The organism is uncultured Shewanella sp. (assembly GCF_947495455.1).
Lineage (GTDB): Bacteria > Pseudomonadota > Gammaproteobacteria > Enterobacterales > Shewanellaceae > Shewanella.
Genome location: NZ_CANLZC010000039.1, coordinates 1 through 45,241, shown reverse-complemented (window position 1 = coordinate 45,241; position 45,241 = coordinate 1). Strand labels below are relative to the sequence as shown.

Below are 45,241 nucleotides of genomic sequence, written 5' to 3'. Positions count from 1 at the left end.
TGCAGGAGCAATTAACGACCTTGCCTACAGCATGTTGAATTCCCGCTGAAAGATCACTTATATAATAGAATTGGTATTATTAGGTTAAAAATTTAAGCTAACTCACCATGTACCAAAGGAACAAATTTAACTAATTCAATAGCTTCAGAGGTGAATTTATCACCAACTCTAACCACTTTTAATAACTGCTGTGATTGCTCCCCAACTGGCAGTACTAACACACCACCATTGGCAAGCTGTTTTAATAAAGCTTCAGGCACACTGCTGGCAGCCGCTGTGACCATAATCGCATCAAAGGGACCTCTATTTTCCCATCCTAACCAACCATCACCATATTTAAATGCCACATTATGTAAATCTAATCGCTTTAATCTCTGTCTTGCTTGGATCTGCAAACTTTTGATCCGCTCAACAGTATATAAATTTGGCACAAGCTGAGCTAAAATGGCCGCTTGGTATCCCGATCCCGTTCCAATTTCTAATACCTTTTCAGGCGAATGACTTAGCAATAACTCCGTCATTTTTGCCACAATATATGGCTGAGAGATTGTCTGGCCTTGCCCTATAGGCAGAGCTGTATTTTCGTATGCCTTGTGTCCTAATGCAGGATCAAGAAAGCGCTCTCTTGGCGTATTAGCAACAGCCATAAGGACTTTTTCATCTCGAATCCCGGCCTCAAATAATCCTTTTGCGAGGTTTTGTGCTAATTTAGGACCCACCCTATTCATACTCGTGTTATCCATTGTTCCAGTTCAGCTAATTGTGAAAATGCAGTTAAATCAACAGTCAGAGGCGTGACAGAAACATAACCTTGCTCTATTGCATCAAAATCTGTTCCATCGGTTGCATCTAACTCTTCACCTTGTGGCCCCAGCCAATAAATATCTCGACCTGCAGGATCTTGAGTTTTCACCATACCTTCAGCTCGATGTCTTGCACCTAATCGAGTCACTTTAATGCCTTTAATTGATTCGATTGGCAGATCAGGGACATTGATATTTAAAATTTGATTTTGTGCAATGGGGTGCTCTTTAAGCGCAGCCACAATACGGTATGCAAATTCAGCGGCAGTATCATAATGCGTTAAATTTGATCCCACCAAGGAAATCGCAATCGCAGGAAAACCTAGAAAACGCCCTTCCATCGCTGCAGCAACTGTTCCTGAATATAAAGTATCATCCCCCATATTCTCCCCTGCATTAATACCTGCAACCACCATATCGGGCTCATCATCATAAAGCTCTCTGATGGCTAAATGCACACAATCTGTTGGTGTGCCATTCACTGAAATATAACCATTATCCAAAGATTGAATGCGAAGGGGGTTTGTTAATGTCAAAGAGTTACTCGCCCCAGAGCAATTTCTATCAGGTCCCACTGTCATCACTTGCGCTAAACGTGACAAAGACACTGTTAATGCTTCAATACCTGGCGCATGGACGCCATCATCATTACTGACTAAGATTTTCATATCATGACTGCCCTGTTGATGGTGCTTGGCTTTGTTGCTCAGCAAAATGCGCTCGTCGCTGCTTTTCCATCACATCTTCATAATCAAACAGTTCTCTAAGCACTGATGTGGCAAAGCACCCTGCAGGTAATGCAAACTTTAAGACTAAAACATTCCCATCGACTTCATGATTAATATGTTGGGGAACCAATAACATCATACGTCTTTCTTGGGTTAATCCTGCCAGCTCTAACCCTTCGCAATCCGCTTTTAAAGGAGACAAAACGCTCTGTTCAAAATCGGCAGCATCACCTTGAGACAACGGAGCTCCTCTTCCCCATAAAGGGGCTGATAATTGAATATCTTTTTGAGTTAAACGCTGTTGTAAGCTTAAATCCCAGTCTTGCGCGACAAAATAACTCTTGCTGCCTGCAAGCATCACACAATCACCAAGAAAAGGCGTTAAACCATGTTCCGCGATACGTGCCGATACAACAAGATTAAACAAATTGGAACGCACTGCTGAAAGGTATATGCCTCGTTTATTACGATCTTTCACTTTACGGCCAGAAAACATTTGTCGACCAAAAACCAAATTTTTACCATCGTGACCAAAACGTTGTTCACCAAAATAATTAGGAACACCCGTTTCTTTAATTTTCTCCAAACGAGACAGCACATCATCCATATTGGTCACATTACGCAAGGTCAAAGTAAAACGATTACCCGCCAAGGCTCCAACTCTTAATTTCTTACTATGACGACTTGAAGACAGTACAGTTAATTGTTCATTATCAAGACTTGACCAATCAGGAGTTTCTTTTCCAGGAATGCGGACACCGAACCATTGCTCCGTTATTGCATGCTTATCTTTTTGGCCCGCATAAGTCACCTCTTTAGGATGAACATGGGCAAACCCAGATAATATTCTGGCCACATCCGCAGTATTTAAGCCATTTTTACGAATATGTAATAAATGGTGCTCACCTTCACCTGTTGGCTCAAAAGGTAAAATCTCTTGTACTATAAAGTCACTATTATGAGTTCTCAGATCCGCTTGAGATACAGGTTTACCGTATAAATAATGTAAATCACTCATGAAATTATTCTTATCTCTTCTTTTGACTCATCAATACTACGGCCTCAACCGCAATACCTTCTTTTCGTCCCGTAAAACCCAACTTTTCCGTTGTCGTTGCCTTCACATTAATATTCTCCAGCTTAGTCTTCAGATCTTTGACTAACACTTGTCTCATGGCATCAATATAAGGCAACATTTTAGGTGCTTGAGCGATAATAGTGACATCCAAGTTGCCAATTTCATAACCCTTAGTCAGTGCCAGCTCATTACAATGTCTCAATAAAACACGACTATCTGCACCTTCAAATTCCGCATCAGTATCAGGGAAATGTTGACCAATATCCCCCATCGCCATTGCCCCTAAAATAGCGTCTGTAATCGCATGCAATACAACATCACCATCAGAATGAGCAATTAATCCTGTTTCATAGGGTACGTGTACACCACAAAGCATTAAAGGTGACACACCACCAAATTTATGCACATCAAATCCGTGCCCAATCCTTATATCCACTTGTTATTCACTCTCAGTTAAATGCTATGTAATACTGATCCCAATATATTATTGGCGTAAGTTATTCAAAAATAATGATGCTAAAGCCAAATCATTCGGATGAGTCACTTTGATATTATCCCCTCGCCCTTCAATAATGCCTGGTGAAACACCTGCCCATTCCATAGCTGACGCTTCATCTGTGATAGCAACGCGTTGAGATAAAGCTAACGCAATGTTTTTTCTCAAGCCTTGCACTCTAAAACACTGGGGCGTTAATGCATGCCACAAGTTTTCACGGGAAACCGTTTCACTGATCACTTGCTCACTATGAGTACGCTTCATGGTATCTCTGACTGGCGATCCTAGAATGACACCTTGAGGAAATCTGTCCCTTGAGTGTAATAATTTATCTATATCATCATGGCTTAAACAAGGTCTTGCTGCGTCATGCACTAATACCCAGGCATTGCCATCGACGGTTGCCAACGCCGCTAATACAGAATCAGCCCGTTCGTCTCCCCCTATTACTTTACGCAATTTAATATGTTGGGATTGAGTCAAATCCTGAAAATACTGATCCTTAGCATGCAATGCGACAACCACAAGATCAATTTTAGGGTGGGAGAGCAAACAATCTAATGTATGCCCTAAAATAGTTTGTTCATTTAACATTAAATATTGCTTTGGAATTTGCGCGCCCATTCGACGCCCAATCCCCGCCGCAGGCACTACCGCAATGACTGTATCATCCCACATACGTAAGCTCACCTTCTACCATTTACTTGTCATATTCTTTATTCACCTTCCACCACACGGTAAAAAGTCTCACCTTCCTTAACCATACCCAATTCATTACGTGCACGTTCTTCTATTGCTTCAGTGCCACTGCGTAAATCATTGATTTCTTCTCTTAAAATTTGATTACGGGCAATTAATTTTGCATTACTCTTCTGCTGCATCTGAATTTGATCTTGCAATTGATAAGATTCAGATAAGCTGTTTCCACCAAACCAAAGACGATACTGAAGAATAAGCAATAATAGAGTTAAAACAAAGCATAAGGGTTTCATGATAGTCTAAACAGAACTCAGTCTAAGGATAATGAGATAGTACAACAAAAAAGGCCACCTAGTGGCGGCCTTTTACAAGTTTTGTGAAATTAACCTTGCCCTTTAATTTCACTCAACCCATTATAAGGTGTATTCTCGCCCAATTGCTCTTCGATACGCAATAACTGATTGTACTTAGCAACACGATCCGAACGGCATAAAGAACCTGTTTTAATTTGACCCGCTGCTGTCGCTACCGCTAAATCAGCAATGGTTGCATCTTCAGTTTCACCACTACGATGTGAAATCACCACAGTGTAACCCGCTTCTTTCGCCATACGAATCGCAGCAAGGGTTTCAGTCAATGAACCAATTTGATTAAACTTAATCAAAATAGAGTTCGCGATATTATTATCAATACCACGCTTTAAAATTTCAGTGTTGGTAACAAACAAATCATCACCGACCAGTTGAATTTTATCACCCAATATTTGAGTTTGGTAAGCCCAACCATCCCAATCAGATTCATCTAACCCATCTTCAATAGAAACGATAGGATATTGCTCAGTCAATGACTTCAAATAATCAGAAAAACCATTTGAACTAAAGACTTGACCTTCACCGGCTAAATTATATTGGCCTTCTTTATAAAACTCAGAAGCCGCACAATCCAGTGCTAAGGTGACGTCAGTACCTAAAGTATATCCCGCTTTTTCAACGGCCACTTTAATCACTGCAAGTGCATCAGCATTAGACGCTAAATCAGGTGCAAAGCCACCTTCATCACCCACAGCAGTATTTAACCCTTTCTCTTGCAATACTTTCTTCAAGTTATGGAAAATTTCAGCGCCCATACGTAAAGCTTCGCGGAAATTTTTAGCGCCAACAGGTTGCACCATAAATTCTTGAATATCGACATTGTTGTCTGCATGCTCACCGCCATTAATGATATTCATCATTGGCACTGGCATAGAATAAACACCCGGCGTTCCATTAAGCTCAGCAATATGTGCATATAAAGGCATGGCTTTAGACGCTGCCGCCGCTTTAGCCGTTGCTAATGACACAGCAAGAATCGCATTCGCACCTAACTTATCTTTATTTGCTGTTCCGTCCAAATCGATCATAATTCGATCAACTTCAGCTTGTAAGTTCGCATCTTGACCCATTAGAGCGTTGCGAATAAGGCCATTGATATTTTCAACTGCGTTTAGTACACCTTTACCCATGTAACGTGTTTTATCACCATCACGCAGTTCAAGTGCCTCACGGCTACCCGTTGATGCGCCAGAAGGCGCAGCAGCCATTCCTATGAAGCCACCTTCTAAATGCACTTCAGCTTCTACCGTTGGATTACCACGAGAGTCCATGATCTCGCGACCAATCACATTAATAATCTTAGCCATAACATCCTCGATTTAAGTTTAAAATTAAATTTCTAAAATAAAAATGGTTCGTCACTTTAAGCTGTCACCCAGTGATCCCGCTAAAAGTGTTATTGCTTTTGCAACAGGAAATAAAGGCCAGTCCTCACAACAAGGACTGGCCTTTTATTTTATATTTATGCTAAATCACGTTTTTGGTGTGCTTCAGCAGCGGCAATAAAGCCTTCAAATAATGGCTGGCCATCTCGTGGCGTCGATGTAAATTCAGGATGGAATTGACCCGCAACAAACCAAGGATGATTCGGAAGTTCAATCATTTCAACCAATTGACGATCTGATGATAAACCACTAAAGATAAGACCTGCTTTTTCTAAACGTTCACGGTAATGGTTATTCACTTCATAGCGATGACGATGACGTTCAACACAAGTTAAACCTTGATAAGCTTCCGCTGCTTTTGTGCCTTCAAGTAAATGACATAATTGTGCACCTAAGCGCATAGTGCCACCTAAATCTGATGTGGCATCACGCAGTTCTACATCACCTTCCTCGTTAATCCACTCAGTGATTAAACCCACAACAGGATGCGGCGTTTCAGGATTAAACTCTGTAGAATGCGCATCAGCTAAACCAGCAACATGACGTGCAAAATCAATCAAGGCGACTTGCATGCCTAAACAAATACCGAAATAAGGTAAGTTATTTTCACGGGCATATTTTGCGGCTTGAATTTTGCCTTCCACACCACGCTCACCAAAGCCACCGGGCACTAAGATACCATCTAAACCTTCAAAGACCTCATCACCTTTTGCTTCAACCGTTTGCGAATCAATATACTTGATATTCACCGACACACGCTGTTTAAGACCCGCATGCTTTAACGCTTCATTTACTGACTTATACGCATCGGGTAATTCAATATATTTACCCACCATGCCAATGGTCACTTCTCCATTAGGATTCGCTTCTTGATAAATTACATTTTCCCATTCATGCAAATCTGCATCGCCACACTCAAGATGGAAACGCTTAATGACTAATTCATCAAGGCCTTGAGAGCGTAATAAAGCAGGGATCTTATAAATACTATCAACATCTTTTAGCGAAATAACCGCACGCTCTTCGACATTACAAAACAGTGAGATTTTCGCTTTTTCATTCGCCGGAATAGCGCGATCACCACGACACACAAGCACATCGGGTGCGATACCTATAGAACGTAATTCTTTCACCGAATGCTGAGTAGGTTTCGTTTTCACTTCACCTGCTGCACCTAAGAAAGGTACTAAAGTTAAGTGCATAAACAAAGTACGATCACGGCCTAATTCAACACCTAACTGACGAATAGACTCTAAGAAAGGCAAAGATTCGATATCACCAACCGTACCACCAATCTCAACAATGGCCACGTCATGACCTTCACCGCCAGCAAGGACTTTTTCTTTTATCGCATTCGTAATATGGGGAATGACTTGAATAGTCGCTCCTAAATAATCACCACGACGCTCTTTTCGTAACACTTCTTCATATATACGCCCTGTAGTGAAGTTATTACGACGGTTCATTTTAGTGCGAATAAAGCGCTCATAATGACCTAAATCTAAATCGGTTTCAGCACCATCCTCTGTGACAAAAACTTCACCATGTTGCGTTGGGCTCATGGTACCTGGATCGACATTAATATAAGGATCCAGCTTCATAATGGTTACATTTAGGCCTCTGGCCTCTAAAATTGCCGCTAACGACGCTGCTGCAATGCCTTTACCTAGCGATGAAACCACGCCACCAGTAACGAAGATATACCTTGTAGTCATGCTGAACCTGAGAATTAAAAGTTGGAATATAGGTGCTTGTAAAAAAGCACTAGGACGGGACGACATTGTAGCAAAGTTACCCCGACTCGACAAATCGGATTTCACTTAAAATCGGGAATATTGACACTTTTATTCCACTAAAAGCTTTTATATACCCGTGACTGATAAATCCCCAGTTTTTTAGTCACGGGTATGTGTCTCTTTCTTCTTGCTTTACTGCGTTCCAATGCTCGTCCAGTTGAGACAAGGTTTGCTCTGCCATCACACCGCCAACAGCGGCGACTTTTTCCTCTACGCCTCGAAAACGCCTTTCAAATTTACGATTAGCCAGCCTTAATGCTTGCTCAGGATCCACTTCTAAATGCCTAGCCATATTTACCACAGCAAACAGTAAATCCCCCATTTCATCGGTTATTTTATCTTGCGAAACGGGAACCTGATTGACCTCATCAAGAACCTCGACAATTTCTTCTTGTACTTTAGCTACAACAGGCTCAAGGCTATTCCAGTCAAACCCAACACGAGCCACTCGTTTTTGTATTTTCATTGAACGTGTTAATGCTGGTAAAGCAAGAGGGATATCATCAAGCTCAGAATGTAATTGCCGTGCTTGACGTTCTTTTTCTTTTAACGACTCCCAATTTTGCTTCATCGCTTCACTACTCTGAAAGTCTTGCGCATCGAATACATGAGGATGGCGGCTAATAAGCTTGTGACAAATTTTATCCACCACCACACCAAAGTCGAACAAGCCTTGTTCTTGACCCAATTGGCAATAAAAGACCACTTGAAATAACAAGTCACCTAATTCACTAGGCAACTCATCAAATGCCACTCGCTCAATCGTATCCGCCACTTCATAGGCTTCTTCTAGAGTAAAAGGCACAATAGAGTCAAATTGCTGAGCAAGATCCCAAGGACAACCCGTTTTAGGATCCCTCAACTTTGCCATGATCTCCAGCAAAGATTGAATATTAGATTCACTGGTCATTTCACCGGTCATAGTATTCTCACCTTTAGCATTGACGTCGCACCTTTGTATGAACTGACTTTTTTGAATCATAAGCGTTTGGCTTCACTCACACCTTCAACTTGACTTAATTTTGCAATCACCCTAGATAAGGCATCTAAGTTATAAAGCTCCAATTGCAGCTCTATCATGGCGGTTTGTGTTTTCACATCCGATGATGAACTCATGGAAAGGACATTAGACTTCTCCGCCGCCAATACCGACGTTAAGTCACGCAGCAGGCCCGATCTATCATTAGCAATCACTTTTAAACTGATCTTATAACCGCCAGAATAATTTTCTCCCCAGACCACATCTACACCACGTTCCGGCTGCTCTTTCATTAACTCTTTAAGTTGTTCACAATCCAAACGGTGTACCGAAATACCACGGCCTTTGGTAATAAAACCAAAAATTTCATCACCGGGTACAGGCTGACAGCAACCTGCAATATGACTCATTAAATTGCCCACACCATTGACTTCAACTTGACCTTTACCTTTAGTACTCGGCCTATGTTGACTCTTTTTAACTAGCTCTTCCACCACAGCTTCATCAGATTCAACCTGAGGCTTTAACTGACTCTGTACATAGTTCAACACTTGATTTAAGCGAACATCCCCTCCACCTATTCCCGCCAGTAAATCGTCCATTCCCACCATGTTGAAGCGTTCTACAGCTGGCTGAGCATCCTTCAATTTTAAATTGATACGGGTAAGCTCAGTTTCAAGAATTTCTCTGCCCGCCACTATATTTTTATCTCTGTCTTGCTGTTTAAACCAGTGTTGGATTTTAGAACGCGTACGGGAAGTGCGAATATAGCCTAAATTAGGATTAAGCCAATCACGTTTCGGGTTAGGCTGATTAGAGGTAATAATTTCAATACGCTGCCCCGTTTCCACTTGATATGTAAAGGGGACAATACGGCCATCAACTTTAGCACCAATACACTTATGCCCCACTTGAGAATGAATATAATAAGCAAAGTCCAGAACCGTGGCCCCTTGGGGCAAATCAATCACTTCACCACTGGGCGTGAAAACATACACTCTGTCTTCAAAGACTTGGCTACGAACTTCTTCAACAAGGTTACCGCTTTCAGCCACATCTTCTTGCCATTGTAAAATCTTACGCAACCAATTAATTTTTTGCTCATAACCACTTTGTTTATGAGTATTCGCGCCTTCTTTATATTTCCAATGAGCTGCTACACCTAGCTCAGCATCTTCATGCATTTGCTCTGTACGAATTTGTATTTCAACGGTTTTGCCTTCTGGACCGACGACAATAGTATGAATGGATTGATAACCGTTAGGCTTAGGATTAGCCACATAATCATCAAACTCTTTTGGAATATGGTGCCATAAGGTATGCACCACACCTAAGGCCGCGTAGCAGTCTTGCAATCTATCGGTCACAATACGCACCGCTCGTACATCAAACAACTCATCAAATTTAAGTTGCTTGCCTTTCATTTTCTTCCAAATACTGTAAATATGCTTAGGACGACCGTAGACTTTCGCACGAATATGATCTTTATCAAGTCTTTCTTGTAACTGACTCACAAAGTCATCAATAAAGGTTTCCCTGTCTAAACGTTTTCCATCTAATTGTTTAGCAATATCTTTGTAGGTTTGTGGATGTAAATAACGAAATGAAATATCTTCCAGTTCCCATTTTAATTGCCCGATCCCCAATCGATTCGCCAATGGCGCATAGATATCAGCAATTTCGCGCGCAATCAAAACCCGTGTTTCTTCATCCGCTGTTTTCACTTCTCTCAACAAGCAAATACGTTCAGCAAGCTTAATCACAACTGCTCGAACATCTTCAACCATAGCCAATAACATACGACGAATATTGTCAATTTGAGGGGCATTACCACGTGACTGCTCTGATACTTTCAAGGCACCAATGGCATTCATGATTTCCACACTACCCACCAATTTAGCCAATGGCGCTCCAAACACGGCCTCTAAATCCGCTTTTTCAACTAAATTTTCATCAAAAGCCACAAAAATAACAGCCGCTTGCAAAGTCTCTATATCCATATTCAGCGGCGCGAGGATCTCTATCATTTCTCGGCTACGCTTGAGCACATCGTCTGTAGACGCTTTCTTCTTCAAAAGTAGCTGCTCTACTTTATTCAGCAAAGTCAGTAATATTTGCGCTTCATCGCTATCACTTATATACCGTTCCACCCATTCTTCAAGTTGAAACTGAGGATCGCTAAAATGTGCTTCACGAACAGATACCATCAGAGGTTCCTTTGTTGTACTGAGAAAAATTACAGAAGTTGTTATGGCGGCGAAGAATGTTCCCTCGTCCACCGTTAATCATTAATAGACACATATTGCATTCAATAACTATCGAGCCAACAAGTATCATTTCTTCAATTCAAATAACGCCATAGACTCAAGGTGATGAGTTTGAGGAAACATATCAATCATCCCCATTTTGGTTAGCTGATAACCTTGCTGTAAAATCAATTCAGCATCTCTTGCTAAACTCGCAGGATTACAGGACACGTATACCAAAGCGCTGGGTTTCAACTTTTTAAGCCATTTCAGTGTTTCATAAGCGCCCGCTCTAGCAGGATCTAATAATATTTTATCCACCTTTCCAAGCCAAGGCGCCTTGGATAAATCACTGCTTAAATCCCCATGATAAAAAGACACATTTTCAACACCATTTTGCTCAGCATTCACTTGTGCTTGTTTTACCATGTCCAGTACACCTTCAACGCCTATGACTTCTGCCGCCATTCGAGCCAGCGGTATACTAAAATTACCGACACCACAAAACAAATCCAGTACTCGCTCATCTTTTTTGGGGGCCAGCCAATCAATCGCCTGGGACACCATCATTTGATTAACCGCACTATTGACTTGAATAAAGTTACCCGCTGAAAAAGAAAGCTTATCTTCATTTAATGCATAAAAAGGTTGTGACACTCCCGTTAAAGACTCACTTTTTCCGTCATTATTGAGTAACAAAAGATTGAGAGCCTGCGCCTGCCCAAAATCAATCAGTTTTTGTTTATCTTTATCCGTTAACTGCGTCGTGATACGAATAACCGCAAAAATGCCATTATCGGCTTGGGTTAATTCAAGATGACCTAAAGATTTTTTTGCATGTAATTGATTAAACAATTTAGCAAATAAAGGGGTCAAAATCGATAATTCTTTAGACAACACAGAGCACGACTGGATTTCAACGACTTCACTGCTATTTTTAGCCCTAAATCCTAAACTAATATGTTTCGTTTTTGCGTGATACAAGGTTGCTAATCGCGCTCTACGCCTGTAGTGCCAATGGCTATCAAACAAAGATGTCGCGAGCACATCATCAAGTGTCTCACCTTTGCCTTTCATTGAAAAACGCCGAAGTAAATCCAACAAAGTCTGTTCTTTGTGACGTCTTTGATCATCACTGGATAAATGCTGTAAATCACAACCACCACACTGTTGATAATGTTCACATGAAGGCACAACGCGTTGAGGTGAAGTTTGCTCAATATGCAGTAACTTGGCTCGAGAAAACGTCTTTTTTTGCTCTGTTAATTGTACTAATACTTTCTCACCGGGCAGACTGTCAGGAATAAAAACTATCTTACCTTGATGATGGGCAATACCTGCGCCCAGATGGTCCAATTGGCTAACATCAAGTGAAAGCTTACTCGATAATGGTTTCTTTTTATTGGGTGTCGCTTTATAAAACTGTGCCATTTAGGCCTCTAAATAGATAAAAAACTGGCCAAGATGGCCCAACTTCTGGCAATATATGAAATAATTTCACTAAGTTACGAACAATGATGACTCAATGAACAATGCCAATAACATGGCCAAATACAGCCTGCGCTCTTGGGTTCTGGTACTGGCATTAGCGCCGACCATTTTAGTCGGTATACTATTAGGAAGCTATTTTACCATAAATCGATTCTATGAGCTTGAAGAAACGCTCACAGAACAAGCGAGCAATATTATCGAACCTTTGGCCATTGCCGCAGAAGCGGGATTGGAAACGAATGATTTTGAAACCACAAAGCGCCTGATCACTTCTGCGCAACTAAATAAACCCTCTTTAGTTCAATTTATTGCCATTTTTGATAATGATAATCGCGTTATCGTCACCTCTCATCATTATAAAAATCATGAATTCATGCGCTTTGAGCAAGCCGCTGACAGCCTAAAAGAAACAGAAATTGAACACTTAGGTGACAGTTTAATTCTGCGTAGCCCCATTTTTACGACCAAAAATCATCTCATTCAATCTTACCATTCGCCACCAGCTAAATCACAATATAATGAGAAAAAACTTGGTTATATTGCCATCCTTATTAATAAGGAAAATGCCCTCTTAGAGCAGCACCGTGCTGCTGTTGCCGCCTTTATTATTGTCCTCATTGGTGTGCAGCTCAATTTATTGTTTACTTTCAGGCTTGTGAAAAATGTCACCCAACCCATCACTGAAATGGTCAGAGTGGTCGCTAAAATACGAGAAGGCAAGCTCGATACTCGACTAACAGGTAATTTAATTGGCGAATTAGACTTACTCAAACGCGGCATTAATGCTATGGCAGGTTCGTTATCTGAATATCATGAAGAAATGCAGCAAAATATTGATCAGGCCACACTGGACTTACGAGAAACCTTAGAGCAAATTGAAATTCAAAATGTAGAATTAGATTTAGCCAAAAAACGCGCTCAAGAAGCCAGTCGCATTAAGTCTGAATTCTTAGCCAACATGTCTCATGAGCTACGCACCCCACTTAATGGTGTGATAGGTTTCGCCAAGCAGCTTCTAAAAACCCCCTTACATTCCAGCCAGCAAGATTACATCACAACAATAGAGCGCAGCGCCACCAATTTACTGGGGATCATTAATGATATTCTCGACTTCTCTAAGTTAGAAGCAGGAAAGATGACATTAGAAAACATGCCCTTTTCTTTCCGTGAAACCATTGATGAAACCATTATCTTGTTAGCCAATAGTGCTTATGAGAAAAACCTCGAGTTGGTTATCGACATTGACCCTAATATTCCTGAAGATGTCTCTGGGGATGCCATGCGTTTTGGGCAAATTATTACCAATTTAATCGGTAATGCCATTAAATTTACTGATAAGGGCAGTATTTTACTCAAGATCCAGCTCACCACTCTCATTGATAACCAAATTTGTTTAAAGTGTGAAATCAGTGATACAGGGATTGGTATTGATCCCAAACAACAAGCCGATCTTTTTCAAGCTTTTGGGCAAGCTGACTCGTCTATCTCACGCCGTTTTGGCGGCACAGGATTGGGACTTGTGATCACAAAACGATTAGTCAATCGAATGGGAGGAGAAATTGGTTGTGAGTCTTCCGTGAACTCAGGCTCAACTTTTTGGTTTACCTTCACCTTACAGCAAAGCCAATACCCAATTAATATTCCCTATAATATTAAAGAGCTAAAAAACAAAAGCCTTCTCTTATTTGAACCAAGAGCATTATCACACTCGGCAACAGATCGATTATTACAACTTTGGGGATTACAAGTACGCCACGTACAAACCCAAGCAGAATTAGCCAGTTTACTTGAGCACACCGATAGGCATTTTGATTTTGCTCTATTGAGCAGTATCGGGCTATTCAATCCCCAACTTTCTCCAGAACAGCTTAAACAAGTGAACAAAAAGTGTGATTATGTCTTGGTCATCGCTCATGGACTGGATCAACAAGAAAGCCTCTCCCAATTTTATCCATCAATAGACAAACTGCTGCCAGCGCCATTAAGTGAAAGAAGTTTAGCTAAAAACTTACTCCACCCCCATAACCACTCACAGGAGTCTTTACCCACTCACATTCAAATACCCCAGCCCCTTAGCCAAGAAAAGCTCAACGTCTTTGCAGTGGATGATAACCCAGCTAATTTGAAATTAATCGATACCTTATTAAAAGAGTTGGTGACTCATGTTACCGTCACTGACAGCGGCGAGAAAGCGGTGTTGATAGCCAAACAGCGTAGTTTTGATCTGATTTTTATGGATATTCAAATGCCAGGAACCGATGGATTAAGCGCAACGAAACAGATCAGGCAAGACTCCCTAAACCGAAATACGCCTATTATTGCAGTGACTGCTCATGCTCTCGCAGAAGAAAGAGAGCACATCAATGCTTGTGGTATGAACGATTACCTGCCTAAACCCATTGATGAAACAGCCCTTAAAGATATCATCCAAAAATGGAAGACACGACCCACTTTTACCCATTTTGATCCTAATACTCTTAATTGGGAACTTTGCCTGTCACAAGCCAATAATAAGCCTGATTTAGCTTTAGACATGTTAACGATGCTCATCGATTCTTTACCCGAGACTCAAAACAACATTCAACATGCCCTCGATAACCAAGACAATCCTTCTATGCTCACCCATGTGCATAAACTGCATGGTGCCAGTTGTTATTGTGGAGTGCCTAGAACACAGAAGCTTTGCCACGAGATAGAATCAGCATTGAAAAAAGAAATTCCCCTTGATGATGTAGAACCTGAAATCCTAGAGTTACTTGATGAGCTAACTAAGGTAGAATCAGCAGTCGCTCAACTGATCTCACAGCTATCTTCGGACATATAAAATGACAGAAAAAATGGGATTTTTCAAACGTCTCAAGGCGTTGGAACTACCAAAAAAGAAATTATTTGCAATTGCATTATGCCAACGAATGCTTCCAAATTATCAATTATTCTCTGATATTGGCAATTTTGGCGATCCCCAAGTGCTGGATACTTTGCTTAACTTACTTTGGCAATCTATGTACGATACCAAATTAAAGCTCAATATTGACCTTCAACTAGAACGACTTGAAGTTAATACTCCAAATCCTGAAGAGTCTGATATGTATGGTGTTTATCCTGCCATGGATGCAGCTGTTGCGCTGACCTCATTGCTCAGTGCAATGGAAAGTAAGGTCGAAGACGACATCATCAATATCAGTAAATTGTCATCAAGTACCGTAGCCAATTACATTGAGGCCACTTGCGATATTGAATTTGATAAAGCATCCGCACTCGACGATTACATTTTTGCCCATGAGGTCATGCAAGAAGAAAAAGAAATGCAAAATACTCTGTTAAATATTATTGAATCTCAGGAAAAGATAACGCCTAATTTTATTAAGGGTTTACGCCGCGATATCGTCGCTGTAGGGATCTCTAATATTGGAATAAGTACTCCAACAAAAAACAGCTAAACAGCTTGAAATATACCTTCAGTGATAGCGTTTGACTAACACGCTATCACTCATTTTATTTTTTAATCTATATATTATAATCTTATCTCTCTTTTTAGGTTATAGACATGCCGCTGATATTAACCCCTCTTGTCGCCATTTTCTTGATCATGCTACTTGGCGCTTTCATTCAAAAAATAAGAGTGCTTCCTAATAATACCGATCAATGCCTCAATTTATATGTGTATTATGTGGCACTTCCGGCTATCATTATTGCTGCACTTGCTAATACCCCCCTTGATGACATTCTACAATGGGGTTTTATTATCAGCCTCACCTTGGCGATGTTAATCTCATACAGTTTATGCATCATCGCTTCTTTAATCATGCATCCCAAACTGCACGCGCTCGCAGCCATCAGAGCACTCAATGCCACCTTTGGCAATACTGCCTTTATTGGTATTCCCATCATGATATTACTTTTTCCCGAGCAACAAGGTGCCCTCACAGCTGCCGCTGTCGCCAGTTTAATTTCAATTTTATTATTTGCCATAGCCTTAGTCAGCATCGAACTCCATCAGAGCAAACAGAATCATTCAGCAATGAGTATCATCACTCGCGCCTTGAGTACCAACCCTATTGTTATTGCTGGCATCATAGGCATCGCCTTATCAAGCTTATCTTTCTCGCTTTTTCCCCCTATAGACTTAATGCTACATCAAGTTGGATCCACATCTAGCCCCTGTGCATTATTCGCCATTGGTATGGTCCTTGCCAAAGCAACAAGACAAGCTGAACCATCCAATACTGAAAAAATAAAATTGTCGGAGTTGTGCGCGATCAATGCAGTAAAACTTATCCTTCAACCTTTATTAGCTTATGGCTTTCTGACATTTTTTGAAGTTAGTCAGCAACTGCTTATCATGGGGGTGATCCTTGCTTCATTACCCACTGCCGCCAGTGTTTACTTACTCGCACAACGATATCAAGTCAACACACTCAGCAGTGCTCTTATTTTATTGCTTGGCACGCTAATGAGTTTTATCAGTTTACCTTTAATAGAAAGATGGTTAACTTTTTAGTCAACGCCTATTGCCACTAGCTTTTATTGATTAGAGAAAAGAACAAACCTTAACTTTCTTCAATAGGATGAAAAAACAGCACTTGATATAGACAGACTATTTACTGTATAAAAAAACAGTCTATACTGTATAAAAAAACAGTCCACTGTCTATCAATACAGTATTTAGAGAAAGGGACATCGTTATGCTTTGCCAACTGAGTATCAATAATTTTGCTATTGTGCGTTTCCTTGAATTAGATTTCAAAGCGGGAATGACCAGTATTACTGGTGAAACCGGCGCTGGAAAATCCATTGCTATCGATGCACTTGGACTCTGCTTAGGGAATCGTTCCGATCCTAATACCGTTAGAAGTGGCGCCAGTAAAATGGAAGTCAGTGCACGTTTCTCTCTCAATGATGTCCCCCTTGCCAAACGCTGGTTAGAAGATAACGATCTTGAACTAGAAAATGAGTGTATTCTCAGACGCACTATTAGTAACGATGGCCGCTCTCGCGCCTATATCAATGGTAATCCAGTACCATTGACACAATTGAAATCTCTTGGGCAACTCCTTGTTGGCATTCACGGTCAACATGCACACCACGCCATGCTAAAAAGTGAACATCAACTGACATTATTGGATAATTATGCCAATCATAAGTTGTTACTTGAAAACGTTAATCACAGCTATTTACGCTGTAAAACAATAGAAAAAGAGCTCAAGCAACTCGAAACATCCCAACAACAAAGACTCGCTCGAAAACAGCTACTACAATATCAAGTCGAAGAACTCAATGAGTTTGCAATAGAAGAAAATGAATTTGAGCGAGTCGAAGCTGAGCATAAAAAGCTTGCTAATAGCACAGAGTTAATACAAGCCTGTCAAAATCAGTTATTTTTATTGCAAGATGACGAGCAAGCCAGTATCGAATCCTTATTAAACAGTGCGATAACACAAGCACAAACACTTGAAAATTTCGATCCTCAACTTGAAAATATCGCTAATATGCTCAATGAAGCATTGATTCAAGTCCAAGAAAGCAGCAGTGAATTAACTCATTATCTCAATGGATTAGAGCTAGATCCTGAGCACTTTGCTTATTTAGAGCAACGTTTGTCTAAAATAATGCAACTCTCAAGAAAACATCAAGTACAGCCCAATGAGCTCTATGCACATCATCAAAGTTTATTGCTTGAACTCAATGAGCTCGACTCAGATGAAGATAAACTGGAAGATATTCAAAAGTTACTATTACAATCCAAAAGCCATTACCTCGATAATGCAAGAAAATTGCACCAGAGTCGATGTCGATATGCTAAAGAACTGGATAAAAAAGTCACTAAATCAATACATGATCTCAATATGCCCAAAGGCAAATTTACTATAAATATTCAGTTCAATGAAGACAATATATCCTCTAATGGCTGCGATCATGTCGATTTTCTTGTGTCAACCAATCCAGGGCAAGAGCTTCAGCCCTTGGCAAAAGTGGCTTCTGGCGGAGAGCTCTCACGAATTGGACTCGGGATCCAAGTGATCACCGCCAAAAAGGTCGCCACTCCAACATTAATTTTTGATGAAGTCGATGTGGGTATTTCAGGACCTACCGCAGCCGTTGTCGGACGTATGCTGCGCACATTGGGCGATTCCACCCAAGTTTTTTGTGTCACTCATTTACCCCAAGTGGCAGGCAATGGACATCAACATATGTTTGTCGATAAACACACTAAAGCTGGCCATACGGAAACCAGTATGGTGCCTTTGAATAAAGCTAAACGTATCGAAGAATTAGCACGTTTGCTTGGCGGAGATATGATCACCAGTAATACCTTGGCCAATGCTAAAGAATTACTGCAATAAACATTAGTATATTCCTCGTGCAACGGACTCATGCACGAGGATATTGAAATTGCGGCTAATCATCTGCTCTAAACTAAACAAGAAAACACCATAATAAAAACAAACAAAGCCACCCAACAAACAAAAGTAATCAATAAATAAAACAAAATAGACACATATAAACCAGACAAAAAATCATTTTACTGTCAATATCCTTGTATCCCTTGCTTTCCTTCATTCCTATAATGCCAATCTCTTTGTCAAAAATCACCTTGTATATATTCAAAATTTGTTAATAACCAACTGTTATATTTATAATTAATAAACATCAACATCATAGGGAATTGCCGGCGTATTGATGACTGTCTCCATTTAATCTTCACACTAATCGATTTATTAAATTCAAATAATCGATAAAAGTAGCTGCAATTAATCCAATATATCGATAATACTTGCCTGCATAAATCACTAGAGAATATTAGCTTGGAGATCCATTATGAAACTAACGAAAAGTATTGCATGTCTTTCCATAGGACTCACACTCAGCGCACAAGCTGATGTTATCACCCGTGATAATGGCGCCCCTATCGGTGATAACCAAAACTCCACAACAGCAGGTAGCAATGGTCCTGTATTACTGCAAGATGTCAATCTCATTCAAAAGCTGCAACGCTTTGCACGGGAACGTATCCCAGAAAGGGTCGTACACGCTCGAGGCACTGGTGCCTATGGTGAATTTGTATCTGCTGGTGATTTTAGTGAGCTCACACGCTCTGCGCCTTTTAGTCAAGCGAATAAAGTGACACCTGTTTTTGTTCGCTTTTCAACGGTGATCCACTCAAAAGGCTCACCTGAAACATTAAGAGATCCACGAGGGTTTGCCACTAAATTTTACACTGACGAAGGTAATTGGGATTTAGTGGGCAATAACCTTCCCGTTTTCTTCATTCGGGATGCCATTAAATTTCCTGATATGGTGCATTCATTAAAGCCATCACCAGTGACTAATTTACAAGATCCTAATCGTTTCTTTGATTTTTTTAGTCATGAACCCGGCTCAACCCATATGCTCACTTGGGTTTACAGCAACTTAGGCACACCAGCAAGCTACCGAGAAATGGATGGTTGGGGTGTACATGCCTACAAATGGATAAATAAGAATAATGAAGTCAACTACGTTAAGTTTCACTGGAAAAGCCAACAAGGCGTTAAAGGCTTAAATAGTGAAGAAGTCACCAAAATACAAGGTGAAAACTTTAACCACTTAACTGATGATCTTTATACTGAAATTAACAAAGGCAATTACCCTAAATGGGATCTATACGTCAAAATCATCAAGCCCGAAGATTTGAGTAACTTTGATTATAACCCACTTGATGCAACAAAAATGTGGTTGGATATTCCTGAAGTTAAAGTGGGCACTATGACGCTTAATCGCGTACCGAATAACTTTTTCCAAGAAACGGAGCAAGCTGCTTTTGCACCATCGAATTTAATACCAGGTATTGAGCCGTCTGAAGATCGTTTATTACAAGGCCGCATCTTCTCTTACGCTGATACTCAGCTATATCGTTTAGGCGCCAATTTGTCGCAGATCCCAGTGAACCAATCAATCGCGCCTGTAAAAAATTATAATCAAGACGGGCAAAGCAGTAACAGTTATACACAGTCAGATATAAATTATCAACCTAGCCGCCACGTTGCCTTAAGCGATGATGCGCAATATAAAAGTGTTAACACACCAGTGAGTGGCAACATTGAACAGCTGGCAATCAAAAAACAAAATAATTTCTCTCAGGCGGGCGTCTTGTATAGAAGTTTATCGAAACAAGATCAAACTGATTTAATCTCGAATTTAGCGGGGGATCTGGGTCAAGTGAAAAACCCAACAGTAAAATATACCATGCTAAGTTACTTCTACAAAGCAGACAAAAACTTTGGTAGCCGCCTAACTAAAGCTGTCAATGAGGACATTGCAAAAGTCAAAGCCATGAGCCAATAACCCCTATCAATATAAAGAGCCAATATGCTTTATGGCTCTTTATATTTAATCCGCATACTTTGAATAAGGGCAATTATTATGAGATTCTTTTTTGCTTTCATTATTATCATTAATGTGATCTTGTTTGGTCTAGGTAATGTCGTACAAGCCAAAACCATTAATCATCCAATAGAAAACACTTCCGCGAATAACACGAATAATGCAGGTGTCGATAAACTCATTAACTATTTTTTTGCCGCAGCAAGAACGGGTGATAATGAAATCATTAATCGATTCTTAGATGCAGGCTTTCCTATCGATCAAGTCAATAGTCAAAGCTATACTCCACTGATGGTGGCTGCCTACAGTGGCCAATACGAAACAACACAATTATTATTACAGTGCGGCGCCAATGCATGTATACAAGATAAAAGAGGTAACACCGCGATTATGGGAGCGCTCATTAAAGCCGAAGTGAGCATTGCTCGTCTACTCTATTCACAAAAATGTGATGAGACATTAACCAATAAATCTGGATTAACGGTACAAGAATTTGCACAATATTGGGGGCAAGCTGAAGCACTCAATGTTGCTCAGTAATAAAGCTAGAATAAAAAAGTAAAAATACGTATTAATGAAAACGCATTTTTACTTTTTCGGTATGCTTAAGCAAAATTAAATGCCAATACTTGCAAACAAAATAACGCTAGGATCCCGGCCAGCACATCATCAACCATGATCCCAAGGCCTCCATGAACATGTTTGTCAAGCCAACGTATTGGCCAAGGTTTTAAAATGTCAAAAAAACGAAATAACACAAAGCCAACAACCAACCATAAAAAGCCAGCAGGCGCGGCAATCATAGTGATCAATAACCCAATAACTTCATCCCATACAATAGCGCCATGATCATGAACTTGCATGTCCTTTGCCGCTTTACCGCAGATATAAATCCCCGCAATGGTCCCCAAAACAATACAAAATATATACACGGGAAAACTTAACTGCATCATCAATAAATACAGAGGAATCGCCGCCAAGGTACCAAAAGTCCCCGGGGCCTTCGCTGCCAAACCAGAACCAAAACCTAACGCCAAGAAATGGATGGGATTACGTAAGGATAAACGTAATAATGCTTTATCTTTAGAAAGTAAATTCATTTAAAAATGTTCAAATCCGTAATTATTAGCTTCAAAAGCCTGTCCGTTACGCTGTAACTTTAATTGCTCACTCGTTGTGATTTGACCTATCTTAGAAAACGTCACACCAGCTTGAGCCAAAGAGGTTTCTAAAGCGCCTTTTTGTGATTCAGGAACCGTAAACAGTAATTCATAGTCTTCTCCTCCAGTTAGCGCATAACTGAGCGCCTCATCAAGAGAAACCACATTTTGCAAAGCTGCCGACAAAGGAATGGCATCCACATCAATCACAGCCCCCACATTAGAGGCTTTAATCACATGATTAAGATCCGAGACTAAGCCATCTGATAAATCAATGGCACTGGTCGCTAATTGACGTAAAGACTGGCCAGCTAAAACGCGAGGTGTGGGATAGTAGTGTCTTTTTATTAAATAGTCTTTATCCGCAGCGCTCGCTTCTATTTTACCTTGTAAAATAGTTAAACCTAACGCAGAATCGCCTAAGGTACCGGTCACGTAAATCCAATCCCCATTTCGAGCACCACTGCGTGTCAATGCTTGCTCCTGGCTCACTTTTCCATGAATGGTGATACAGATACTTCTTGGTCCGCGAGTCGTATCCCCCCCAATTAAGGACACGCCGTAATATTGGGCCGCTTCAAACAAACCATCACTGAATTCACTGAGCCAAGACTCATCCACTTCAGGCAAAGTAATAGCCAAAGTCATCCAAGCAGGTTCAGCTCCCATGGCAGCCAAGTCAGATAAATTAACCGCTAATGATTTATAACCTAAGGCATGAGCGGGCATATCTTTATAAAAATGCACCCCTTCAACTAACATATCACAAGATATCGCAATCGACTTGTTTTCTGTCGCTTCCACTAAGGCGCAGTCATCACCAATGCCTAAGCTGACATCTCGGCGCGGGGAAGAACGCTTGGTAAAAAATCGTTCAATTAATTGAAATTCTTTCACAATAGCAATCACATTTATAAAATATTAAGCTAAAAAAAACGGCATCCTTAAGATACCGTTTCCGTTTATTTTTTACGTCCCACTATTTTATCAAGTATTCCATTGACAAATTTATGACCATCTTCGGCACCAAAAGCTTTCGTTAGCTCTATTGCCTCATTAATGGCCACTTTATAAGGAACATCTTTACGATAAGTTAACTCAAAAGTCGTTAATCGTAAAATGGCTTTTTCAACCGGATCCACTTCATCGAGTGGACGTTCCAAATGAGGAGCAATAAGCTCATCTAATTGGCTTTTCTTTGTCGCGACCCCCGTGAATAACTCACGAAAATAAGCGATATCAACGCCCTCTACTACATGTTCAGTTAAAAATTCATGTTCAACATCGGCAACATTGTTACCACTTAATTGCCAAGAATAAATAGCCTGAACGGCTAAACGGCGGGCCTTGCGGCGCTCAGAAGGCTTCATTACGAGTTCCTAATCTTACAACTGTGCTTCAAGTTCTTGCAGTACGTTAACCATTTCCAGCAAGCTTAAAGCAGCTTCGCCGCCTTTATTACCTGCTTTAGTACCAGAACGTTCAATCGCTTGCTCTATGGTATCTGTGGTTAAAACGCCAAATGCAACAGGAAGATCATATTCAAGCGCAACTTGAGCTAATCCTTTATTACATTCACCTGCAACAAAATCAAAATGAGGGGTACCACCACGGATCACTGCACCTAGCGCAATGATACCATCAAATTTAGCACTTGCCGCCACACGGCGAGCTGCTAAAGGCAGTTCAACAGCACCCGGAACACGTACTACAGTGATGTTCTCATCTGCAACTTGTCCAAAGCGCTTAAGCGTATCCACCGCCCCTTCAAGTAAACTTTCAACAAGAAAGCTGTTGAAACGCGATATGACAATCGCAACCTTGGCATTTTTTGCTTCGATATTACCTTGCACTACGTTCATTATTCTACCTAAAATTAGCTTAATTACCCAGCATAAGGGCGGAGAAGGCGGTATGATACCACAGCCATCCTCAGTGATCCTTATGCAATTTATATGAAATTGATTAACTGACTTTTCATCATTTCTAAGACTTGGAATCACTCAAATCAAAAAACAATTACTCTGCAATATACTCTGTGACTTCTAATCCAAAACCAGAAAGAGAATGATAACGTTTAGGTGAACTCAATAAACGCATGCTTGTCACGCCAATATCCGCTAGAATCTGCGATCCTACGCCCACACGTCTTGACGTCCCCGTCCATTTTGCTGAGCTCGGGGCTTGTCCATCATCTTCTGCGGCAAAAGCTTTTACTTTTGACAAAATATCATCATTGGTTTCATGGTTAGCCAATAGCACTAACACACCACCTTCTTGCGCAATACGTTGCATTGCCTTATCAAGTGGCCAGCTACGCTGCTGGTTTCTTTCTGAATATAATAAATCATTAAAGGTGTTTTGCAGATGCACCCTGACTAATGTATTTTCCTTCACTTCACCTTTAACTAACGCATAATGCAGCTGATTGTCTATGGTATCTTTAAAAGTGATCATTTCAAACTCACCAAAACGCGTGGGTAATCGACACTTACCTTCTCGAACCACAGTCGTTTCTTTCGTATTACGATATTCAATTAAGTCCGCAATGGTTCCCATTTTAATGTCATGTTTTTCAGAAAAAACTTCTAAATCAGGACATCTTGCCATAGTGCCATCTTCATTTAAAATCTCAACAATGACACCCGAAGGTTCAAATCCAGCCAAACGCGCTAAATCACAACCCGCTTCCGTGTGACCTGCACGAATAAGCACTCCACCTTCTTGAGACATTAATGGAAATATATGTCCAGGTTGCACTAAATCCGCCGCTTTAGCATCCTTAGCCACAGCCGCTTTGACGGTAACAGCGCGATCTTGTGCTGAAATACCCGTCGTCACTCCTTTAGCCGCTTCTATTGATACCGTAAAGTTAGTTGAAAACTGCGCATTGTTATTGCTAACCATTAATGGAAGGTTTAACTGCTTACAGCGTTCTTGTGTCAATGTTTGACAAATTAAGCCTCGACCGTATGTGGCCATAAAATTGATTGCTTCAGGTGTCACGCAATCAGCAGCCATAATAAGATCGCCTTCATTTTCACGGTCTTCGTCATCCATGAGGATCACCATTTTTCCGAGACGAATATCTTCGATGATCTCTTCTATACTGTGTAATGCCATTAGTCGAACCTTATCGTTATTTAGCTACGAAACAATAATGTGTTATTCATTATCTTCACGAAATCAATAAACTCTCATCGCCGTAGACCAGTCATTAAAAATACATTTCTATTGCAATATATGAATTTGCTATCAAAAACTTTCTACCTTAAAAAACCAGAGCGCGCTAACAAATCCATTGTCACACCGTCGCCCTCATTAGAGTGGGTATTGTCACCACTCAGTTGCATTAACCTTTCTAGATGGCGAGCAATTAAATCCACTTCAAGATTGACACTGTCACCCACTTTTAAATGGATCAGTGTGGTTTCTGCTGCAGTATGAGGCACTATGGTTAGGCGAAATTGATGCCCAGCCACTTCATTCACCGTCAAACTGACACCATCTATGGTGACCGAACCTTTATGGGCAATATAACGGGCAAGTTCTTTAGGGGCACTCAACCAAAACTCAATAGCTTTGCCTCTCAATTGCCTATCATCGACTTGGGCGATGCCATCGACATGACCACTGACCATGTGTCCTCCTAAACGCGTCATCGGCGTGACGGCTTTTTCAAGGTTCACTTTTTCGCCCACAGTGTAATGATAAAATCCCGTCAGTGCGACTGTTTCTGCTGAAATATCGGCAACATAGCCATCATTTAAGCACTCAACAACCGTTAAGCAAACGCCATTGGTGGCAATACTGTCACCTAACTTTACATCGCTTAAATCAAGCTGCCCGCTGGCCACAGTTAAACGAATATCATCACCACGACGTTCTATTTTTCGTAATGTTCCAACAGACTCAATAATTCCAGTAAACATATTAATTACTCAGGTAAATCCACAATCAAGATAAACATGGAGCACTTTCTTTATTAGCTTAACTTGAGCGTTAAACGGGTATCCGATCCCACCTTACGTTCATCAACTAATGTCATTGAAGGTAGCATCGCCATCGAGCCATATTCAGGCAAAGATAATAAATTTCGCCCTTTATCTCCGAGTATTTTTATCGCTTGATAAAGCACCAGTTCATCGGCTAAGCCTTCAGCCATAAAGGCCCCCGCTAAAGTTGCGCCCGCTTCGACCAACACGCTATGGCATAAGGTGCTCAAATGTTCTAATAATTTCGCTAAATCGACTCGCCCATCAATCGAGGGTAATAATAAATGACTCACATGATCAGGCCAAGCTTGACGGCTCTCTTCAGAATAAGGCACACAAGAAACGAGTAAAATAGGGCTTTGTATATCAAATAATGCCACTTTTTCAGGCAATCTTGCTCGACTGTCCAAGATCACACGAATAGGCTGTATGACATCACTCTCAGATAATGAATGGACTAACTCTCCCAGTTCATTGTAACGCACATTTAAATGAGGATTATCCGCTAGTACCGTCTCAATTCCCGTGACTAAAGCGCCATGCCTTGCCCTCAATCGTTGCACATCACGGCGAGACTCAGGCCCTGTGATCCATTTCGATACTCCATTAGACAAAGCGGTTTTACCATCTAAGCTTGCAGCCAATTTTACTGTCACCCAAGGGAGTTTTTTGGCCATAGACTTCATAAAACCTTTATTCAGTTTTATCGCCTCTGGACCTAATAATCCCACAGAAACTTGAATCCCCGCATCTTGCAACATCGCAATGCCGCGCCCCTTCACTTGAGGATTAGGATCTTCTGTCGCAATCACCACTCGAGTCACACCCGCCTGAATTAACCCTTTAGCACAAGGAGGCGTTCGACCATAATGACTACAAGGCTCTAAAGTGACATACGCCGTGCACCCCTTAGCTTTGCTCCCTGCCTGAGCCAAAGCATGGACTTCAGCATGAGGTCCGCCCGCTTTGATATGATATCCTTCTCCTATCACTTCGCCACCTTGAGCCAACACACAACCAACACTCGGATTTGGCCGAGTGGTATAAAGGCCTTTACGCGCTAAGGTTAACGCACGACTCATCATCTTAATATCTTGAATAGACCACATTTTTTATCCGTGTCATCAAACCCTACTTCACTTTTATATAGCAAATGGGTATCAAAGTTTACTTTCAGCACAGTGATCAGCCTTTATCCTTAAAGCCTTTAGCACTGTGCTCATTTTTGTAATTTAGCGATAGCATCACCAAATTCAGAAACATCTTCAAACGCTCTATAAACCGAAGCGAAACGAATATACGCCACCTTATCTAAATCCACCAGCTGATCCATCATCAAATTACCTATCATCTGCGACTTAATTTCACGCTCACCTGTGGCTCTTAAGGTCGATTTAATTTGAGTAATGGACTTTTCGATTTGATCCATAGAGACAGGTCGTTTTTCTACCGATCTCAACATTCCAGCTCTCAATTTTGCTTCATCAAAGGGCTGTCTACTTCCATCTTGTTTCACGACGCGAGGCATAACCAGCTCGGCCCCTTCAAAAGTCGTGTATCTCTCATGGCATTTCACACACTCTCGGCGGCGGCGCACTTGATGGCCCTCAGCAACCAATCGTGAATCAATAACCTTTGTATCCGTTGCGCTGCAAAATGGGCAATGCATTCAAGCCTCCTGCCTATCCACAATCTAAACCAACTGGCTTGATTGCCAAATTGAGTAAAAAAAATAGCCGCAAAAATGCGGCTATAACAGTTTACCTTATTTACGGTACTTATTTAACCATTAAAGCGGCTTAAGCATAAACAGGGAACTGAGCACATAATGCCAAGGCTTGCTTCTTAACGCGCTCTATCGTCTCTGTATTACTGATATCATCTAAAATATCACACATCCAATTGGCCAACTCTGTCGCCTGCGCCTCTTTAAAACCACGACGAGTTATCGCTGGTGAGCCTATACGTAGACCAGAAGTGACAAAAGGTGAACGAGGATCGTTCGGTACCGAGTTCTTATTCACGGTAATATTCGCAAGCCCCAATGCTGCATCGGCATCTTTACCTGTGATATCTTTACTGATCAAATCGAGCAAGAATAAATGATTATCTGTGCCACCAGAAACAACATCAAAACCACGTTCAATAAAGGTATTTGCCATAGCCTTAGCATTGAGTACCACTTGTTTTTGATAGGCGGTAAACTCAGGTGCTAACGCCTCTTTAAACGCGACGGCTTTTGCTGCAATCACGTGCATCAAAGGTCCACCTTGGCCACCAGGGAACACGGCAGAATTTAATTTTTTATAAATCGCTTCATCATCGATAGCCGATAAAATAAGTCCACCACGTGGACCGGCTAACGTCTTATGGGTAGTCGTTGTCACAACATGAGCATGTGGTAACGGACTCGGATAAATACCCGCCGCCACTAAACCTGCTACGTGCGCCATATCAACAAATAAATAAGCACCCACTTTATCCGCTATTTCGCGAAATTTTGCCCAGTCAACAACGCCTGAGTAAGCACTAAAACCACCAATAATCATTTTAGGCTTATGTTCAAGCGCTAAACGTTCAATTTCAGCGTAATCAATTTTACCTGTGGTTTCATCAATGCCATATTGCACGGCATTATACAATTTGCCAGAAAAGCTCACATGAGAGCCGTGGGTTAAATGGCCACCATGAGCCAAACTCATGCCAAGTACCGTATCACCACCTTCAAGTAACGACATAAAAACAGCCGCATTTGCTTGTGAACCAGAGTGAGGCTGTACATTGGCGTAAGTGGCACCAAATAGCTCTTTTGCGCGTGAAATGGCCAGCTCTTCTGCGATATCCACATACTCACAACCACCATAGTAACGTTTACCTGGATAGCCTTCAGCATATTTATTGGTTAGCTGTGAACCTTGTGCTTCAAGAACACGAGGACTTGCATAGTTTTCAGAAGCAATAAGTTCTATGTGCTCTTCTTGACGACGGGTTTCATTCTCGATGGCTTGGAATAATTGCGGGTCGAAATCCGCAATATTCATGTCTCTTTTCAGCATTGCTCACTCCAGCTGTCAATTCTCTCGATAAGGTTGCGCGCTATTCTACTCTTCAATTGAATACAATCCCAGCCTTTACACATGAAAAAACCACCTAGTTAACCTGATTTTGATTCAAGTGATGTAGTAAATAACAAACTCAATATTCGTGTGCAAAAACAGTACCGTTTTTTCTTTTTGACAAGTGAAAACAAAAAACAACTCAACGAAAAATTAACCCTAACAATCAATACACTTATAACAAATTAGTAGACTCTAGACTAAAGTCAAAAATCAAAACTAAGCCATAAAACCGCTCAATCGAAAAAGAAAATGAAATGGTCACTCATGAGTCATCATATCCTCCCCCTTTTTTAAGCCCGACTTGAGTCCATCCATATCAGTATGAGAAGATAATGAGATAATTATTCATTACCATGGAATTCAAATGGCTCAGTTTGTCTATAGCATGCTGCGGGTCGGTAAGATTGTCCCCCCAAAGAAACAAATTCTAAAAGATATTTCCCTCAGTTTTTACCCTGGCGCCAAAATTGGTGTGCTAGGCCTTAATGGCTCAGGTAAATCGACACTATTAAAGATTATGGCGGGACTGGACACCGAAATTGAAGGTGAAGCCCGTCCTATGCAAGATCTCAAAATCGGCTATTTACCTCAAGAGCCGAAACTTGATCCTCAGCAGACAGTGCGAGAAGCCGTTGAAGAAGCCGTTTCTGTGGCTAAAAATGCCCTCACTCGTCTCGATGAAGTCTATGCACTTTATGCCGAACCAGATGCCGACTTTGATGCCCTTGCGAAAGAGCAAGGCCAACTGGAAGCCATCATTCAAGCGCAAGATGCTCACAACCTAGACAACGCATTAGAGCGAGCAGCCAATGCACTTCGCTTGCCCGATTGGGATGAGAAAATTGCCGTGTTATCGGGAGGTGAACGTCGCCGTGTTGCCATTTGTCGCTTACTGCTTGAGCGCCCCGACATGCTATTACTCGATGAACCCACCAACCATTTAGATGCTGAATCCGTCGCTTGGTTAGAACGCTTCTTACAAGATTATACGGGCACAGTTGTGGCTATTACCCATGATAGGTATTTCTTAGACAATGCAGCAGGCTGGATATTAGAACTAGACCGTGGTGAAGGCATTCCTTGGGAAGGCAATTATTCTTCTTGGCTTGAACAAAAAGAGGCTCGCTTACAGCAAGAGTCTGCCACAGAAAGTGCTCGCCAAAAAACCATTCAAAAAGAACTTGAATGGGTACGTCAAGGCAGTAAAGGTCGTCAATCTAAAGGCAAGGCCCGTATGGCTCGCTTTGAAGAATTAAACACCAATGATTACCAAAAGCGAAATGAAACCAATGAGTTATTTATTCCACCTGGACCGCGTTTAGGCGATAAAGTCATAGAAGTCACTAACCTAACAAAATCCTATGGCGATCGCGTTCTCATTGATGATTTAAGCTTCTCTGTACCTAAAGGGGCCATTGTGGGCATTATTGGTGCCAATGGCGCAGGTAAATCAACCCTTTTCAAAATGATTTCAGGTACCGAATCCCCCGACAGCGGCAGTATTGAGCTGGGTACATCAGTACAAATTGCGTCAGTTGAGCAATTCCGTGATTCCATGAATGATAAAAATACGGTTTGGCAGGAAATTTCTGATGGGCAGGATATTATGCGCATCAATAATACCGAGATCCCCAGCCGAGCGTATGTTGGACGCTTTAACTTCCGCGGAGGCGATCAACAAAAAATCATCGGCACGCTTTCCGGCGGTGAACGCAACAGAGTCCATTTGGCTAAACTGCTTCAAGCGGGCGGCAATGTTTTATTACTGGATGAGCCAACCAATGACTTAGATGTCGAAACTTTAAGGGCACTAGAAGAAGCCCTACTGGAATTCCCGGGTTGTGCTATGGTGATTTCTCATGACCGTTGGTTCCTTGATAGAATCGCCACCCATATTCTCGATTATCGAGATGAAGGTAAAGTGAACTTCTATGAAGGTAATTACACTGAGTATTCTGCTTGGTTAAAAGAGACTATGGGTAGCGATGTGATTGAGCCCCATCGTTTACGCTATAAGCGCATAAGCAAATAATAATACTTATAATAATGGCCAAACCGCCTAAGACTGCACGTTTCCAAGTGGTTTGGCTATTTAATCTGAACTCGGAATAATGAGTGTCAAAAATGTTATTTAATTCAATCTAATTGGCTTGCCTTTCTCCTGAGTATTGGGCTCTAAAGTCAGCCCACCAAAAATATCGAAACCAATGGGACTAAAACGAATTTCCCCACAACGCCGTTCAATCAATGTCGACAGCTGCTCTGCATCAGGATAAAGCGCCGATAATTGCTTTCTAAATCGATAAATATGAATGTTGATGTGATTTTCACTTTGTCCTAACATCTGACACAATAAGGTTTTATCTAACCAACCTTTTTCTGCATCACAAACCCCCAATTGTCTGTCTTCTAGTGATTTACGCGCCAATAATAAGAGTAAGTAATGATGATTCCGCTCTCCCAAATCAATAGGCGTCTCATCTAATAAAAGCGTCACTGACACATGCTCTTCATTTTGACTAACATCAAAAATCAAACGAATATCATCAAATGTCAAAGGCTTATCATTGTTGACAATATCCGTCTCAATGCTCGCCGTACCATCGACAAAACGCCATTGACACTCAGAGGTGCCGACACAGTCCCCTGTTTTTAAGGCCACAGTGCCGGTTTGCGTCTCACATAACCATTGACCTTGAAAAGGATAAATCGACACTTCAGGTGAAGCTTCCGATGGCAGCACTGTGATCGCTTCAAGATGAATGGTCTCTAACCCTAAAGTTAAAGGCAGCAACACACTCTTTGGAGCACTTAAGTCTTTTATGAACCAGCCTTCCACATTTAAAGAACCAAATTTTATGGTATCACCCTGAGTTAATTGAATTTTACTGCCTTTTTCAAGTCTTAGATTATTCACAAAAGTGCCATTAGTGCTGGTATCTTGTAAAATCCAATGCTCTCCGTCCCAAATCACAACGGCATGAGTTCGAGAGGCCTCCATATTGGTTAACAATGTCGCTGCCGTAGGATGGCGACCAAAAACATGTTGAGGTTGTAATAATACGCTAGTGCCTGTGGCTTCATTAAACATACTCGCCATAATCTCTCCCTAACTGAACTCATTTGCTACTGAATAATCTAATACCCTTAATTTTGTGAGATTTGAGTAAAGTAAGCTATTACACCCTATTACAATGCGATAGCTAACCCAATATAAAATGATCGCCTCAGAGCGCTCAGTTGAGCGATAATTTGAGGCGCATTATTGATGGAATATAGGTACCTTTCGAGATAATGCAACAACTTTTGATACTCGGTATACGAATAAATGCCCATAGAATTAAATATACAACCAATGCTGATTTATCGATGTTTCATCAAGTGCTTGCTGTCTGAGCTTTAATGCGACGGGTAATTGATATAAACGTTGATTGCCCAATTGTGGCCAAATATGGCATAAACCAGGCACCATGACTTTCACCGTTTTTAGCATTATCTCGCCATGACTGTAATTATAAATACTGATCTCAAAGCCCAAGGTTTTCAACTTGCATACTAAACCCTTAATAATCCTATCCAATGTCTGATCGGATTGATAACTCATCGAGTAAGGAACATTAAACTCATGTTGATTAACTTGAGACTGCCGCTGAGGATAAAGATACTCACTATCTATGATGGCATTAAAGTCAAACGGCGCACTATGTCTATTGGCAATGAGCTGCAATTGACATAATTCCGTCAACGCTCGCTCAGCGGCGACTTCAGACTGTAAATGGCAACCAAAACCTAAAATAAACTGCCCCGTCACAGCATGTTTCCCTATTGCCGCCATCACAGGTACACCCAGATCATGGGTTAAGTCTAGTACCCAAAAATCATAACCCGCTTCACGGGGAGCTTGATTGGCAATATCCTTATTATCCCTATCCGCCCAATTCTCTATGCTGGATGATAAGGTCATCTTCAATTTATTTAATCTTGCCTCATCAATACGAGATAAATCAAATTCTGGGCACACCAATCGGTTATACCACCAAATTGCCACGGCATCTCGCTCAATAAGCTCAAGCAAACCTTGTAAAATCGCTTCTTCAACAGTATTCCCAGCAGCGCAACCATTGGAATGCCATCGGCCATATTGCATGTCATCAAAGGGGAGCTGACTCGCGCCTAAACTCATTGGAAAATAGACCCACTCATTGTGAGTTAAAGACCAACTGGGCAGCCAGTGAATAGCTTGTCCTTTATAACGCTTAACTGAGTGCGCTTTTTCTAGTTCTGTGTGTTGTTTTCGCTCAAATGCATCATATTGAGTCTCACTAAAAGGGTTTAAGCAGTGAAAATCAAAATACCTCAACTTAGCCGCTTTCAGTGCTTGAGGAGAGCTGTGCAATATAGGTAATTCTTTTTGATAAATCGCGCAATAACGCTCAATGGCTTCCGACAGTCCACTGGCTTTAGACTGTTCAGTACACACCCCTTTACCTAAACATATTTGCACAAAACGCTCATTAGTCTCACTATTTGCCAAATTTAGTGGACGAAAAAAGCCCGTCCTATAAACATGAATGGGATGATCTCTTTCCTGATTTAATTGGGTTAAGTGGTTGATCACCCCCGTGATTGGACTCACCAGTGTCAGTAAACGATTCACGCTGCAACGCGCATCCACCACCCTTAAGCCCCCTTCGATATCAGGACAGCTCACATCTTGCGAGAGATGAATAGGAGATTGCATATTCGGATAAAATAACTCACGACTTTTTAATTCATGATTAATAGGATGAGATGAAAAAGCATTATTATCAGCATTATATGCCCAAAGCACATCCTCACTTAAGGTTAGCTGCCGAGCTAACAGTTGACTCACCTTCTTCGCCATTTGAACTATAAAGCCATTTTGCTTATCAGACGGATCCAATACGGGCATGTCAGCACGTACAGGATAAGCATGACAAACATCAGGCCATTTGAGTTCAAGCCATTGTTTAATAGGCTGATTAGACAGCAAGCGTCTTTGAAAGCGTAAAAAAAACTCAATATTTTTCAATTCAAAACAAGGGCTGAGCCATAACCTATCAGGATCAATTTGCAACACAAAAAAAGAAGCATGTAAGGTTAACTGACTAACGCGAGGATCTAACATGTCATCCACTAAAACAAGACTGATATGTAAATCTTGCCAACCCTCAAGCTGCAAAGCTAATTCATGATAAAACTGCAACATCCATTCATCAATCATTTGCTTAGGCAATACAGATAAACTCAGGAGTTGAATATTGTCGGTAACGCCCTTAACCAGTGGCTTATCGCTCTTATCTTGCCGATACTCAAGCTTGTAATACTCAGGTTTACAATAAAAAGGAGGTGCCACATCATCTTCAATAATAAGTGCTTGATTAATCAGTTGTGTCACTTGTTCATCAAATTGCATCATGGCCTGACGCACAAGAGCTACATCAAGCTCAATAGATCCATAATGCCTCTTAATACACTGATAAATTCTTCCTTTGTTACCTTCATTTTTAATCAAAGCAAAAAAAGGAAATTGCAGCGCCGTTAATAGCCATTGCTGTGTGGATGACACTAAAAAAACATCATTATTTTTGAGCACATAAACATTAAACTTAGGGTGCCATTGAATATTTTTTTCGGGATCTATTTCAAGTTGACTGAGTAAAGGGTCTAGAATATTGAGTGCCTTCTCATTCAAAATGGCATCAGGCATCATCTAGCACTTCCTCACACACTTTCCCTTTATGCATGTCATTGCCTACACTATTTCTATTTCCAGCACTATTGCCTACATCTTGGCCTATTGGTGTAGAATGCCGTTCACCTTGAATATCATCCATGGCGAGTTCATAAAAATCTCTTCCATTATTTTCAAGAATATCAAGCCGCTCTTGAGCCGTTAATTCGCAAAGCTGCTCTTGTATATTCAATGTGGCAAAATGCTGATGATCTGGATGGGGAAAATCACTCCCATAGAGCAACTTTTTGTGGCCAATCACATTAATGACTTCAGGCAGACAAGGCTCTCCCAACTCAAGTGTCACCCAACACTGGCGTTTAAAATAAGCAGAAGGCTTCATCTTTATATTATCATTCACTAGGCTGGGAAACTCGGGAAAACAAATATTATCTAATCGCCAGAGCCAATGAGGCACCCAAGAAGCCCCCGCTTCTAAAAAACCAAACTTCAGGTTAGGATGACGCTCAAAAACACCTGATTCTAGCAAAGACACAAAAGCCATTTGAGCTTCCATGGGATGAGAACACGCATGCAATGCAAACCGTGAATGAAAACGTTCCGTACCAACGGTCGATGCATGCAAATTCGTCCCACCATGAATGGCAATAGCGATATTGTGCTGCTCAGCCCTTTTCCAAAACAGGGCATAATCACTGTGCCCCAAACTTCGCTTAGCTATCACTTCAGGCCTCAGGGTAATCGCAGTCCAGCCATTGTCAATGACGCGATCAAGCTGCATTAATAAAGTATTGGGCTGATGACGGCTGATAAGACCCACTGCTCTTAACCGCTGCGGATCTATGGCACAATATTGCTTTAACCAACGATTATAGGCATCGGCATAAGCCAAAGACACCTCAGCTGGAAGTAAAGCATGATTAACAATATACATGGCAAAAGTCGGGAATAAACAAGCCCATTGAACTTGAGCGCTATCCATACTGTCCAATTGCGTCGCAGCTGACATAGCTTTAAGCCGTTGTTCTTTGCTATTATCATTTTGCTGACTACTGGCAAGCTTTAATGCACTCCCCCAATGGAACAGCAAAGGAAAAGGCCCAATAGCAAAAGTGGGGAGTACAGGCTGATTTTTACCACCAGCATCGACAAGAGCCGACGGCGCCATCGCTTCTTCAATTAAGTGAAGAGGAAATTGCTTAAATATAATCGGATCAACGTATTTTTCCCACATATCAATGGGCTCAATGACATGCCTGTCAGCATCATAGAGGAGCATTTGGTAACATCCTTATTCTTAACTTGGCGACTTAAAAATGAGCTAGAAACACTTTTTTGAAAAATCACTTTGCATCCAGTGATTAACAGCAAGTAAAAGGGTAAGAATTGCCATCATCGTTATAAGCGGCTAATGCAATGGGAAGAATGGCCTTATCGCTTTGCTTTCCATTGAGCAGGTGTGGCTTTTTCGGCTTACCAAGCGAAATAATATTCGCGGGATATTGACTATCACAATCACATCCATTCTTAAGATCAAACCGTTTATTATTTTTAAAATTAAGACTAAAGTTCCAAGGATTATTATAACCAAACCACTTAGATAGAATCGGTGTTTTATCTGAGAAATCCCCCTTTTCATTTATTATACTTGCTTTAAAATTACCATCCTCCCAATACAGCGAAATAGCCCGCAATACCACAGCCGAAAAATCTAACAAATCAAAATCAGCCACCCCCATAGTTAATATACTGGGAATAGGAATATGTTTTTCATTCAATGAATCAATAATCACTTGCTGACTTTCTGCATTAAACAACATTTCAAAGTTCGATTTTATTCTTCCCATAAAAGTCGGAAACATAAGATTATACTTAGCTAAGGCTTCCACTCTATGATCAATACTCGGATCGTCAGGAAAATAAATAGTGAGCCTATCATCATCGCCTACCCAGCGACCGGTTTTAATGGGATCCCAATGTAAATCATGCCCATCATCTTTTAAAAAATTAATTATCAAATTTTTCCACGGATTAATAAACTGTTTCGGCGTTCCAGAATGCTCTTCTAAAAAGGTTAAAATATTCGTCTCACCTTCTTTATAAAAGTTTTTGGAAAAATCAGATTCAGGCGCTGTCCATGCCTTTGCCACTGCCGATAAATAAGCTGTTTTAAAACTTAAAATAGTATTACTCATCGCTCACCTTTTTTGATTAATATTAATGGATAACATCATCGTTTTTCAGCCATTGCTTTTTAATTAACAAGGCTTCTTTTAAAAATAAATAAGCTTTTTGTTTTTTCGCTAATTTAATCGATGCGTGCAAAAGCAACTTACCTCTCTCACACGGCCCTTTTTCTTGTCTAAACAGCACCAATGCCAGAGTATTTTGTACAATGGGCATAGCGGCCATCTCATTATTATTAATGGACTTGTCAAAAGATAGTTCCATTAATAATAATGCTTCATCAACACGAGACTGAGCCAGCAATTTTTTAGCGATAAAATGAATGTACCAACCCGTAGCAAAATCGTAATCAGAGTCACATAAAGTCATAACACTCTGCTTCGCTTTATTTAAGTTCCCTTTTGCCGTTTCCAATAAAATATCAATATAAAGAGTATAAAATACTGGATTATCAGCTTGATAGTATTGGCGATAATAATTCTCACAGATATTTATCACCTCTGCATCATTTCCCTTGAAGCTCATGCATAAGGCATAAAAAATATGCGATGCAACACAGGACACGGGATAATGACCTTCGCCGGATAAATTAACCGCTGATTGAGCCAGTACTATGGCTTTATCCAATTGATCTATGTGTAAATAAGATAAAGATAACATGCCTAAACAATAGGGCTTAAAGTCGGTATTGTTTTCCATAAACAATTGTTGAGGCACAGTTTCATATAAAGCAATGGCCGCTTCAAATCGTTCAATAGAATGATGAAAACTGCCAGTTAACTGGTAGTTTTGCGCCAAGAAACACAAAGTCGGCACATGATATTCTTGATAATCAGCCACATCATAGCGTATTAACAACCCTTCGCCTAACACCCTTGCCTCTTGATACTGAGAGGAATGATGTAAATGCAAAAAATGAAGAAATTCACTGGTCATAGTCAATTGATGACACAAATGCCCTTCACTTTGTTTCACCCTCCTTGAAAGAGTAGGCAAAATACCTTGAATATCCTGATTCCATCGCTGAGCGGTCTCAGAGGTATAACTGTTTACCACGAGCTCTGAAGAAAGACTCATCTGGTAACATTTCAATCTTGATAAAGCGCGATGTTCCGGATCGGGTATTTCATTTATCCAAGTCATTAACTGCTCAGTTAAACTTAACACTTCCGCATTTGCCCCCGCCACAGACAAGCGTTTTAATGCCATTAATCCCTGGAATGTCGCCTGAGTAAAATGAGCAGCATGAGCAAAATGAAGCGCCACTTCCATGGCGTTAGGTGCTTCTGTTTGCAGTAGTTCATGAGCAATTAATCCATGGAAGTGCTTTTTATTGCGACTATCAATGTTGGCATAAGCAGCTTCATGCACTAAAGCATGTTTAAAAATATAACGATCACCTTTCACTTGCCTCAATTGATAAATTAATGCTTGATTTAATAATTCATCAATATCATTTTGTACTTTCTCTTCAGTGCGATCCGATGCGGCAACCAATAAGCCATAGTCAAATTCACGGCCAATACAAGCGGCCAATTGCACCGTCTCTTTTGCATACACTAAAGCATCCAGTTTTTGTTGCAAAGAATCCAATAAGGTATGAGGAATTTCAGATAAGGCTGCATCACTCACAAAATCCACCTGACCATTAAGTACCTGTATCCATTTTTTATCCCGAAGCATATTAACCAGTTCTTCAATAAACAATGGAATACCATCGGTACGCTGGCAGACAAGCGCTAATACTCGCGTCGCAACATTCTCTCGTTCAAACATATTCTTCACGATTTGATGAATTTGCCTTTGTGTCAGCCCCTTTAATTTCACAGCCGCAATATTCTCATGCCAAAGTTGCGACAACGCCTTCCTAGAGGTCATTAATAAGGTTATTTTTCCGCTATCACACAATGGATGTTGAAGTAAATAACGCAAAAATTCCAAACTCGTTGGATCGCTCCAATGTAAATCTTCAAAAATCAATAAAGAAAGTGGCTTATCTTGTCTACCTGGTATATTTCGCAATAAAATGAGTAATACATCAAACAGAATGCTTTTCTGTTTATCTGGTTTTAAATCCATAACATCTTGCGTATCAGGTAAAGTCAACCCGAACCAAATACACAAAACAAGGATGCTCTGCTCGGTATCAACGCCATCATATTGATTTAATATGGATGTGAATTGTTGGATCAAGCGAGTAGAAGTGACTCTCTCGACAGAATAAGCATATTTCAACAATGATAAAATCGGGTATAAGGCATTAAATTGATGCTCCGGTAAACACTGAATGATAATTTGTTCGTGTGTGTTGACTGCCTTCCTTAACTCAAACATCAATCGAGATTTACCTATTCCAGCTTCACCATACAGATAAGCCGCTTTTCCTTTACTCTCTTCAACCAAAGACAGTAACAGCCGCATCTCTGGTTCTCGACCAATGAAGTCATGATAACGAGCATTAGCCCTAAGAAAACTAAAGGCTTCCACCTTACGCTCACCAAGCAACTGATAAACACCACCTTGAAAAAACAAATCATCACTTTTTATTTTGCTTTCAGCAAACTCAATATGATTGCCAAGGAGTCGTTCACTGGCTTGAGTACATAATATTTGTTGCGCCATGGCATAGCGCATTAATGCCATAGCACGGTTAATCGTATCCCCTTCAGGCACTGAATCTCGATAATGGGTCACCACGCCAGTATTCATCGCCATTCTCACTTGCACTTCAATACCAACACTCAACCTCAGTAAGGCGTTACATTTATTCAATCGGCTGTTTATTTCCAGTGCCGTACGCGCACATAAGCGGCTATCATTATCACTCACTTTAGGATAGCCAAAATAGAAGAGTTGAGTATCTCCAAGATCCCCAACATGAAAAGCACCAAAGCTCACGGCTATATTTGAGCATTGCGACTTTTGATCGCGATGAATGGCATCGATAACCTCTAAATCCACTCGATCTTCAACAAGTGAAATAATATGTAATGATAAGCACAGTACACTGATCTGTTTACGTTCAACCAAACCACTAAAAGCAAAGACATCTAGATCCAGTTGTGTTTCATCATAATCCATCAATACAGTGGATGTAGCAGAAGGCCTAGCCTCATGAGCCTGCTCTATTAAAGGAGCAAGTTGCCCCACTAAAGATAAAAAATTTAACTGGTTCAACTCACGATAAATCTCCGCCGCCACTCCCGCTCGCTCTTGCACTTTCTTATTTAAAACACGGCGCAATAAATTTGCCACAGGGTGGCCCGCTAACCCAACGGGAATAGGCACATTGGATTGACTTAATTGTTTATGAAAAATGGACGCTAAATTAGCACCTGCCATCACAGTTTGCCCTGTTAAACATTCAAGGAACACCAGTCCCCATACATATAAATCACTTTTGATTGTAGGGGGCTCGCCTCTCAATTGCTCCGGCGCACTGTAGGAAGGGGTGCCTAATGTTTCTTGAGTTAATGTCAAACTTAAATCATCAGCTTTTCGCGCTTCATTTGTCAGTGCACCAATTCCAAAATCAAGGATTTTGACATGATGATTAACATCCGATTTCATTAACATGATATTGGCAGGCTTAAGATCTCTATGGATCACACCACGTTCATGGGCATGGGATAAAGAATCTAAAACTTGAGACATCACATTAACCGCTTGTATTGGCCTCAATGGACCCTGCTCAAATAACACTTCCTTTAGGGATTGACCTTCAATATATTCAAAAACGGCGTAGATCAGCTCATCGTCAATGCAACCCTTATCGAGTAAACGCACAATATTGGGGTGAGAAAGACGACTGTTTAATTGAGTTTCACGCTGAAATCTTGCAAGGTAACGCTGACGCTTATCTTCATCAAAATCAGAAGACAAGGTTAAAAATTTAATGGCCACCATTTGATTGGTTTTAATATGGGTCGCACGATAAACTTGTCCAAAGCCACCTTGACCAATTTTATCCAGTAACTGATAGTGTTCAGAATGAAATTTTGTTGAAATATGGGAAGTCGGTAACTGACATAAGCTCATTTTTCTGCGCCCCTCAAATCATGACAAACTTGCCAGAAAAGGTAAGACTCAGCCCCTAACTTATTTGAAACCTATACCCGTGATACTTGAAGGTGCAGGGTTCAGCTGGAATGAAAAGCCTTTTAGACAAGGCTTTGAACAGCGTGCCTAGTTATTCTAAGCTGATGTTCAGTAACACAGTATAAAAGGCTTTTAAACCAGCCCTTTGGGAGTCTGTAAAAGCACCGACTTCTGCGTTGTATCATCTTAAAAGGCAATAGCATTCTTGCAATAATACGCCTTGAATTAGGCACTTTTACAGGCTCTGAAAACATGCACCTTCAAGTATCACGGGTATAAATCTACAGGATAAATAATTTAATGTAAACAATATGTAACTTTAAACGCGAAATCTTCAATCTCAAAGCGATATTGGCAAGCTTATCGATAATTGCTCAGCAAATTCACTAATTTGATCTCTCACTCGGCGAAACTCATCTATGACTTGACTCTCCACCCCCAAAAACAAGCTCGGATCCTCAAAGCTATGATGAATTCTTTTTAAATTATGAGAGAAAGTGGGACACATTTCATTCGCTCTGTCACACACACTAATAAGGTAATCAAAGCGCATATCTTGATAATCATCTATTAAGTTAGATTGATGATCAGCAATATCAATATTGACTTCTTTCATCACACGAATAGCTATCGGATTAACTCCATGAGTTTCAATGCCAGCACTGTATACGTTAAAACCTAAATACTGCTTTAAGAAACCATGTAACATCTGAGATCGGCATGCATTCCCAGTACAAACAACGAGAATATTCATTATTTACCCCTGTAAACCATGACAAAATAAATGTGTCGCAGAATGAGTTGGATGGTTAAATATTTTGTCATTACTGCCACTTTCAACAATACAGCCTCCCTCTTCATTCACCCAACACACACACACTTGATCGGCAATACGCCTTGCTTGACCTAAATTATGGGTCACAATAATAATGGTCACTTTATCTTTTAACTTTAATAATAAACCTTCAATACTGGCAGTAGACAGTGGATCAAGTGCGCTGCAAGGTTCATCAAGTAGTAAGATACTCGGCGCTAACGCCAATGAACGTGCAATACACAGTCTTTGCTGTTGCCCACCAGAGAGCATAAAAGCTCCCTTCTTTAAATCCTGCCTCACTTCGCTCCACAAATTTACCTCTCGCAGTACTTTCTCGACTTTTTGTTTCAAAATAGCTTTATTCGTAATGCCGTACTGACGTAAAGGGAACTGAATATTATCCTCAATTGAAAGAGGAAATGGATTGGGCTGTTGAAAAACCATACCAACACGTTGCCTGAGTATACTATCTGGTATGGTATCAATATTGACACCGTCAAGTTTAATCTCTCCTTCTACGCAACATTCAGGCACTAACTTATGAATACGATTAATAGTACTTAACAAACTGCTTTTACCGCAGCCTGACGGGCCAATAAGCGCAGTTATCTTTCCAGGTTTTGCGATTAACGAAGCATTATTAATCGCTTGTTTATGACAATACTTAATAGATAACTGATTGATTTCAAGACTGGCTGCAGTTTGTTCAGTCAAAGCTTCACTCTTTTTCATCAATCGACTCAAAAAATGCATTTTTCTCTCCTCACCTTGAATGCCGAGTTAATCTATGACTGATCCGTCTTGCTAAAATATTTAGCAAAATTAACAAAATAAGTAAGAAAGCTGCCGTCGTTGCCGCATTTTGTTGGCCACCAATCACATTCATCGATAGATCATAAATATGAACAGACAACACACGCCCAGAGTCATACAAGGTACTCGGCTCTCTAGTCACATAACCTGCGGTGTAAATCAATACCGCTGTTTCCGCCAGTGCCCTTCCCACACTGATAATCAAGGCACTGATCACACCGGGACTGCTCATAGGTAATAATATCTTTGCGATATAAGCACCCAGAGATATATTCAATGCCTCTGAAGACTTCTTGTATTCACTGGGTACCGCTTGAAAAGCTTGCTCTGAAATGAGAATAAATAACGGCAGCACCATACACGCTAAACTTAATCCTCCCGATAAAATAGAAAACCCCATCTTAAAATAAATAGCGAACATGGCATATCCAAATAAGCCAAACACAATAGAAGGCACGGACGATAAAATACGTAAACTCAGCCGAATAACCTGACCTTTTTTACTGCCCACCTTTAGGCACTCGCTCAAATATAACGCACTGCCAATGCCCACAGGGATCACGACTAAGAAGCACACAAAAAGTACCCAAAAAGTAGAGACTATGATGGCGTAGATCCCACCTTTTGTTCCAGCATTCATTGGATTATCCAATAAGAAATTAAAGGTTAAAGAAGGTAACCCACGATAGAGTACATCCAGCACAAGCATTAAGGGGAGCAATAAACATAAACCTGCCATTAACCAAATAGTGAGGCGCCAAAACCACTCAAAAATGTATACTCTACTGTGTATATTCATGCTTATATCGACTCACAATAAAAACTAAGAAACTCGTCATTAATAACAAAATAAAACCACTCACAAATAATGCCGAACGATGAATATCCATTGCATAAGACATCTCTAAAGCGATATTTGCTGTTAACGTTCTAACAGGATCAAAAATTGAGTGCGGAATTTGAACAACATTTCCACAAACCATCAATACAGCCATGGTTTCTCCTAAAGCACGACCCAGTTGCAATATCATGCCCGAAAAAATACCAGGTGAAGCAGAAGGTAAAATAATACTAGAAATAATACTGTAGCGCGGTAACCCCATGGCATAAGCAGCAATATAATAATCCTTTGGCACAGCTTCTAAAGCACTATCAGCCGTAATAGCAACTAGAGGTAAAATCATTAATGCCAATACTAACGTTCCCGCTAATAAACTGGCACCAGGTGGCGCAATTTGATTAATATAGGGCACGATAACCAATAAGCCCCAAAGTCCAAAAACAACAGAAGGTACCCCAGTTAATAACTCCGTTATCACACGGAAAAAATGAGCAATCCATTTAGGCGCATAAAAGCGGACAAAAATAGCCAAGGCTAAACCAAAAGGTATGGCAAGCAATATGGCACCTAATGCTGTATAAAGACTTCCCACTAACATGGGCACTAAATTAAAATGCTGACTTGTCGGGTTCCAAGCCTCACTGGTCAATAACTGTAAAGGAGAAACAATGGCAAATAATTTTGCACTTTCCCATGCTAAAAAAATCACAATGAAAATCAGAATACCGCCCGATACCCAAGCAGTAAATCGTAACATCGATGTCAACATCCACAGCCTATTCATTGTGCAACAACAAAAAATTGGTCATTAACAATCGGCAACACCACTGACGATTGCGAAAATTGAATAAATTGCTTAACGGCGAGAGATGGCTCTCCTAAAGTGACTAAATTAAGCTCCCTCATAATGGGAAATGTATGGCTTTTTAACATGCGAATCGACGCTTCTATACCATTCATTGGCAATAACTTAATGGGTGCACCATGATTAATTTCAAATTGAGCTGCGCCGATAGATACATAAGCTATTGATTCTGGTGACTGCATTACCGATAAAATGGCATGTTGATTATCCCCAATAATAATATCTGCTTTCACATCACTTTCATTCAATTGAAAGTAATTCAAAAACAACTCTTGAGTTGAACGACCCGCAGCTTTATGAATAACAGTGATCCCTCGATCATCCCCTCCTAATGCAGCCCAATTGTTCACTTGATCAGTATAAATCCCTTGAATTTGTTGACTATTCAAAGATACGATAGGATTATCCCGATGAACAATCATAGCAATACCATCTAGCGCAATAACATAAGAAGATAAGTCCACTTCACTTAACTTTAATTGTCTTGATACCATACCAATATCAGCCATACCCGAACGGGCATCTGCAATACCACGAGAAGATCCTCCAGTTTGTACATCAATATAGACATTGGGATACTGCTTCTCATAAACTTCTGCCATTAGGCTAATCAAAGGAGCAACTGTACTTGAACCTGTAATAGTAATCTTTTCTCTAACACTCTCATCATTAGGCTGACAAGCCGTAATAAAAATCAGCACTATTAATAAATAAAATAATTTCATACCGTTATTCCACATTTAATCTTCATAGGAAATAAAAACTATTTCTCAGCATAAAGATGTACACTATGAATATTGCCTGAAACAGCATTCAACATGCGATTAAACATAAAGTGGCCTACACCTTTTTTTATTGCTGTCGTTTCTAAATCAAGCACAGATAGTAACTCTTCTCTGGTATAAGTCTTAAACCCCATCACTTTGCAATTTTTAAATCCAACGGATTGCATTATTTTTAAATAATTTTCAAGTTGAGTCGCACCGGACACACATGTAGATCCAATATAGTAATGTCACATTTCCCCAATTTAGAGATGTCACATTTTGGTATGCTGGGAGCAAATAATCCGGTGTATTAGATTGGTGTCATGTTAATTACGATGAGTGAAAACGAACTGCACCGCATTGGTGTGATTAAGGAAGTTTGTAATAAAAAATTAACCCAAATGACCGCTGCGTCAATGTTAGGGCT

38 protein-coding genes are annotated in these 45,241 nt (G+C 40.6%); 7 read left to right on the top strand and 31 right to left on the bottom strand.

Annotated features, from left to right (window positions below; genetic code table 11):
• Positions 1-92 precede the first annotated feature (92 nt).
• The 11 genes from Q0791_RS11915 to rlmD form a co-directional block, all read right to left on the bottom strand.
• The gene (locus Q0791_RS11915; RefSeq protein ID WP_299006469.1) at positions 93-728 is read right to left on the bottom strand and encodes a protein-L-isoaspartate(D-aspartate) O-methyltransferase; all 636 of its coding nucleotides are present in this window, start codon (positions 726-728) and stop codon (positions 93-95) included.
• Complete coding sequence (gene surE / locus Q0791_RS11910) at positions 725-1,471, bottom strand: 5'/3'-nucleotidase SurE (protein WP_299006466.1); 747 nt, start codon at positions 1,469-1,471, stop codon at positions 725-727. Before surE ends, Q0791_RS11915 begins: the two co-directional genes overlap by 4 nt.
• A gap of 1 nt (position 1,472) precedes the next feature.
• The gene (truD, locus tag Q0791_RS11905; RefSeq protein ID WP_299006463.1) at positions 1,473-2,549 is read right to left on the bottom strand and encodes a tRNA pseudouridine(13) synthase TruD; all 1,077 of its coding nucleotides are present in this window, start codon (positions 2,547-2,549) and stop codon (positions 1,473-1,475) included.
• Positions 2,550-2,559: 10 nt separating this feature from the next.
• Positions 2,560-3,045, bottom strand: a complete 486-nt coding sequence (ispF, locus tag Q0791_RS11900; protein ID WP_299006460.1) for a 2-C-methyl-D-erythritol 2,4-cyclodiphosphate synthase — start codon at positions 3,043-3,045, stop codon at positions 2,560-2,562.
• 48 nt (positions 3,046-3,093) lie between these two features.
• On the bottom strand, positions 3,094-3,783 hold the full coding sequence (gene ispD / locus Q0791_RS11895) for a 2-C-methyl-D-erythritol 4-phosphate cytidylyltransferase (RefSeq protein ID WP_299006458.1): 690 nt from the start codon (positions 3,781-3,783) through the stop codon (positions 3,094-3,096).
• Positions 3,784-3,821: 38 nt separating this feature from the next.
• Positions 3,822-4,097 carry a cell division protein FtsB gene (ftsB, locus tag Q0791_RS11890; protein ID WP_299006456.1) on the bottom strand — a complete coding sequence of 92 codons (276 nt, stop codon included), beginning with the start codon at positions 4,095-4,097 and terminating at the stop codon, positions 3,822-3,824.
• An 89-nt stretch (positions 4,098-4,186) separates the two neighbouring features.
• Positions 4,187-5,482: a phosphopyruvate hydratase gene (gene eno, locus Q0791_RS11885; protein ID WP_299006455.1), complete on the bottom strand. Its 1,296-nt coding sequence runs from the start codon at positions 5,480-5,482 to the stop codon at positions 4,187-4,189.
• Between the two features lie 155 nt (positions 5,483-5,637).
• Positions 5,638-7,275 (bottom strand): CTP synthase, encoded by a 1,638-nt coding sequence (locus Q0791_RS11880; protein WP_299006452.1) that lies wholly within the window; start codon positions 7,273-7,275, stop codon positions 5,638-5,640.
• Between the two features lie 184 nt (positions 7,276-7,459).
• Positions 7,460-8,278, bottom strand: coding sequence for a nucleoside triphosphate pyrophosphohydrolase (mazG, locus tag Q0791_RS11875; protein ID WP_299006450.1), 819 nt, complete (start codon positions 8,276-8,278; stop codon positions 7,460-7,462).
• A gap of 56 nt (positions 8,279-8,334) precedes the next feature.
• A complete protein-coding gene (relA, locus tag Q0791_RS11870) occupies positions 8,335-10,542 on the bottom strand; it encodes a GTP diphosphokinase (RefSeq protein ID WP_299006447.1) in 2,208 nt (735 codons plus the stop codon).
• A 126-nt stretch (positions 10,543-10,668) separates the two neighbouring features.
• Positions 10,669-12,012: a 23S rRNA (uracil(1939)-C(5))-methyltransferase RlmD gene (gene rlmD, locus Q0791_RS11865; protein WP_299006444.1), complete on the bottom strand. Its 1,344-nt coding sequence runs from the start codon at positions 12,010-12,012 to the stop codon at positions 10,669-10,671.
• A gap of 94 nt (positions 12,013-12,106) precedes the next feature.
• Between rlmD and barA the strand changes: the two genes are divergently transcribed.
• From barA to Q0791_RS11835, 6 genes are all read left to right on the top strand, one after another.
• The gene (barA, locus tag Q0791_RS11860) at positions 12,107-14,896 is read left to right on the top strand and encodes a two-component sensor histidine kinase BarA (RefSeq protein WP_299006442.1); all 2,790 of its coding nucleotides are present in this window, start codon (positions 12,107-12,109) and stop codon (positions 14,894-14,896) included.
• Between the two features lies 1 nt (position 14,897).
• Positions 14,898-15,512 carry a YjaG family protein gene (locus Q0791_RS11855; RefSeq protein ID WP_299006440.1) on the top strand — a complete coding sequence of 205 codons (615 nt, stop codon included), beginning with the start codon at positions 14,898-14,900 and terminating at the stop codon, positions 15,510-15,512.
• A gap of 107 nt (positions 15,513-15,619) precedes the next feature.
• Positions 15,620-16,573: an AEC family transporter gene (locus Q0791_RS11850; protein ID WP_299006438.1), complete on the top strand. Its 954-nt coding sequence runs from the start codon at positions 15,620-15,622 to the stop codon at positions 16,571-16,573.
• A 184-nt stretch (positions 16,574-16,757) separates the two neighbouring features.
• Positions 16,758-18,416, top strand: a complete 1,659-nt coding sequence (recN, locus tag Q0791_RS11845; protein ID WP_299006435.1) for a DNA repair protein RecN — start codon at positions 16,758-16,760, stop codon at positions 18,414-18,416.
• Between the two features lie 475 nt (positions 18,417-18,891).
• Positions 18,892-20,397, top strand: coding sequence for a catalase (locus Q0791_RS11840; RefSeq protein ID WP_299006433.1), 1,506 nt, complete (start codon positions 18,892-18,894; stop codon positions 20,395-20,397).
• A 78-nt stretch (positions 20,398-20,475) separates the two neighbouring features.
• Positions 20,476-20,976 carry an ankyrin repeat domain-containing protein gene (locus tag Q0791_RS11835; protein ID WP_299006430.1) on the top strand — a complete coding sequence of 167 codons (501 nt, stop codon included), beginning with the start codon at positions 20,476-20,478 and terminating at the stop codon, positions 20,974-20,976.
• A gap of 65 nt (positions 20,977-21,041) precedes the next feature.
• Here the strand turns inward: Q0791_RS11835 and Q0791_RS11830 are convergent, their stop codons facing one another.
• From Q0791_RS11830 to glyA, 9 genes are all read right to left on the bottom strand, one after another.
• Entirely contained in the window at positions 21,042-21,536 is a 495-nt protein-coding gene (locus Q0791_RS11830) for a phosphatidylglycerophosphatase A (protein WP_299006425.1), read from the bottom strand.
• Positions 21,537-22,493 (bottom strand): thiamine-phosphate kinase, encoded by a 957-nt coding sequence (thiL, locus tag Q0791_RS11825; protein ID WP_299006422.1) that lies wholly within the window; start codon positions 22,491-22,493, stop codon positions 21,537-21,539. It lies immediately after the preceding gene.
• A gap of 65 nt (positions 22,494-22,558) precedes the next feature.
• Positions 22,559-22,966 carry a transcription antitermination factor NusB gene (nusB, locus tag Q0791_RS11820; protein WP_299006417.1) on the bottom strand — a complete coding sequence of 136 codons (408 nt, stop codon included), beginning with the start codon at positions 22,964-22,966 and terminating at the stop codon, positions 22,559-22,561.
• A 15-nt stretch (positions 22,967-22,981) separates the two neighbouring features.
• Complete coding sequence (gene ribE / locus Q0791_RS11815; RefSeq protein WP_299006414.1) at positions 22,982-23,458, bottom strand: 6,7-dimethyl-8-ribityllumazine synthase; 477 nt, start codon at positions 23,456-23,458, stop codon at positions 22,982-22,984.
• Positions 23,459-23,615: 157 nt separating this feature from the next.
• Complete coding sequence (gene ribBA, locus Q0791_RS11810) at positions 23,616-24,719, bottom strand: bifunctional 3,4-dihydroxy-2-butanone-4-phosphate synthase/GTP cyclohydrolase II (RefSeq protein WP_299006411.1); 1,104 nt, start codon at positions 24,717-24,719, stop codon at positions 23,616-23,618.
• Between the two features lie 143 nt (positions 24,720-24,862).
• The gene (locus Q0791_RS11805; RefSeq protein WP_299006408.1) at positions 24,863-25,528 is read right to left on the bottom strand and encodes a riboflavin synthase; all 666 of its coding nucleotides are present in this window, start codon (positions 25,526-25,528) and stop codon (positions 24,863-24,865) included.
• A 53-nt stretch (positions 25,529-25,581) separates the two neighbouring features.
• The gene (gene ribD / locus Q0791_RS11800; protein ID WP_299006406.1) at positions 25,582-26,700 is read right to left on the bottom strand and encodes a bifunctional diaminohydroxyphosphoribosylaminopyrimidine deaminase/5-amino-6-(5-phosphoribosylamino)uracil reductase RibD; all 1,119 of its coding nucleotides are present in this window, start codon (positions 26,698-26,700) and stop codon (positions 25,582-25,584) included.
• A 110-nt stretch (positions 26,701-26,810) separates the two neighbouring features.
• On the bottom strand, positions 26,811-27,260 hold the full coding sequence (gene nrdR, locus Q0791_RS11795) for a transcriptional regulator NrdR (RefSeq protein ID WP_299006404.1): 450 nt from the start codon (positions 27,258-27,260) through the stop codon (positions 26,811-26,813).
• Between the two features lie 130 nt (positions 27,261-27,390).
• Positions 27,391-28,647 (bottom strand): serine hydroxymethyltransferase, encoded by a 1,257-nt coding sequence (gene glyA / locus Q0791_RS11790; protein ID WP_299006401.1) that lies wholly within the window; start codon positions 28,645-28,647, stop codon positions 27,391-27,393.
• Positions 28,648-29,074: 427 nt separating this feature from the next.
• Between glyA and ettA the strand changes: the two genes are divergently transcribed.
• Positions 29,075-30,742, top strand: a complete 1,668-nt coding sequence (ettA, locus tag Q0791_RS11785; RefSeq protein ID WP_299006398.1) for an energy-dependent translational throttle protein EttA — start codon at positions 29,075-29,077, stop codon at positions 30,740-30,742.
• Between the two features lie 99 nt (positions 30,743-30,841).
• Here ettA and Q0791_RS11780 read toward each other — a convergent pair whose 3' ends face one another.
• From Q0791_RS11780 to Q0791_RS11730, 11 genes are all read right to left on the bottom strand, one after another.
• Complete coding sequence (locus tag Q0791_RS11780; protein WP_299006396.1) at positions 30,842-31,810, bottom strand: FHA domain-containing protein; 969 nt, start codon at positions 31,808-31,810, stop codon at positions 30,842-30,844.
• A gap of 240 nt (positions 31,811-32,050) precedes the next feature.
• Complete coding sequence (locus Q0791_RS11775) at positions 32,051-34,444, bottom strand: YcaO-like family protein (RefSeq protein WP_299006393.1); 2,394 nt, start codon at positions 34,442-34,444, stop codon at positions 32,051-32,053.
• Entirely contained in the window at positions 34,434-35,705 is a 1,272-nt protein-coding gene (locus Q0791_RS11770) for an amidohydrolase family protein (RefSeq protein ID WP_299006391.1), read from the bottom strand. Before Q0791_RS11770 ends, Q0791_RS11775 begins: the two co-directional genes overlap by 11 nt.
• An 82-nt stretch (positions 35,706-35,787) precedes the next feature.
• Positions 35,788-36,621 (bottom strand): BMA_0021/BMA_0022 family TOMM bacteriocin, encoded by an 834-nt coding sequence (locus Q0791_RS11765; protein ID WP_299006388.1) that lies wholly within the window; start codon positions 36,619-36,621, stop codon positions 35,788-35,790.
• Positions 36,622-36,643: 22 nt separating this feature from the next.
• Positions 36,644-40,651 carry a TOMM system kinase/cyclase fusion protein gene (locus Q0791_RS11760; protein WP_299006384.1) on the bottom strand — a complete coding sequence of 1,336 codons (4,008 nt, stop codon included), beginning with the start codon at positions 40,649-40,651 and terminating at the stop codon, positions 36,644-36,646.
• Between the two features lie 400 nt (positions 40,652-41,051).
• Positions 41,052-41,465 carry an arsenate reductase ArsC gene (locus Q0791_RS11755; RefSeq protein ID WP_299006381.1) on the bottom strand — a complete coding sequence of 138 codons (414 nt, stop codon included), beginning with the start codon at positions 41,463-41,465 and terminating at the stop codon, positions 41,052-41,054.
• Positions 41,466-41,468: 3 nt separating this feature from the next.
• On the bottom strand, positions 41,469-42,281 hold the full coding sequence (locus Q0791_RS11750) for a phosphate ABC transporter ATP-binding protein (RefSeq protein ID WP_299006379.1): 813 nt from the start codon (positions 42,279-42,281) through the stop codon (positions 41,469-41,471).
• Between the two features lie 10 nt (positions 42,282-42,291).
• Entirely contained in the window at positions 42,292-43,140 is an 849-nt protein-coding gene (gene pstA / locus Q0791_RS11745; RefSeq protein WP_299006376.1) for a phosphate ABC transporter permease PstA, read from the bottom strand.
• The gene (pstC, locus tag Q0791_RS11740; RefSeq protein WP_299006374.1) at positions 43,124-43,939 is read right to left on the bottom strand and encodes a phosphate ABC transporter permease subunit PstC; all 816 of its coding nucleotides are present in this window, start codon (positions 43,937-43,939) and stop codon (positions 43,124-43,126) included. Before pstC ends, pstA begins: the two co-directional genes overlap by 17 nt.
• Before the next feature lie 23 nt (positions 43,940-43,962).
• The gene (locus tag Q0791_RS11735) at positions 43,963-44,772 is read right to left on the bottom strand and encodes a phosphate ABC transporter substrate-binding protein (protein ID WP_299006372.1); all 810 of its coding nucleotides are present in this window, start codon (positions 44,770-44,772) and stop codon (positions 43,963-43,965) included.
• A gap of 38 nt (positions 44,773-44,810) precedes the next feature.
• Positions 44,811-45,038 (bottom strand): hypothetical protein, encoded by a 228-nt coding sequence (locus Q0791_RS11730; RefSeq protein ID WP_299006370.1) that lies wholly within the window; start codon positions 45,036-45,038, stop codon positions 44,811-44,813.
• Between the last annotated feature and the right edge of the window lie 203 nt (positions 45,039-45,241).

Bases quoted from the DNA above. Each gene is read 5' to 3' on its own strand.
- Q0791_RS11915 (WP_299006469.1), bottom strand. From the start codon at position 728: ATGAATAGGGTGGGTCCTAAATTAGCACAAAACCTCGCAAAAGGATTA.
- surE (WP_299006466.1), bottom strand. From the start codon at position 1,471: ATGAAAATCTTAGTCAGTAATGATGATGGCGTCCATGCGCCAGGTATT.
- truD (WP_299006463.1), bottom strand. From the start codon at position 2,549: ATGAGTGATTTACATTATTTATACGGTAAACCTGTATCTCAAGCGGAT.
- ispD (WP_299006458.1), bottom strand. From the start codon at position 3,783: ATGTGGGATGATACAGTCATTGCGGTAGTGCCTGCGGCGGGGATTGGG.
- ftsB (WP_299006456.1), bottom strand. From the start codon at position 4,097: ATGAAACCCTTATGCTTTGTTTTAACTCTATTATTGCTTATTCTTCAG.
- eno (WP_299006455.1), bottom strand. From the start codon at position 5,482: ATGGCTAAGATTATTAATGTGATTGGTCGCGAGATCATGGACTCTCGT.
- Q0791_RS11880 (WP_299006452.1), bottom strand. From the start codon at position 7,275: ATGACTACAAGGTATATCTTCGTTACTGGTGGCGTGGTTTCATCGCTA.
- mazG (WP_299006450.1), bottom strand. From the start codon at position 8,278: ATGACCGGTGAAATGACCAGTGAATCTAATATTCAATCTTTGCTGGAG.
- relA (WP_299006447.1), bottom strand. From the start codon at position 10,542: ATGGTATCTGTTCGTGAAGCACATTTTAGCGATCCTCAGTTTCAACTT.
- rlmD (WP_299006444.1), bottom strand. From the start codon at position 12,012: ATGGCACAGTTTTATAAAGCGACACCCAATAAAAAGAAACCATTATCG.
- barA (WP_299006442.1), top strand. From the start codon at position 12,107: ATGAACAATGCCAATAACATGGCCAAATACAGCCTGCGCTCTTGGGTT.
- Q0791_RS11855 (WP_299006440.1), top strand. From the start codon at position 14,898: ATGACAGAAAAAATGGGATTTTTCAAACGTCTCAAGGCGTTGGAACTA.
- Q0791_RS11850 (WP_299006438.1), top strand. From the start codon at position 15,620: ATGCCGCTGATATTAACCCCTCTTGTCGCCATTTTCTTGATCATGCTA.
- recN (WP_299006435.1), top strand. From the start codon at position 16,758: ATGCTTTGCCAACTGAGTATCAATAATTTTGCTATTGTGCGTTTCCTT.
- Q0791_RS11840 (WP_299006433.1), top strand. From the start codon at position 18,892: ATGAAACTAACGAAAAGTATTGCATGTCTTTCCATAGGACTCACACTC.
- Q0791_RS11835 (WP_299006430.1), top strand. From the start codon at position 20,476: ATGAGATTCTTTTTTGCTTTCATTATTATCATTAATGTGATCTTGTTT.
- Q0791_RS11830 (WP_299006425.1), bottom strand. From the start codon at position 21,536: ATGAATTTACTTTCTAAAGATAAAGCATTATTACGTTTATCCTTACGT.
- nusB (WP_299006417.1), bottom strand. From the start codon at position 22,966: ATGAAGCCTTCTGAGCGCCGCAAGGCCCGCCGTTTAGCCGTTCAGGCT.
- ribE (WP_299006414.1), bottom strand. From the start codon at position 23,458: ATGAACGTAGTGCAAGGTAATATCGAAGCAAAAAATGCCAAGGTTGCG.
- ribBA (WP_299006411.1), bottom strand. From the start codon at position 24,719: ATGGCATTACACAGTATAGAAGAGATCATCGAAGATATTCGTCTCGGA.
- Q0791_RS11805 (WP_299006408.1), bottom strand. From the start codon at position 25,528: ATGTTTACTGGAATTATTGAGTCTGTTGGAACATTACGAAAAATAGAA.
- ribD (WP_299006406.1), bottom strand. From the start codon at position 26,700: ATGTGGTCTATTCAAGATATTAAGATGATGAGTCGTGCGTTAACCTTA.
- nrdR (WP_299006404.1), bottom strand. From the start codon at position 27,260: ATGCATTGCCCATTTTGCAGCGCAACGGATACAAAGGTTATTGATTCA.
- glyA (WP_299006401.1), bottom strand. From the start codon at position 28,647: ATGCTGAAAAGAGACATGAATATTGCGGATTTCGACCCGCAATTATTC.
- ettA (WP_299006398.1), top strand. From the start codon at position 29,075: ATGGCTCAGTTTGTCTATAGCATGCTGCGGGTCGGTAAGATTGTCCCC.
- Q0791_RS11780 (WP_299006396.1), bottom strand. From the start codon at position 31,810: ATGGCGAGTATGTTTAATGAAGCCACAGGCACTAGCGTATTATTACAA.
- Q0791_RS11775 (WP_299006393.1), bottom strand. From the start codon at position 34,444: ATGATGCCTGATGCCATTTTGAATGAGAAGGCACTCAATATTCTAGAC.
- Q0791_RS11770 (WP_299006391.1), bottom strand. From the start codon at position 35,705: ATGCTCCTCTATGATGCTGACAGGCATGTCATTGAGCCCATTGATATG.
- Q0791_RS11765 (WP_299006388.1), bottom strand. From the start codon at position 36,621: ATGAGTAATACTATTTTAAGTTTTAAAACAGCTTATTTATCGGCAGTG.
- Q0791_RS11760 (WP_299006384.1), bottom strand. From the start codon at position 40,651: ATGAGCTTATGTCAGTTACCGACTTCCCATATTTCAACAAAATTTCAT.
- Q0791_RS11755 (WP_299006381.1), bottom strand. From the start codon at position 41,465: ATGAATATTCTCGTTGTTTGTACTGGGAATGCATGCCGATCTCAGATG.
- Q0791_RS11750 (WP_299006379.1), bottom strand. From the start codon at position 42,281: ATGCATTTTTTGAGTCGATTGATGAAAAAGAGTGAAGCTTTGACTGAA.
- pstA (WP_299006376.1), bottom strand. From the start codon at position 43,140: ATGAATATACACAGTAGAGTATACATTTTTGAGTGGTTTTGGCGCCTC.
- pstC (WP_299006374.1), bottom strand. From the start codon at position 43,939: ATGTTACGATTTACTGCTTGGGTATCGGGCGGTATTCTGATTTTCATT.
- Q0791_RS11735 (WP_299006372.1), bottom strand. From the start codon at position 44,772: ATGAAATTATTTTATTTATTAATAGTGCTGATTTTTATTACGGCTTGT.